This is a genomic window from Nonomuraea sp. NPDC049400 (genome assembly GCF_044466425.1).
Lineage (GTDB): Bacteria > Actinomycetota > Actinomycetes > Streptosporangiales > Streptosporangiaceae > Nonomuraea.
This window is the reverse complement of record NZ_JBITMP010000030.1, coordinates 56196-112582: the sequence shown is the minus strand read 5'-3', so window position 1 is coordinate 112582 and position 56387 is coordinate 56196. Positions and strand designations below refer to the sequence as shown.

Genomic DNA, 56387 nt, shown 5'->3' with positions numbered 1-56387 from the left:
ACGCTGGAGCACGAGAACATCTACCGCGCCATCGCCGACCAGGACGCGGCGGCGGCACGGGCCGCGATGCGGCTCCACCTGTCCAACTCCCGGGCCCGTCTCCAAGCCCCCTGACCACGCCGGCCGCTCGAGCGCTCCCCGTGCGGGCCTGGCGTGGGCGGGCTACCAGCGGGACTTGTTGGGGGTGAAGTCCGGGACCACCGTGCGCATGTAGGCCGTGTCCTCGCGCCCGCGCTGCCCGCACCGTACGTACTGCTCGTGCAGCACCCCCAGCGCGTCCTCGTCCAGCTCCACCCCGAGGCCGGGGCCGGTCGGCACGGCCACGCTGCCGTCGCGGAACTCCAGCACCCCCGGCTTGACGACCTCTTCGCTCTTCCACGGGTAGTGCGTGTCGCAGGCGTAGGTGAGGTTGGGGGTGGCGGCCGCGAGGTGGGTCATCGCGGCGAGGCTGACGCCGAGGTGGGAGTTCGAGTGCATCGACAGCCCCATGCCGAACGTCTCGCAGATGCCGCCAAGCAGCGCCGAGCGCCGCAGCCCGCCCCAGAGGTGGTGGTCGGACAGGACGACCTGTACGGCGTCCGCGGCCACGGCGGGCTTCAGGTGCTCGAACGCGATGACGCACATGTTGGTGGCGAGGGGGATGTCGGTGTGCCGGGCGACCTCCGACATGCCGTCGATGCCGGGCGTCGGGTCCTCGAGGTACTCCAGGACGCCGGCCAGCCGCTGCGCCACCTTGATGGAGGTGTCCACGGTCCAGGCGCCGTTGGGGTCGATGCGCAGCGCGTGGCCGGGGAAGGCGGCGGCCAGCGCCTCGACGGTCTCGACCTCGTGCGCGGGCTCGAAGACGCCGCCCTTGAGCTTGATGGCGGTGAAGCCGTAGTCGGCCACCATCCGCCGGGCCTGGGCCACCATCTGCTCGGGCGTGACGCCCCGCCCCCAGGAGTCCTCGTCCTGGCCGGGGTGACCCGCCCACTTGTAGAAGAGGTAGGCGGAGAACGGCACCCGGTCGCGTACGGCGCCGCCGAGCAGGTCGCTGACCGGGCGGCCGAGCGTCCTGCCCTGCAGGTCGAGCAGCGCCACCTCGAAGGGCGCGGCCACGGTGTCGACGGCGCTGGAGACCTCCAGCATGCCGCCGAAGCTCGCGCCCGCGCCGCCGGTGGACGCGCCGAGCGTCTCCTCGACGACGCGCCGGAGCCCGTGGGCGTCGAACACGTCAAGGCCCGGCAGGGCGGCGGCGACGGCGCCGAGGCGGTCGAGGTGTGCCTGGTCGGCGTAGGTCTCGCCCAGCCCCACCAGCCCCGAGTCGGTGTGCGCCTGGACGATGGCGCGCAGCACGAACGGCTGGTGCACGCCGACGACGTTGAGCAGGGGCGGGTCGTGGAAGGCGACCGGGGTGACGGTGACCCGGCTGATCCGCCCGCCGCTGCGCGCGTTCACCGCGCCGGAAAGCACGCTCACTGGGCCGCCTTGACCGTGAGGACCGGGACGCTGGCCTCCATGAGGATGCGCTGCGCCTCACTGCCGAGGATGAACTTGCCCACCAGCGACCGATGCCGCAGCCCGATGATGATGAGCGTGCCGCCGGTCTCCTTGATGAGGTTCTCGAACGTCTCGGGCAGGTCGTCGTCGTGGAGCGGCTGGCGTACCTCCGCGTCCACGCCGGCGGCCCGCGCGCGGGCGAGCAGCGCGGTGGATGCGGCGTCGTCGATCTTGTGCTCGTCCACGGGCGCGCCGCGGCGCGGCGAGTTCACGATGATCACGCGCTCGGAGCGCAGCGCGCCCTCGCGCAGGCCCGCCTCGACCGCGGCCTCTCCCTCGGGCGTGGGCAGGTATCCGACGAGGATCGTCATGGCGTCTTCTCCTCAACTGGAGCGTCAACTGGAGCGGAGGTCTTCCGGCGACGGCGCACGGCTTTGCGGATCAGCGGCAGGAAGGCGACCAGCACGACCAGGGCGAGCACCGTTCCCGAGATGGGGCGGGTGAAGAAGCCGGTCGGGTCGCCGCCGAAGATGAGCAGCGCCTGCCGCGACGAGTTCTCGATCATCGAGCCGAGCACGAACGCCAGCACCAGCGGCCCCGGCTCGAAGCCGAACTTCTTCATCAGGTAGCCGAGCAGGCCGAAGACGATGACCAGGAAGATGTCGTAGACCTGGTTGTTCACGGTGTACGCGCCGAGCAGCGTGATGAGCACCGTGATCGGGGCCAGGATCGCGGGCCGCACGCGCAGGATCTTCACGAAGACGCCGACCATCGGGATGCTCATGATGAGCAGCAGGATGTTGCCGATGTACATCGAGTTGATGACGCCCCAGAACACGTCCGGGTGCTCGGTGACGAGCTGCGGCCCAGGCTGGATGCCCTGGATGAGCAGCGCACCGAACATCAGGGCCATCGTCGCGTTCGCCGGGATGCCGAGGGTCAGCAGCGGGATGAACGACGACGTGGCGGCGGCGTTGTTGGCGGTCTCGGGCGCGGCCACGCCCTCGACGGCGCCCTGGCCGAAGCGCTCCGGCTGCTTGGCGCGCCGCTTCTCGACGGCGTAGGCCGCCAGCGAGGACAGCACCGCGCCGCCGCCGGGCAGGACGCCCAGGACGAAGCCGATGAGCGAGCCGCGGCCGATGGCGCCCTTGGCCTGGCCGAGGTCCTGGCGGGACGGCCACACGTTGCCGACCTTGGCCGGCGCGTGCACCTTGTTGTGCCGTTCCTCCAGGTTGTAGAGGATCTCGCTGAGGCCGAACAGGCCCATGGCGATCGGGATGAAGTCGATGCCCTCGGCCAGGTTCAGGCTGTCGAAGGTGAACCGTTCGGCGCCGGTGAAGGTGTCGCGGCCGACGGTCGCGATGAACAGGCCGACGCAGGCCGCGATGATCGCCTTGAGCTTGTTGCCGTTGCCCACCGAGGAGATCAGCAGCACGCCGAGCACGCCGAGGGCCGCGTACTCGGGCGGGCCGAAGTCGAGCGCGAACCCGGCCACGACCGGGGCCAGCACCGTCAGGCCGATGATCGAGACGGTCCCGCCGACGAAGGAGCCGATGGCGGCGATGCCCAGCGCGGTGCCCGCCTTGCCCTGTCTGGCCAGCGCGAACCCGTCGAAGACGGTCACCACGGAGGACGCCTCGCCGGGGAGGCGGAGCAGGACCGAGGTGATGGTGCCGCCGTACTGGGCGCCGTAGAAGATGCCCGCCAGCATGATGATCGCCGAGACCGGCCCGATGCCGTACGTGATCGGCAGCAGGATGGCGATCGTCGCGCCGGGGCCGAGCCCGGGCAGCACGCCGATGAGCATGCCGATGATGACGCCGATGAGGCAGTAGAGCAGATTGCTCGGCTCCAGGACGACGCCGAAGCCGTTGAGTATGGGGGAGATGTCCATGTGGTTTCTCAGATGAGGCGCGGGAGCGGGACCTGGAGCAGCACGACGAAGAGCAGGTAGAACGCGGCCACGGTCACGACGCTGACCACGATGGAGGAGCGCCACGACTCCTTGCCCAGCCAGCGCAGCCAGACGAACACCAGCAGCAGCGACGGGATCTCGAAGCCGATCAGCGGCAGCAGCACCGCGAGCAGCACGAGCGTCACCACGCCGACCGCGGTGAGCAGGCTCGCCTTGGAGAAGCGCTCGGCGTCCTGGAGCCCGCGGCCGGTGACGACGAGCGTCGCCGACAGCACGACGATGACGACGCTGATGGCGAACGGCCACAGGCCGGGGCCCGGCTGGGTGAGGCGCCCCAGCCCGAGCGCGAGGGAGCCGATCGCCCCGGCGACGCCGACGGCCAGCGCCACCAGGGCCGCGGCCACCTGCGAGACGGGGCCCGCGTGCGGCGGCCGGGTTTCCTCGGCGACCTCTTCGAGAGGGTCGATCATGGACATGCTCGCTCCTTGGAACTCATCCGGCCAGGTTGATGCCGTACTTGCTCAGCTGCTCCTTGTACGTGGCGGTGTCCTTCTGCAGCGAGGTGAGCACCTCCTGCGGGGAGACCTCCATCGGGGTGAGCGAGTTCTCCTCGTTGAACTTCTTGTACTCCGGCGTGGCGAACGTCTTCTTGGCCGCCTCCAGCAGGCGGGCCTTGACGTCCTCGGGCGTGCCCTTGGGCGCGGTCAGGAAGCGGTACTGCGTGACCAGCACGTCGAAGCCCTGCTCCTTGGCCGTCTTGACGTCCGGCAGGTAGGGGATGCGCTTGTCGGAGAAGACCGCGAGCGGGACGAGCTTGCCGGCCTTGATGTTCTCGACGGCCTCGCCGATCTGCATGGTCGAGACGTCGACCTGGTTGCCGAGCAGGGCGGTCAGCGCGGGGGCGCCGCCGTCGAAGGGCACGGCCGTCGCCTCGATGCCGGCCGTCTTGAACGTCAGCGCGGAGGCGAGCTGGGCGCCCGTGCCGACGCCGGTCGTGCCGTAGCGGATCGTCTTGCCGGCCTTCTTCATGTCCTCGATGGACTTGTAGCCGGACTGGGCGTTGGTCGCCATGATGTAGTCGTCACGGGAGACGCCGGTGATGACGTCGAACGACTCGATCTTCGTGGCCTCGGCGGGCGACACCGTGAGCGGCGTGATGGTGAAGAGCGAGGCGTTCTGGATGGCGATCTTGTAACCGTCGGGCTTGGCGGACTGGAGCTCCTTGGCGTTGAGCGCGCCGTTCGCGCCGGGCTTGTTGAGCACCGGTGTGGAGACGCCGAGCTCCTTGCCCATGCCCTGGGCCAGGGCCCGGGTGATGAGGTCGGTCGAGCCGCCGGCGGACGCGCCGACGCTGAACTCGATGTTGCCCGTCGGATATTTCCCGTCACCGCCACCGGAGGACGTCGTCTTGACACCGCCGCACGCGGTCAGCGCGAGCGCCGCGGCGGAGCCGATGACACCCACGAGAAGGCGGCGGGTGGTCGTCCGGGATGTCGGCATGGACTTTCTCCTTCGTACGAGCGGTGTGTATGGAGGTTACGGGGTGGTTTCCGCTCTGTAGTCTCCGGAGACTAGGTACCAGCCTCGATGCCTGTCCAGGCTCATTTCGGTATCAGGTGATACTCTGCGGGCATCATGCTAACACTCGATCAAATCCGGGCATTCGTGGCGGTCGCCGAGGAGCTCCACTTCGGCCGGGCCGCCGATCGACTCCGCATGACGCAGCCGCCGCTCAGCCGCCACATCCAGAAGCTGGAGCGCACGATCGGCGTGACCCTTCTGGAACGTGACAACCGCCGCGTGGTGCTCACCGACGCCGGGCGCGGCTTCCTGGAGGACGCGCGGCGCATGCTCACGCTCGTCGACACCGCGGGCGACCGGGCGCGCCGCATCGCGAAGGGCGCCGCGGGCACGGTACGGCTCGGCTTCACCGCGGTCTCGGCCATCAGCATGCTCGGCGGGCTCCTGCGCCGCCTCGCGGAGGAGTTGCCGGAGATCGACGTCATCCTCCATGAACGGGTGACCGCCGGGCAGGTCGACGGCATCCTGCGCGGCGAGCTCGACATGGGCCTCGCCCGCCCGCCCTTCGACATCGCCGCGCTCCACTCCCGGCTCGTCTTCCGCGAGCCGCTGTGCGCCGTGGTCCCCGTCGGCCATCCGCTCGCCGGCCTCGACCGGCCGCTCGCCCCCGACGACTTCGACGGCCTGCCGGTCATCAGCTACAACCCCGTGCAGTCGCGTTACTTCCACGAGCTGACCGTCCGGTTCCTCACCAACGCCCACCCCAGGATCGAGCAGCAGGTGCATCAGATCCTCACCGCCGCCCTCCTCGTGGCGGCCGGACGCGGCGTGGCGCTGGTGCCCGCCAGCGCGCGGTCGCTCGGCATCGAGGGCATCGCCTTCTGCGATCTGATCCGGGGCGGCGGCGACCCGCTGGACGGCGGCCAGGGAAGGAACGTCCCTGGAAGAAGCGGCAACGCCGGCGAGCCGGTCGAGCTGCACGTCATCTGGAACCACGCCTCGACCAATCCCGCCATGTGGCGCGTGCTCGAGCTGCTCCGGAGCCCGGGCCATGACGATGCCCTGTCGGTATCGTCGGATACAGAATCGCACTTGGACAGGAATCCACCCTCCTCCTAGCCTGACGGCGTCAGCCTTACCGGCGGTGCGGGGGGATCCCACGGCCGCGTGCAAACCAGAGGACGTTCATGCCGAATTTCTCGCCGCAGGAGCTCGCCGCCCAGCTCAAGGGCGGCCTGCTGTCGTTCCCCGTCACGCACTTCACCGAGGACCTGCAGTTCGACGAGGCGGGCTACCGTGACCACCTGTCCTGGCTGAGCACGTACCCGGTGGCCGGTCTGTTCGCCGCGGGGGGCACCGGCGAGGGCTTCTCGCTGACCGCCGCCGAGATCGACCGGGTGGTGCGGGTGGCGGTGGACGAGGTGAACGGCAGGGTCCCGGTCGTGGCCCCGGCCACGGGCGGCACCGCGAGCGCCGTCGCGCAGGCCCAGGCCGCCGAGGCCGCGGGGGCCGACGGGCTGCTGCTCATGCCCCCGTACCTCACGGAGGCCGGGCAGGACGGTCTGGTCGAGCACGTCTCCGCGGTCTGCCGCGCCACGAACCTCGGCGTCATCGTCTACAGCCGGGCCAACGCGATCCTGAACGACCGCTCCGTCAGCGCCCTGGCCGACCGGAACGACAACCTCGTCGGGTTCAAGGACGGCGTCGGCAACATCGAGAACCTCACGCGCATCTACGCCACCGTCGGCGACCGCCTGGCCTACATCGGCGGCCTGCCCACGGCCGAGACGTTCGCGCTGCCGCTGCTCCAGCTCGGCATGAGCACGTACTCCTCGGCGATCTTCAACTTCGTGCCGCAGTACGCGCTCGACTTCTACGCCGACGTCCGGGCCCAGAACCGGGAGGCCGTCTACCGGCGGATCAAGGAGTTCCTGGTCCCGTACCTGGACATCCGCGACCGCCAGAAGGGGTACGCCGTGTCGATCATCAAGGCGGGCCTGGCCGCCGTGGGACGTCCGGCTGGACCGGTGCGCCCGCCGCTGCAGAACCTCACCGACGGCGAGCTCGCCGAACTGACCGCCCTCATCAACAAGATCAGCTAGGTCATGACTCCCACCATCCAGCGCGTCGAGGTCGTCCCGGTGGCCGGGTACGACAGCATGCTGCTCAACCTCAGCGGCGCCCACGGACCCTTCTTCACCCGCAACGTCGTCATCACCACCGACTCCGACGGACGCGCCGGCCTCGGCGAGGTGCCCGGTGGCGAGGCGATCCGCCGGACGATCTCGGAGGCGGCCGAGCTGCTGATCGGGCAGCCCGTGGCGCGCTACCGCAGCCTGCTGCGGTCGGTGGCGGCGCGGTTCGCCGACCGGGACGCCGGCGGGCGCGGCGCCCAGACCTTCGACCTGCGCACCACCGTCCACGCGGTCACCGGCCTCGAGTCGACCCTGCTGGACCTGCACGGCCAGCACCTCGGCCTGCCCGTGGCCGAGCTGCTGGGCGAGGGCCGCCAGCGGGACCGGGTGCCGATGCTGGGCTACCTCTTCTACGTCGGCGACCCGGGGAAGACCGATCTGCCCTACCTGGTGGACGACGCGGGCGACGACCGCTGGTCCCGGCTGCGGCGCAAGGAGGCGCTCACCCCCGACGCGGTGGTCGCGCTGGCCGAGGCGGCGCAGGAGCGCTACGGCTTCGCCGACTTCAAGCTCAAGGGCGGGGTCCTGGCCGGGGAGGAGGAGGTCGAGGCGGTCAGGGCGCTGGCCCGCCGCTTCCCGGACGCGCGCGTCACCCTCGACCCCAACGGCGGCTGGCTGCTCGCCGACGCGGTCCGGCTGTGCCGCGGGCTGGGCGGCGTCCTGGCCTACGCCGAGGACCCGTGCGGCGCCGAGGGCCGCTTCTCGAGCCGGGAGACCATGGCCGAGTTCAGGCGGGCCACCGGCCTGCCCACCGCGACGAACATGATCGCCACGGACTGGCGCGAGATGGCCCACGCCGTACGCGCGAACGCGGTGGACATCCCGCTCGCGGACCCGCACTTCTGGACCATGGCCGGCTCGGTCCGCGTCGCCCAGCTCTGCCACGACTTCGGGCTGACCTGGGGGTCGCACTCCAACAACCACTTCGACATCTCGCTGGCCATGTTCACGCACGTCGGAGCGGCCGCCCCCGGGGAGATCACGGCGCTGGACACGCACTGGATCTGGCAGGACGGGCAGGCGCTCACGACCCGGCCGTTCCAGATCACGGACGGCGCGATCGACGTGCCCACCGCTCCCGGGCTCGGCGTCGAGCTCGACCGCGCGGCGCTGGCCGAGGCCCACGAGCTCTACCTCCGCCACGGGCTGGGCGCCCGCGACGACGCCGTGGCCATGCAGTACCTGGTGAAGGGCTGGACGTTCGACCCGAAACGCCCCTGCCTCGTCCGCTGACCTCGGCCCGCCGGGCGGCGGGCACTTCGCCTAGTGTTGGCCTATGGGCATGGTCGGGACGGTCGGGCTGGTGCTGCACCCTCAGCGCGATTCCAAGAAAGCGATAGACACCATCCTGCGCTGGGCCGGTGAGAAGGGCGTCACCGTGCTCGGCCTGCCCGAGGAGGTGGGCCGCATCGACTGCACCGCCGTGCCCGTCGACGCCAAGGCCCTCGTCGAGCGGGCCGATCTGCTGGTCGGGCTCGGGGGCGACGGGACGATGCTGCGGACCATGCGGCTGCTGGCCGGGCGGCCCACGCCCATCCTGGGGGTCAACCTCGGCAAGCTCGGGTTCCTGGCCGAGATCGACGTGGACGAGCTGGCCGGCACGTTGTCGGCCATCGACAACCATCGGTACACGATCGAGTCGCGCATGGCGATCAGGAGCCGCATCAACGGCACGGACGTGACCGCCTTCAACGACATCGCGCTCGTCCGGATCCCGGGCGAGGGGCTGGCGGCGGTGTCCGTCACCCCCGCCGGCAGCGACTTCGTGCGCTTCGCCGCCGACGCGGTGATCGTGGCCACGTCCACCGGCTCGACCGCCTACAGCTTCTCCGCCGGCGGGCCCATCGTGTCGCCCCGGGTCGAGGCGGTGCTGGTGGTGCCGGCCGCCGCGCACTCGGCGTTCAACCGGGCGCTGGTGCTGCCCGCCGACGAGGACGTGACGCTGGAGGTGCTGTCCACCAGCGGGCGGCTGGCGGTGGAGGTCGACGGGGCCGTGGTGGGGCATCTGTGCCCCGGTGACACGATCACGGTGGCCGCGTGGCCGGGAGCGGCGAAGGTCGTCCGGCTGGGCACCACGTTCTACGAGCGGGCCCGGCGCAAGCTGCGGGTGGACGGCAGCATCGAGGCGTACTGACCGGCACCTATGTGCGGGCGCGGCGACGGTGACGGGCCGGACGCTCCGCGGGTTTGAAGAGGTCTTCCTGGGCGTCGCGCGGCGTGAAGAAGCCGTCGTGCGAGTCCTCGGCAGGCTCGGCGGGCTCCTCCGGGTGGTGGCGGGAGGCCGTCAGGGCCGCCAGCGCCGTGGTGATCGGGACGGCGGCGATGAGGCCCAGCGTGCCGACGATGCTGCGGACGATCTCCTGGGCGATGACCGGCGTCGTCAGCACGTCGCCCAAGGGCTCCTGGCCGATGCTGAACAGCAGCAGCAGCGGCAGTGACGCCCCGGCGTACGCCAGGATGATCGTGTTGATCACTGACGCGATGTGCGCCCGGCCGATGCGGCCGGCCGCCCGGTAGAGGCGGGCGAAGCCGTACGACGGGTTGGCGTGGGCCAGCTCGGCCACCGTCACCGCCTGCGTGACCGTGACGTCGTCGAGCACGCCCAGCGCGCCGATGATGATGCTCGCCAGCAGCAGACCCTGCGTGTCGATCTTCAGGCTCATGTCGAGCGCGAGCGCGCTGTCGTCGGTGATGCCGTTGAGCCGGGCGAACCCCAGCGCCCCGTACGACAGCACGCCCGTGAGCGTCAGGCTGGCCAGCGTGCCCAGCACGGCCATGGAGGTGGGCAGCGAGAAGCCGTGCGTCAGGTAGAGCACGGTCAGCATGATCGCCGACGCCCCCACGATGGCCACCAGCAGCGGCGGCTCGCCCTCCAGGATGCCGGGGATGACGAACGTCAGCAGCAGCACGAACGTGATCACCAGCCCGGCCAGCGCCGTCACCCCGCGCCAGCGGCCGAAGGCGATGACCGCCAGCGCGAACGCCGCCCCGAACACCCACAGCGGCGTCGTCCGGTCGTGGTCGGAGATCTGGTACTTCCCGTCCGCGTCGCGCAGCAGGATCACGTCGTCGTCCGCGGCGAAGCGCTGCGCGCCCGGCCCGCTGGGCAGCCGGAGCGTGACGACCTCGCCGCCGTCGACCCGGACGACCGCGTTCCCGCAGGTGGCGGGGTCCGGCTGGGGCGCGCCATCCGGGGCTGGGGAGCACTGTTTGAGCTGGACGCCGGTGACCGTCCCCGTGACGCGCTGCACGCTGGACTGCGCGGCGCCGCTGTCCGCCCTGCCGTCCGGCCAGAGCCACACCAGGGCCGCCAGCGTGATGACCGCCAGCGGCACCAGCACGGCCAGGCCGGCCATCACCGTCCGCCGCGAGGTGGGGGGATGCGCGTGACCGGCGCCCATCGAAGTCTCCCGTTAAGTCAACGTCCTGCTCGGGGGACGACAGTACTGCACGGCGCCCGGCTGGGTAGGCGTAAGGCATGTCGTGGCTGGTGGGCACCTCGGGGTGGCAGTACAGGCACTGGCGCGGGGTGCTCTATCCGGAAGGCGTGCCGCAGCGGCTCTGGCTGGAGAGGTACGCCGAGGAGTTCCCGACGGTCGAGAGCAACAACGCGTTCTACCGGCTGCCGAGCCCCGAGACGTTCGCGGCATGGCGGGACCGCACGCCCGGCGGGTTCGTGATGGCGGTCAAGGCCAGCAGGTTCCTCACCCACATCAAGCGGCTGGCCGACCCCGAGGAGCCGGTGGAGCGGCTGATGAGCCGCGCGGCGGAGCTGAAGGACAAGCTCGGGCCCGTCCTGCTGCAGCTTCCACCGACGCTGAAGGCCGACCCGGGCAGGCTCGACAGGTGCCTGCGCTGCTTCCCCGCGGGCGTGCGGGTGGCCGTGGAGCCGCGGCACGAGTCCTGGTGGACGGAGGAGATCCGCGAGATACTCGGCGCGCACGAGGCCGCCCTGTGCTGGGCGGACCGGCTGGGCAAGCCGCAGAACCCGCTGTGGCGCACCGCCGAGTGGGGCTACGTGCGCCTGCACGAGGGTCCGGCTCGCTGGGCGTACGGCGACACCGCGCTGAAGACCTGGGCGAAACGCGTGCACGAGGCGGGCTGGCGGGACGTGTACGTCTATTTCAACAATGATCCTGAAGGAGCGGCTGTGCGTAACGCGAGAAGGTTTGCCAGACTCGGCTAATGCACACGCGGCTATACAGGAACGGCGTCCTCGAGAAGGAAGGGTTCCCCGTCGAGGATGTCTCCGACTACGTGGGCGACCCGGACAACGCGATCTGGTTCGACCTGTGCAGCCCCTCGCCCGCCGACCTCACCGTGATCGGTGAGGAACTGGGGCTGCACGAGCTGGCGCTCGAGGACGTGCTTTCCGACCATCAGCGGCCGAAGGTCGATATTTACGACAACCATTTGTTCATCACGGTCTACGGCGTGCACTTCGACGCGGACCGGCTCGACCCCGTCGAGGTGAACGTCTTCGTCACCAGGAACGCCCTGGTCACCGTGCGCGAGAGCAGCCACTTCGACATCGGCGAGGTGGTCAGGCGCTGGGACGCCGCCTCCCGCCTGGCCGGCCATGGCGTGTCGTTCCTGCTGCACGGCCTGCTCGACTACGTGGTGGACAGCCAGTTCGACCTGGTGCAGGAGCTCGACGCGCAGTCGGAGGCGCTGGAGGAGTCGCTGTTCGAGGAAGAGGGGGTGCCGGACGGCAGGGCGCTGCAGCGCAAGATGTACGAGCTGCGGAAGAACACCACCCGGCTGCGCAAGATCTCGATGCCGATGCGCGAGGTGGTCGGCACCCTGCTCCGCCGCGACCAGGAGCTCGTCGGCGACCCCGTGATGGCCCCGTACTACGAGGACGTCCACGACCACGTGCTGCGCGTGGCCGAATGGGTCGAGTCGATCCGCGACATGCTGGCCAACATCCGCGAGACCCGCCTGTCCCAGCAGGGCTTCCGGCTGAACGAGATCATGAAGCGGCTCACGGGCTGGGCCGCGATCATCGCCGTGCCCACCGCGATCAGCGGCTTCTACGGGCAGAACGTCCCCTATCCGGGCGAGGGCCAGTCGTGGGGCTTCTGGACGTCCTCCATCCTGACGGCCGTCATGTCCGTGGGGCTGTACATGGCCTTCAAGAAGAGGGACTGGCTATGAGGCGGTAAGGCGGGGGCAGGGTTCGCCGCGCACGGCCAGCCGCGGCTCCACGGCCAGCCGGACCTCCGCCGCCCCTGAGGCGGGATAGAGGGGCAGGCAGCGGCCGCCCGACACCAGGGTCCTGCGGCCGATCGGGGTGGTGAGCAGGGACAGCTCCTCGTACGTGGCGGGCGCGGCGAGGCGCAGCACCCACGTGCCGTCCGAGGCGCGAGTACGCGTCCCGTCGAGCGCGTAGTAGTCCAGGACGCTCTCGTTGGCCGACACCACCGCCCGCATGGTGAAACGACGCCCCTCCACGGTGAACACCTCCGCGGAGGGCGCCCGGTAGATCGAATGCACGTACCGGATGGAGAAGGCGCCCGAGACGACGGGCAGGCCGTTCACGGTGAGGCGCCCGGCGCCGGCGCCGGCGCAGAGCGCCGCCACCGCCGCGAGCGCCACCAGCAGCTTCGTCAGGCCTTTTCCTTGTAGTAGCGGGCCGCACCGGGGTGCAGCTCGACCGGCGCGACCTGCTGACCCAGCTTGACGTCGAGCTTCTTGGCCTCCGGGTGCACGGCCGACAGCTCGGCCTTCTTCTCGAACAGGGTCCTGGTGATGTCGTAGGCGAGCTGGTCGCTCATCTTGTCGGGCACCAGCAGCACGTTGGCGATGCCGACGGTCTTGACCGTGCCGGACAGCTTGTAGACGGACATGTCGATGTCGAGCCCGACGTACTGCGGGCCGTACGTGGACTGCATCTTCGCCAGCACGTCGCTGGTGTCGATCAGCTTCATGTCCGGCTTGCTCGTGGCCAGGTCGGTGATGCCCGCCGTGGGCAGGCCGCCGACCCAGAAGAACGCGTCGATCGTGCCGTCCTTGGCGGCCTGGACCGACTCGTTGATCGACAGCTGCTGCTTGGTGATGTCGCTGTCCGGGTTGATCCCGGCCGCCTGCAGGACCCGCCTGGCCACGACCTGGGTGCCGGAGTTGGCCGGACCGAGCGAGACGCGCTTGCCCTTCAGATCGGCCACCTTGGTCGCGCTGACGCCGGGCGCGACCACGAGCTGCGTGTAGTTGTCGTAGATGCGGGCGATGGCCTTGACGGGCTGCTTCGCGGTGAAGGTGTCCTTGCCGTTGACCGCGTCGGCGGCGGTGTCGGACTGGGAGAAGCCGATGTCGGCCTTGCCGGAGGCCAGCAGCTTGATGTTCTCGACGGAGGCCGACGTGACCGACGCGGTGGCCTGGGTGTTGGCGATGTTGGCCGACAGCTGCTTGGCCAGGCCGCCGCCGTACACGTAGTAGACGCCCGTCGTGCCGCCCGTGGCGATCGACAGCCGGTTGCCCGAGCCGCCCGCGCCACCCCCGCCGCAGCCCGCCGCGGTCAGGACGGTCGCGGCGACTATCGCAAAGATCCGCTTCACGCTGAGTCCCTTCTCCTTCTTCTGACGAGGTGCACGGCCGCGGCCACGGCCAGGACGGCCAGTCCCGCGACGATGGGGACAGGCTCGAGGAACAGCAGCAGCACCGCGGCCACCGCCGCGAGCGCCCGCTCCGGCCACCCGGCCAGGCCGCCGGTGGCCATGGCGAGGGCCGCCACGGCGACCGCCGAGACGGCCGTCATCAGCAGCACGGTGCCGATCGGCCCCTGGCCGAGCAGCGCCTGCCCGTTGGGCGTCAGCACGAAGGCGAACGGCACCAGGAAGGCCGGCAGCGTGTAACGCCAGGTCATCATCATCGTCTTGTACGTGTTGCCGCCGGTGATCGCGGCCGCCGCGACCGCGGACAGCGCCGTCGGCGGGCTCACCTCCGACAGCACCGCGTAGTAGAAGACGAACATGTACGCCTCGGCCTGCGTCACGCCGAGCGTGGTGAGTGCCGGGCCGATGATCACCGCGGCGATGATGAAGCTCGCGGTGACCGGCACGGCGAGGCCCAGCAGCATGACCGCGATCGCGGACATGAGCGTGGTCAGGATGAGGTTGCCCGCGGCGATGTCCACGATGATCGCGCTGAGGTTCAGCCCGAGGCCGGTCTGCGTGATGACGCCGACGATGATGCCCGCCGCCGCGCAGACCGCGGTCACCGGCAGCACTTCGAGGGTGCCCTTGGCCAGCGCCTGCCCGATCCGCTTGGGCCCCATCCGGTGCCGCGGATCGAGGAACGACAGCGCGAACGCGATCGCGGTGGCGATCACCACGGACTGGAACGCCGACCTGTCCAGCGCCATCAGCACGATGATGAGGATGAGCGAGCTGAAGTGGTAGCCGAAGCGCAGCAGCAGGCGGCCCGCCTTGGGCGCGTCCACCTCCACGGCGTGGGTGCCGAAGCGGCGCGAGTCGATCTCGATCGCCAGGAAGATGCCCAGGTAGTAGAGGATCGTGGGGATCGTCGCGTACAGGAGCACCTCGAGGTAGCTGACCCGGAGATACTCGGCAATGATGAACGCGGCCGCGCCCAGCGTGGGCGGCGACAGGATGGCGCCGATGCCGCCGGCGGCGAGGATGCCGCCCGCGGGCTCCTTCGGGTAGCCGGCCCGCCGCAGCACCGGCCAGGCGACGCTGCCGAGGCTGACCGTGGTGGCCACGCCCGAGCCGGACACGGTGCCGAGCAGGAAGCCGGCCGTGGTGACGGTACGGCCCGGCGCGGCGCGGGACTTGCGGAAGGCGGCGAAGCTGAGGTCGATGAAGAACCGGCTCGCGCCCGAATAGTCGAGCACGGCGCCATAGATGGTGAACAGGATGATGTAACTGGCGGCCACCTGCATGGGGACGCCGAAGAAGCCCTCGGTGCCGGTGTAGAGCTGCGAGACGATCTGGCTGAGGTCGAACCCTCGGTGGCCGATCGTCCAATCAATCGGCAAATATGAGCCGTAATAGGCATAAATCAGGAAAATTATGCAGATGATGGTCAGGGACCAGCCGACGGTGCGCCGTACCGCCTCCAGGAGCAGCACCGTCAGCGCCAGACCCGCCACGATGTCGAGGCCCGTCAGCGCGGCGCCGGAGCCCCGGTCGCGGAACGCGTCGATGTCGAGCAGGGGATGGACCAGCACGGCCAGCGCGGCGGCGGCCAGCAGCCAGTCGGCCGCGGTCGGCCGCTGCCCCGCGGTGGGCGGGCTCGCGGGACCGCCGCCGGCGCCGCGCCCGAGCAGGCGCGGCAGCAGCGGCGCCACGCCCGACCGGTAGCAGAGGAAGACCAGCGGGAGCGCCACCGCCAGGAACGTCATCCGGTGCTCCAGCGCCTCCACCGGCCAGAACACCACGACCAGCGAGTAGGCCGACAGCAGCCCGCCCACGATCCACACGCCGAGCCGAAGACCTCCGCTGAGCTCCCGCGCCGGGCGTTCCTGTTCGTGAGCGGAAACAAGTTTGGCCTCGCGGTCGCTCAGCTCGGTCAAGACGTCCTCCCCGACACGGCGTTGCAGCGGACTTTACGATCAGGTTCGACGCTGTGGGAAGACTCCGTTACCTTTTCGATTTCCGAGTCCTAGAACAAAGGTCGCGAATCCTCCGCAAGCCGCTCCACGGGCACGTCGCCCGCCTGGCTGCCGTCGCGGAGCCGTACCGACGCCCCGCCGCTCGCCGCCTCGCGCGGCCCCACGACCAGCTGGTACGGCACCAGCCGGTGCGCCCTGATCCTGGCCCCGAGGCTGCCCCGGTCGGCGGGCGCCAGCTCCGCCCGCAGCCCGGCGGCCAGGCAGCGCCGCAGCAGGTCATCGGCGGCGGGCAACTCGGCGTCCGACAGCGGCAGCACCACGGCCTGCACGGGCGCCATCCAGGTGGGGAACGCGCCCCCGTGGACCTCGATGAGGTGCGCGAGCAGGCGCTCGATGCTGCCGACGACGCTGCGGTGCACCATGACGGGGCGCTCGCCCCCGACGTAGCGCAGGTCGAAGCGCTCCGGCTGGAAGAAGTCCACCTGGACGGTCGACAGGCTGCTCTCGCGGCCCGCCGGGTCCACGATCTGGACGTCGATCTTGGGGCCGTAGAAGGCGCCCTCGCCGCGTTCCTCGTCGAAGTCGCGGCCGCGCTCCTTCAGCACCTCGCGCAGGACCGCCTCGGAGCGCGCCCACAGGCCCGGGTCGTCCACGAACTTGCCGCCGTCGCCGCGCAGCGACAGCCGGTAGCGCGCCGCCCGGATGCCGAGCCGGGCGTGCGCGGCCTCGACCAGGTCGAGCGCCGCCGCCACCTCGGCGGCGGCCTGCTCGGGCGCGCAGAACACGTGGCCGTCGTTGAGCTGGATGGCCCGCACCCTGGTCAGGCCGCCCAGGACGCCGGACAGCTCGGAGCGGTACTGCCCGCCCAGCTCGGCCAGGCGCAGCGGCAGCTCGCGGTGGCTGCGCCGGCGCGAGCGGTAGATGAGCGCGTGGTGCGGGCACAGGCTGGGGCGCAGTACGAACTCCTCTCCGCCCACGTTCATGGGCGGGAACATGTCCTCGGCGTAGTGCGCCCAGTGGCCGGATCTCTCGTACAGCTCGCGTTTGCCGAGCACGGGGGAGTTGACGTGCTGATAGCCGTTGCGGCGTTCGAGCTCGTGGACGTAGTCCTCGATGGCCTTGCGCATGGCGGCGCCGGCGGGGAGGTAGTACGGGAGGCCCGAGCCGATCAGCGGGTCGGTGTCGAAGATGCCCAGCTCGCGGCCGAGCCTGCGGTGGTCGTTCATGATCGTCCTTTGCGTGGAAAGGGCGAACGACCAGCTCCCGGGCGTCCGCCCGGGAAGCATGGATTCAGCGCGCCGGGACGGTGTCCGGCGTCGTCGTGACGAAAGCGCGCTGCATGTCTCTCACCGTAGCATCCGGGCGCTCGTGAAAAAAAGTTTCAAGAAGACCTCAAGGAATGGCAAATGATATAAAGGCTCGGTGGCCGAGATCACTCTGGACGTCTGCCAGCTGCAGGCGTTCGCCGAGGTCGGCTACCAGGTCGCGGGCGGCGGGAGCGCGCACGGGGCGATGGCGGCGCTGCGCCGGGTGGTCCCGGTCGACGCCTACGAGTTCGTAGCCTTCGATCCGGCCACGGGGCGCCACCACAGCGTCGTCTCCGACGGCCACCGGCGCATCGACCGCGACGCGGCCGAGGAGTACGCCGGGCTCGACGCGTACCGCAGGGCCCGGGCCACCCGCGCCCCGGTGCGCATGCCCGAACCGGACACCGAGCGCTATTTCCGGCGCCACCTCGCCCCCTACGGATGGCGCGCCGGGCTGACGGCGCCGCTGTTCCTGAGCGAGGGCCGCTACACGGGGCTGCTGCACCTGGCCACGAAGGACGCCTTCTTCCCGCGGATCACGGGGGCGCTGGTCGCCGCGGTGAGCCCGATGCTCGCGCACGTCACCGACCTGAGCAAATGCGTGATCGACCCGGTGGGGCTGCCGCCGGACTTCCAGGCGGTCGCCTTCGACCGGTTGGGGACCCGGCGCCAGGTGCCCGGACACGAGCCGTCGGCCGTGCTGTGCGACGAGCCGGCGGCGGCCGCGTTCGCCCGGGCGTTCATCGACTCGCGGGAGCTGAGCAGGCACGGGCTCTGGCTCGGCCGTGACGGGCGCTGGCACGAGTTACGGCTGCTCAGGGCCGGTGTCGGGTTCCAGGGGGCGCTGCAGGGCGCCATCGTGGCCGAGCGGCCGTGCCTGCTGCCGTACGACCTCACGGGGCGCGAGGTGGACGTCCTCACCCGGGTGGCGGCCGGCGACTCCAACCCGCAGATCGCCGCCGCGCTCGTGCTCAGCGTCCGCACGGTGACGACCCATCTGGAGCACATCTTCGCCAAGCTGGGCTGCGACAGCCGCACCCGCCTCACCACCAAGGCCCTGGCCGAGGGCCTGTGCCGCCTCGACGTCTGACAGCGCCGACCGCCTGGCTAGACGGCCACGCCGGCGGGGACGCGGGCCTGCAGCAGCTCGAACCAGACCGTCGTGGTGCCGCCCTCCCGCGTGAAGCCCCAGCGGTGGCTGAGCGCCTCGATCAGCGGCAGGCCACGCCCGCTGGTGGCCTGCGTGCTCGTACGGCACACGCACGGCGGCCCGTCCGACCCGGCGTCCGACACGAGCACCCGCACCGCCGTCTCCGAGCTGCTCACGGCCACGGTGAACGAGCCGCCCGCCCCGGACCTGCTGTGCAGGATCGCGTTCGTGGCCAGCTCGCTGGTGAGCAGCGCCACGTCGTCGTAGAGAGGATGGTCGCGGCCGAGCGCGGCCGTCACGAGCCCTCTGGCCCTGGACACCTGGGAGGGCACGCCCGGCAGCCGGGCCACCAGGTCGGGGAAGTCGTCTCCGTCGAGGCGATGAAAGTCCGGCGGTGCCACGGCGACCTCCCCCAAATCGGCGACGTTATGAGACGCGCCAGAGGTGCGCCGGAGATTATCGCGAAAAGGTAGGAATGCTCTTGCCGGAGGTCGGCTGCGCGAGCGCGCACGCCGACCGAGTACGCTGCGATCGACGAGTCGTCGGCCCGTGGGGGAGAGCGTGGGAGGTCGCGTGAGCAGCCTGGAGGCCGTCTGGGTGCAACCGTACGACCGGCCGGGCGTGGCGGTCGTGACCGGCGTCTTCGACATCCTGCACGTGGGCCATGTGCGCTACCTGCGGGCCGTGTCCGAGCGGGGGCTACCGCTCGTCGTCGGCGTCGAGGACGATCCCCGGGTGCGCGCGTGGAAGGGGCCGAGCCGCCCGCTCAACCCCGCGGAGGAGCGGGCCGAGGTCCTGTCCGCGCTCCGTTTCGTGACCGGCGTGTTCATCGTGACGGGGCCGCCGGAGGCGCACGGGCCCGAGGACTACATCGACCTGCTGGCCCCCATGCGACCGGCGGCGCTCGCGCACACGGCGGGCGACCCGCACGCGGGCGCCCGCGCCGCAGCGGCCGCGATCCTGGGGGCCGAGTGCTGGGAGATGGCCTCCATCCCCGGCCGGTCCACGACCCGGATCGTGAACGCCGCGGGCAAGGGATAGGGCCACCCGCCCGCACCACGGGCACGCGGTGCGCCCCGTGCGCCGAGGCGGCCAAGATCGCGTACTCTTTCGTGGCATGACGGCCGACCTGGTGGCGAAACGGGTGACGAACCTGCTGGCACCGCAAGTGCTGGTGATCACCATGCCGCCGGTCGTCGGTCTCATCGCCCAGGGGTGGGGCGGGGCGGCGTGGGGGCTGGTGGCCTCGGCGTTCTGCGGCGGCGTGCCGGCGGCGGTGATCGCGCTGGGCGTGCGTTCCGGCCGCCTCGACTCGCACCACATCGTGGACCGCGCCCGCCGCACCGGCCCGCTGCTGGCCGCGGTGGCGGCCGTGCTGGCGGCGCTGGCGCTCCTGGTCGTGATGGGCGCGCCGACGCTGCTCGTCGCCACCGTGACCGCGATGCTGGCCGCGCTGGCCGTGACCGTCCCCGTCACGCTGCGCTGGAAGATCTCCTTCCACGCCGCCGTCTCCGCGGGCACGGTCGTGGTGCTCACCCACGTGCTGCCCGCCTGGCCGACCGCGCTCGCCGGGGCCGCCGTCGTGGCGCTGGTGTGCTGGGCGAGGGTACGCCTCACGCACCACACCTGGCCTCAGGTGATCGCGGGGGCGGTGGCCGGGACGTTGACGACCTGGGGGACGCTGGCCGCGTTCGGCGTGGGCTGATCGGAATAGCGCTGCCGTCCCTCGGGTTGCCGCGAGTATGGATGTCACGAACCGCGGCCGGGTGCGCGTCGAGCCCACGGCCAAGCGTGTGAGGGCCTATCTCGGCGGCCGGGTGGTGGCCGACACCACCTCCGCTCTCCTGGTGTGGGAGGTCCCGTACTATCCCACCTACTACTTCCCGCTGGCAGACGTGGACGAGTCCGCGCTCAAGGCCACCGGCGCCACCAAGCACTCCCCGAGCAGGGGCGACGGCCTCGTCCACACCGTCGCCTCGGGAACGAGCGAGGCGGCCGACGCGGCCCTGGTCTACCGCGACTCGCCGCTGGAGCAGGTCCGCGGCCACGTCCGCTTCGAGTGGGACGCCATGGACGCCTGGTTCGAGGAGGACGAGGAGGTCTACTTCCACCCGCGCGACCCGTACACCAGGGTCGACATCCTGGCGAGCACGCGGCACGTGCGGGTCGAGGTGGACGGCGTCACCGTGGCCGACTCCCGCAGCCCGCGCATCCTCTTCGAGACGGGCCTGCCCGCCCGCTACTACCTGCCGAAGACGGACGTACGGCTCGACCTGCTGGAGCACACCGACACCGCCACCCACTGCCCCTACAAGGGCACGGCCGAATACTGGGCGGTCAACGGCCAGGAGGACCTGGCCTGGTCGTACCGCACGCCGCTGCCGGAGAGCGAGAAGATCGCCGGGCTGATCGCGTTCTACAACGAGAAGCTCGACATCTACCTGGACGGCGAGCTCCTGGAGCGCCCGAAGACCAAGTTCTCCTGAGCCCGCCCACTCACGAGGAGGGATTGCGGCCCAGGTAGCGCAGGAGGGCCGCCACGTCGTCGTCGCCCGGCTCCGGCTCCAGGGCGGCGGCGTAGGCGCCCCAGGCCCGGAGCGGCTCGACGATCTCCTGGGCCACCTTCAGCAGGGGCCGGGCCAGCTCCGGCGTCAGCGGCGACGCCTGGCCCGTGGCGACCGCGATGTCCCAGGCGTGCACGGCGGCGTCGAGCGCGCACGCCGCCGAGCCGGACCAGGGTGACATCTTGTGCGGCGGCACCGGCGTCGGCACCTCGGCGGCGTCCCGGTCGACGCCGGCCCACGCCCTGGCCGAGCGCGCCAGCGCGTCCTCCACGAACGCCACCGGGTCCGCTTCCAGCCGGCCCGACGGCTCGAACGGGTTGAACGCGGGCCCCGGCTCGCCGGTGAGCGCGGCGGCGAAGCCGATCTGGTCGCCCGCCGCGTGCTGGAGCACCTGCGTGACGTCCCAGGACGAGCAGGGCGTCGGGAGGTGCCAGGCGTCGGCGGGAACGGCTCCGGTGACCTTGCGCAGCGCCTCGTGTGCGGCGTCCAGAACGTCCCAGCCGCTGGTGATGTCGCTCATCGGTGAGCCCCTTTCGTGTTGCCCTCAGTCTAGCAGAACGGAATGATTTGTTCCACTAGCTAGCGACGCTCGGCCTCGGCCACCAAACCGCGGATCAGCATGTCCAGGGCCTGCTCGAAGTCCGCCTCCGGGTGCACGCCCTGCCGCGTGCTCCGCAGCAGCCGGCTGAAGTGCGGCAGCCGTACGGGGTCCATCTCGCGGACGTACGCGCTGACGCCCGGCTCGCCCGCGTGCGCGCCGGGCTCGCCGGTGAAGCCGCCCGTGGACAGCAGTAGCGACCCGAACACCAGGCTGTTCACCGCGCCCAGCGCCCGCCACGCGCCCACGTCGTCGAAGCCTGCCTGGAACAGCGCCCCCACCAGCGCGTCGAGCGGCTCCAGAGCGCGTACGGACGTCGGATTGGACTGGTCGGTGACCAGCGCGAGCGGCACCGCCGGATGGCGGCCGAACACCCGGTACATGCTCAGCGCCACCTCGCGCACCTGCTCGTGCCACGGCAGCGCCGGGTCCGGCCGCTCCACCTGGCCGAACACCCGCTCGGCGATGCCGTCGAGGATGTCGGCCTTGTTCGAGACATGGTTGTAGAGCGACATCGCCTCGACGCCGAGCTTCTTCGCTAGCCGTCGCATGGCAAGACCTTGCAGGCCCTCCTCGTCGGCCAGCTCCAGGGCCGCATCCAGGACCCTCTCCCTGTTCAGCGGCTCCCGCCGTGCCATTCTCCGCGCTCCCCTCTCTCGCTTGACAAAGCTTACGGTGTACGTGTTCTACTTACGACGTAAGCTTACGACGTAAGTAGGGAGCGGAAATGGCCGACGTGATCATCGTTGGCGGCGGACCCGTGGGGCTGCTGCTGGCGTGCGAGCTCAAGCTGGGCGGTGCGGACCCGCTGGTCCTCGAGGCGGCCACGGGCGAGGAGCGCAGGACGCGCAGCCTCGGCCTGCGCTCGCTCAACGCGCGCACCGTGCAGTCGCTGGCCCTGCGCGGCCTCGTCGAGCCGGTGGCCGAGGCGCAGTGGGCGATGCTCGGCGAGTTCGCCGGCGACCGGGAGCCCGCCGAGGCGGACGTGGTCGCCCTGATGGTCGAGCTGCTCCAGGAGGGGCTGATCAGGGGGCACTTCAGCGGGCTGCCGCTGCTCGACGAGAGCGGGAAGGCCGAGTACCTCATGCTCAAGCAGCACAAGCTGGAAACCGTCCTGGCCGAGCGGGCGGCCGCTATGGGGGTGCGGATCCGGCAGGGGTGCGCGGTGGTGGACGTCGCGCAGGACGAGAGCGCCGCCGTCGCCACGCTGGCCGGCGGACGGGTGGAGCGGGCGGCGTACCTCGTGGGGTGCGACGGCGGGCGCAGCGTGGTGCGCAAGCGGTCGGGGTTCGCGTTCGACGGGACGCCGCCGACCATGACCGGGCGGACCGCCGTGGCCGAGCTCGCCGCGCCCGGCGCGGTGTCGTCGGCGCTACGCGGACCGGGCGGGCTGGTGAACCGGTCGCTGGTGCCCGGGGAGGTCGCCACCATCGAGTTCGACGGCGGGCCGGATGACCGGGACGCGCCGATGACGGCCGAGGAGCTGGAGGGCAGCCTGCGGCGCGTGACCGGTCAGGACGTGGTGGTCAAGCGGCTGGAGACGGGCATCCGCTACAGCGACAACACCCGGCACGCGGAGACGTACCGCAAGGGGCGGGTGCTGCTGGCGGGCGACGCGGCGCACGTGCACTCGCCGATCGGCGGCCAAGGGCTCAACCTGGGGCTGCAGGACGCCGTCAATCTGGGCTGGAAGCTGGCCCTGGTGGTGCGGGGGCTCGCGCCTGACAGCCTGCTGGACACCTACACCGCCGAGCGGCACCCGGTGGCGGCCCGGGTGCTGCGCAACACCCGGGCCCAAGTGGCGCTGATGCGTCCAGGGCCGCAGGTGGAGGCGTTGCGTGAGGTGCTGGGAGAGGTGCTTGAGCTGCCGGACGCCAAGCGGCATTTCGGGAGGATGGTCGAAGGGACGGACGTGGACTACGCGCCCGGCGCGCCGCACCCGCAGGTCGGCCGCTTCGCCCCTCGGCTGGAGGCGACGGCGGATGACGGCGCGCGGCCGCTCGCCGAGCTGCTGCGGGACGGGCGCGGGCTCGTGCTGGATCTCTCGGGCGGGCCCGATGACGGGCTGGGCGGCGCCGTGGCGGGCCACCGCGATCGAGTACGCGTGGCGCACGCCGCGACGGGGGACGCGGGCGTGCTGCTCGTGCGGCCCGACGGCTACGTCGCCTGGGCGGGTGGGCGCGACGGGATCGGCGACGCGCTCACCACGTGGTTCGGCCCGCCGAGATGAACCCGGCGGGCGGTCAGGCGAGCAGGCGGGTGAGGACGCGCGTGCCGAACTCCAGGCCCTCCACCGGCACGCGCTCGTCCTTGCCGTGGAACATCCCGAAGTAGTCCAGGTCAGGCCGGAGCATGAGGGGCGCGAACCCGTACCCCTTGATGCCGATCCTGGCGAAGGACTTCCCGTCGGTGCCGCCCGCCATCACGTACGGCACCGGCCGGGCCAGCGGGTCCTCGGCCACGAGCGCGCCCGCCAGCGTGTCGAAGAACGCCGAGGGGTACGGCGCGCCGGGCGCGTCCTCCAGATTGACGAACTCGCGGGTGATCTTCGGCCCGAGCAGCGCGTCGATCGTCTCCAGGAACTCCTCCTGCATCCCTGGCATGAAACGCCCGTCCACGTGCGCCTCCGCCGTGGAGGGCACCACGTTCACCTTGTATCCGGCGTTCAGCATCGTCGGGTTCGCCGAGTTGCGGATCTGGCTCTTGAACAGGCCGCCCAGCGGGCCGAGCCGGGCGGCCTCCTCGTCCAGGCGGTCGAGGTCGATCGGCCGGCCGACGATCTCGGACAGGCTCTGGATGAGCGCCGCGACCGGCGGCGTCAGGCGTACCGGCCACTGGTGGGCGGCCACCCGTGACAGCGCGTGCACGAGCGTGGCGACCGGGTTGTCCACGGGAGGCCGCGAGCCGTGGCCGGCCACTCCGTGCGCGGTGAGCTTCATCCAGGCGGTGCCGCGCTCGCCGACCGCGATCGGATAGACCCGGTGCTCGCCGGAGGCCACGCTGAAGCCGCCCGACTCGCTGATCGCCTCCGTGACGCCGTCGAACAGCTCCCGGTGCTCGGTGACCGCGTGCCGCGAGCCGAAGTCGCCCGTCGCCTCCTCGTCCGCCAGGAACGCCAGCACCAGGTCGCGCTTGGGGCGCACGCCGCGGGCGGCCAGGCCGAGCACGGTCGCGAGCGTCATCGCGCACGAGCCCTTCATGTCGACCGCGCCCCGCCCGTACACGCAGCCGTCCACGATCTCCCCCGAGAACGGGTGCAGCTGCCATTCGGCCGGGTCGGCGGGCACCACGTCCAGGTGGCCGTGCACCAGCAGCGCGTCGGGGGAGTCGCCATCGATCCTGGCCACGACGGTGGTCCGCTTCGGAGCCGACTCGAACACCACCGGCTCGATGCCCGCGTCCGCCAGCAGCGTGGCCACGTACTCGGCGGCCGGTCGCTCCCCCGAACCGGGATTGGTGGTGTCGAACCTGATCAGATCCGAGCAGATCTCGGCAACGCTCTTCACGCTCTCCCCTTAAGTGTCAAAGGCGGCACCTCGGGAGTCTCCATGCCGAAGAGCAGCCCGTAGAAGGCCAGCTCGGCCTCCAGCACCGCGACAATAGTCTCCTCCCTGCGCCAGCCGTGCTGCTCGCCGGGGTAGGTGAGCAAGGCCCACTGTTTGCCGTGTTTGTCCAGCTCGGCGGTGAACCGCTCGGCCTGGCCCACGTCCACGATCGCGTCCTCCAGGCCGTGCAGCATGAGGCACGGACCCGACGCGCGGTAGGCGTTCAGGAGGGGGGAGCGCTCGGTGTAGCGGTCCCGCGTCTCGGGGAGAGGGCCGACGAGGCCGTCCAGGTAGCGGGACTCGAAGTCGTGCGTCTCGGCCGCCCAGCTCTCCGGGTCGGTGATCGCGTAGTGCGCGACACCGCCCGCGAACACGTCACTGTGCACGAGCGCCGCCACCGTGGTCCAGCCCCCGGCGCTGCCGCCGCGGATCGCGATCTTCGCGGCGTCGGCGCGGCCCAGCTCGACCAGGCCCCTGGCCACCCTGGCGCAGTCCTGCACGTCCACCACGCCCCACTGGTGGCGCAGCCGCTCGCGGTAGGCCCGGCCGTACCCCGTCGATCCGCCGTAGTTGACCACGGCCACGCCGATGCCTCTGCTGGTGAAGTACGCGATCTCCAGGTCGAGCACGATCGGGAGGTTGCCGGTCGGGCCGCCGTGCACGAAGATCACGTACGGGCCGGGGCCCTGGACGCCGGACGGCGGGTAGAGGTGCGCGTGCACGCCCTCGATCGTCACGGCCTCGGGGGTGGGGAGCAGGTCGCGGTCCGGCAGCGGCTTGGGGGGCGACACGATCTCGCGCGCGCCGCCTTCCTCGAGGTCGACGAGACTCACTTCCAGCGGCGTGTACGGGGTCGCCCCCACGGCCGCCACCTTGCCGCCCGCGACCGACACGGTGGACGACCAGTAGGTGGCCGGTCCGCCGATCTCCCGCAGCTCGCCGGTCTCCGGGTCCAGCACGCCCAGGCGGCGGTGGTCGGGGGTGCCGTACACGACGGCCAGCTCGCCCGTGTCCGCGATGGCCAGGTACGTCATGCCAGGCTTCCACGCCGCCGCGCCGAACTCCAGCTCCATCGGGGTGAGGTTGCGGGAAGGGGAGCCGTCGAGGTGGACGAGGTGGACGTTCCACCAGCCGGTGGGGTCGGTCACCGCGTACAGGGCGGCGTCGTCGCGCCACTCGGCCTGCGCGACCGACTCCTCGGGGCCGCCGGCGACCACCCGGTACTCGCCCGCCGTGCCGTCCTCCCGCAGGGGGGCCACGCAGAGCTCGGTGCCGTCCCACGGCATGTTCGGGTGGTCCCAACCGATCCAGGCGACATGGCGGCCGTCGGGGGAGATGCGGGGATTCATAAGGAAGTGCTGGGCTTTGACGATCACTGTGACAGGGCCGCCGTCGAGGGGCACCGCCACCAGGTCGCGCACGTCGCCGGTCTCGCGCACGGCCCACACCTCGTTCCGGCCCGGCGGGAGGTACAGGTCGGCGTAGCGCGCCGGTCCTTCCGGGGTGATGGGCACGGGAACGCCGGGGCCGGTCAGGGGGGCGGGGTCGAGGCGGTAGAGGCGCTGGTCCGCCCAGTTGGTGAAGACCAGGCCGCCGCCGGGCAGCGGGCGCCAGGACCGGCCGCCGTACTCGATCACCCGGTTGCGCGCGTTCCAGCCCGGCGGCAGCGCGTCCGTGCGGGAGCCGTCCGGGAGGCGGCGCACCACGCAGCGCCGCCCGCCCTCGTGCGGGCGCGGCTCGTCCCACCAGACCTCGACGCCGGAGGGCGTGGCCACCGCTTCCACCCACTGCGGGCCGCCGTCGGTATGGGCCACGTCTATCGGTCGAATGCTCATCAACTCACCAATTGCCGTTGGTACAAGGAGGAAGAGGGTGCTCGGGCGGGTGAAGGATGTACGCGATGCCCCCGCTGCCCGAGCTCCTCAACCACACGTTCTCGAACGCTGCCCGCGGATAGACCCGCCGAACCGTGGCGTCGTCGGGCGCGGCAGGGTCGTTCACGATGACGTCGCCCCCGGCCGTGAAGCCGGTGACCACCAGGATGTGGCCGTCGGTGGAGTAGCTGGAGCCGGGCAGCTCGTGCGCCTTGAACGACTGCGAGGTGATCACCGGGATCCCGGAGCGCACGAACGCCTCCAGCTCCACCGCCGACCGCAGCCGCGTGATGAACCCGGCCAGGCCGTACCGCCCCGCGTACGCCACGTTGAACGGCCAGTTGCCGGTGCCCTGGTAGCTCTCGTCGTAGGTGCCCATGGCCGCGTGGTCCACCACCGGCGCCGGGTCGCCGTCACCCACCCAGGCCACCTCGGCCGGTCCGGGGCCGCGCCCCCAGAAGCCGAGCACCATGGCCACCGAGGTCGGGCTGCACCAGTTGGCGCCCCCGCCGTCCCACCGCGGGTGGTGCCCGGCGTGCGCGTACTGCGAATGCCGGGGCACCGCCAGCTCCACCGCGACCGCCGCGCCGGGGACGCTGGGCACGACGGGCCGCTGCGGCACGGCCGAGGCCATCACGCCCAGCCCCGTCACGCGGGCGCCCGCGCCGTGCGAGGCCACCCGCACCTGGTACGACACCACCGGCCGCCGGGCCACGAACGTGTCCACCGCGACGTCCCCGTCCTCGTCCCCCTGACCGGGGACGGACGTGCGCGGATCGCCGTGCTCGGACCAGCGGCCCATGACGTACCACTTGGTGAGAGCGCCCCGCGCGGTCCTGGCCCGCAGCGCGACCTCGATCCAGGAGCCCGGCGGGGTGCGCGCGGTCCACGAGGCCACCAGCTGCGTGGCGGGGAACCCGATCGGGCGCTCCTCGCTGGTCCACGAATCGCCCGCGGGCCGGGTGAAGCGGGCGAAGGCGACGTGGGCCAGATCGACGGTCAGCACCAGCCACATTGTGGTTCCGCAGCCTCGTGCCGCACATCGGATGGTTTACGTACCGGCCGGATTGTGTCGGTGGTGATCTCTATGGTTCGGGCCATGACTCAGGCGGTACAGGCATACTCCTACGCGGGCCCCTCCACGCTCACCGACGGCAGGCTCGGCCTCTCGACCTCCGGTGGCACGGCGTTATCCGGGTCGCGGACGCATCCCAGGTTCTTCAGCGGGCTGCTCTCCAACCCCGCTCCGGCGGCTGCCGGGCTGCTGGCCGTGGCCGACGTGGCGCTCGCCCGCTACCACCAGCCCAGGCCGGGCTGGACCCGCGACCCGGTGGTGACGTGCGACGGCGGGCGGCTGCGGTTCGAGTCGTTCTCGGCGTGCGGCGGTGTCTACGCCCGGCTCGACGTGCTGGAGCTCGACGGTGACGTGCTCGACCGGGGCACCACCAACGTCGACGTCAACGGCCCGCTGCGCGAGGCCCTGGCCAGGGTGGGCGGCAGGGACCCGCTCCACCTGGGCGTCGGGCCCGACGAGCTGACGGTCACCACGCTCGACGGCGCGGTCGTGGAGAAGAAGGTGCCGCTGCCGCCGCGGTGGCTGCGCGGGTTCGCGGAGGTGCAGGTGATCGCGTCCGGGTTCGACCTGCGGGCCGAGCTGGCCGGTCCGCAGGCCGTACGTTTCCTGCGCTCACTGCCCCGGGGCGCCCGCGCCGACGTCTGGGCCGTGCCCGCCGGCCGCGACCTGCGCCTGTCCGGCGGGCCCGCGCGCGGCGGCGTCTGCCTGTCGGGCGCCGGGCGGGTGGCCACGCTGATGCCGCTGCTCAGGTTCGCCAAGGCGCTGCGCGTGTACGGCCCCCCGGCGAACATCGGGGGCGGCTCGTCCACCGCGAGCGCGTGGGAGCTGGAGCTGCCCGGCATGCGCTACACGCTGGCCGTCTCGCCGGAGCCGTGGCGCGGCTTCTCCGGCGAGGGGGCGGTGCTGTCCGACCTGGCGACGGACGAGGCCGCGGGCGACGCCGACGTGGTGGGCATGCTGCTCAACTTCGAGCCCACAGTCGAGCTGGGGCTGCTCGCCGACCGCTCGGGCCTGTCCGCCGAACGCGTGCGCGCCGCGCTCACCCAGCTCGGCACGGCCGGCCGGGTCGGCTACGACCTGCACGAGGCGGCGCACTTCCACCGGGAGCTGCCCTACGACAAGGAGCAGGTGGCCCAGCTCAACCCCCGGCTGACCGCCGCCCGGGCGCTGGCCGGCTCGGGCGCCGTACGCCTGCTCGGGGAGACGGCTGAGGTGACCACGGACGGCGGGGTGCGGCGGGTGCGGATCGCCGAGGGCGAGTGCACGTGCCCGTGGTGGTACGACCACCGGGGGTCGCGCGGGCCGTGCAAGCACGTGCTGGCCGCCAGGATCGCCGCCCGCGTCGCCGTGGAGGCGGCTCTGTGAGCGTGTGGCCGGAGGTGGTGGCGGCCGTCGACAGCGGTGACCCGGAGCGGGTCGCGGCGTGCGTGTCCGGGCTCGGCGAGCGCGACCGCCGCGAGGTGGCCGCCCGGGGCGACGACATCACCGAGCTCCTGGAACGCGAGCTTGCCACCCGCCCGGCCGCGTGGCAGGCCGACTTCGCCGTCCGCGCCGCGCTCAGGCTCCGCCCCTCCCCGCGCCGCCGCCGTCCCGACCCGCCGGCCGCGCTCGCCCTGGCCATGCTGCGCCGCAGCGGTGTCGTCCCGCCCGAGCACGACCCCCTCGTCGTCGCCTGGGTACGCCACCCGCCCACGCCCGGCGACCCGCTGCTCGACCACCTCCTTCCCCGGCTCTTCGAGGCCGAGGGCGTGGGCGGGGCCCTGCGTGACGAGCACGCGGACCTGCCGGCCCCCGGCACCTGGCTGGCCGCGCTCGCGAAGCTGGCCCGCGAAGGCCGGCGCGACCTGCTGCTCGACGGGTGCGTACGGCGCTTCCTGCGCGGTGGCGACGCCGCCGACCTGCGCTTCTTCGTCCGCCTGCACGAGCTGCTCGAGCCGGCGCCCGACGAGGTGAGCAAGCGCGCCCGCGACTACCTGCGGCTGCTGCGCGTCGCGCCCGGGCCCGTGGCGGAGCCGGCGCTGCGGCATCTGCGGCGGCTCGGACCCGGCGAGCTGGACCCCGCGGACGTGTCGCAGGCGCTGCGGGCGCTGCTGTTCAGGCCGGAACGGAAGCTGGTGACGGGCGGGCTCACGTGGCTCGACTCCGTCGCGCGCTCGTGGGCGGGCGACCTCGACGAGCTGGCCCCCGCCCTGGGGCGAGCGTTCGCCTGCGAGTCCGCCGACGTGCAGGGCCGGGCGGTGCGGATCGCGGTCAAGCACGCCAAGCGGTTCACGCCTGCGGGGGCCGAGGCGATCAGGGCCGCCGCCGGGCTGCTGCCTCAGGAGCTCGGGGAGACGCTGGTGGCGGTGTTCGGCGGGGAGGCCGCGGGGGAGGCGGCGGAGCACGACGACGGGTTCACGCCCGTGCCGCTGCCCGCGCCCCGCCGGGCCGGGAAGTTCCCCGGACCGGTGATGACGGCCAGGGAGCTGGGGCCCTGCGGGGGAGGGTGGGAGTCCGCCGAGTCGTGGCTGGCAGGGCTCGTGCGGCTGCACGCCCGCGATCGGGACGGGCTCGTGGAGAGGCTGTCGTCGTGGCGGCTGGGTGCCGCTTCGCATGAACGGCCGTGGCTGGACGTCTGGCAGTGGGCCGAGGAGATCGCCCGGCAGATCACGACAGGCGGCTCCCCGGCGCAAGGACTGCCCCTGCCCGGCTCGGTGCCGGCGCCGCACCTGTTCCTGCTGCGGCGCTGGGCCGAGGTCTACTCGGCGCTCCAGGACGGCACGCTCCCGCCGTACCTGCTGGCCGAGCCCACCGAGGGCACCGGGCACGTGGACGCGGCGGAGCTGGTGGCGCGGCTGGCGGGCTACGAGCGCCGCGGGGCCGAGGCCATGCCGGTCGACCTGCAGCAGGCGCTGTTGCGGCTGCCGCGCGAGATCGCGCCCGAGGTGGTGGCACGGGCGCGCGCCCTCACCTCGGAGGCCGGGCGGGCGCTCGCGCGCTGGATGGACGGCGGACGGCCCGAGCCCCTCACCGAGATCGGGTGGCTCCGCTCAGGCCGCCTGGACCCCGGCGGCGAATATCGCGACGACCGGGAGCCGGCCGACAGCCGGACGCCCGGTCTGGCGCCCAGGATCCGGGTGGCGCCGACGGCGTCGCCGCTGATCGACGAGCTGTTCGGCGACCCCGGCTGGGAGCGGCGGCACGGGCACGGCGGGCAGCTGCCGTGGTGGCCATATGTGATGCCGTCCCACCGGGAGGTCGTCGCGGTTCACCTCGCGCCGCACCTGCTCCACGGATGGCCGGCGGAGGGTGTGCGGCCGCCGCAGGCGCATGCTCTCGCGCTGGCCGAAGGGCCGTGGGGTGAAGGGATGGCGCTCGTGCAGGCGTATTTCCTGGCCGACCCGTCCTGGTCGCGGCGGCCCGAGGAGCGGGCGCGGCCGGTGGTGGACATGGCCGCCCGCGGCGATCTGGCCGCCGAAGGGATCGGGCGGCAGCTGGGGCTGTTGCTGCGCAGGACGTGGCTCAAGCCGGGGCCGGTCTTCGAGACCTTGGAGAGCGCCGCGGCGCAGGGGGCCCATCGAGAGGTGTGGCGGATCATGACCGGGTTCCTGCCCGTGTTCGTGCCGGGGCCGGGGGAGCGGCCGCAGACGCGGCACACGCAGGGGCTCGCGTTCGCTCTGCGCGCCGCCCGGTGGGCCGGGGCGCGCGGGCCGGTGCCGTGCGTGGCCGAGATCGCCGAGCGGCGGGCGTCCAACAACTTCGTGCGCGAGGCCCGCCGCCTGCACACCTACCTCACGTGACCGCTCGGCCGCCGCGCGCGGGCGGCCGGCGGCCGAGCGTCAGAGGTAGAGGCCGGTGGACTCGTCGCCCGGCTGAGAGGTGATCTCGCGGCCCGCGCGCAGGGCGTACAGCTGCGCCAGGGTCGCCCCCGACGAGCTCACCCCCTTCGACGAGCCGAGCCACGCGACGGCCTCCTCCTTGGTCAGCGGCCCCACCTCCAGCTGCGCCAGGCACCGCCCGGGGCGGACGACGGCGGGGTGGAGTCGGGCGAGGTCCTCGTTCGTGGTGATCGCCACCAGGACGTCGCGGCCCTGGCCGAGCAGGCCGTCCGTCAGGTTGAGCAGGCGCGACAGCCCCTGGCCCGCCTGGGCCTTGGCGCCCGAGCTGATCAGCTCGTCGCAGTCCTCCAGGACGAGCAGCCGCCAGCGCTGCGTGTCCTCGTCGGAGTCGTAGCCGACGGCCACCTCCATCAGGTAGCCGGGCTCGTTGAACAGGCGCTCCGGATCGAGCACGCAGTCCACCTGGCACCAGTCGCGCCACTGCTTGGCCAGCGTGCGCAGCAGCGTGGTCTTGCCGGTGCCCGGCTCGCCGTGCAGGAGGATGAGGCGGCCGTTCACGTCGCCAGGGGTGATCGACATGAGCCGGTCGAGGGCCGGGCGGACCTTCGCCGAGTAGTTGGTGCTGATCTCGTCCCAGGGCTGGGCCGTGATCGGCTTCTCCGAGCGGGTGCCGCCGTGCATGCCGCGCCACCAGAAGCCCATCTCGACGTGGTCGACCTCCGGCATGGCCTCTTCCGCGCCCTCGATGCTCTCCGCGAGCACGCTCTTGGCCAGCTCCTCGTTCACGGCCGTCACGCTGACCGTGGCCGTGCGGTTGCGGTGGCGTACGACGCGCAGGGTCCAGCCCTCACCGGCGATGAGCCGCGACTCCGACCCGTCGTCGACCCGCGCGGTACGCAGCACGCGCCCGCCGGCGGGGCTCAGCGGGGCGTCAGGGCGCACGCGCTCCAGATTGGCCAGGCGGGACCACGGCTGCGCGCCCGTCGCGAACGGCGACAGCGCCAGGGCGTCGATGACGTCGATGGCGGAGTCGGCGTCGTCGATCCAGATGTTCATGGGGAGCTCAGAGGACTCCGGGCTGGGGAACGGCACCTCCCTGATCACGGACATAACGGTAATGATCCAGCCTTGGGCCGTCACATGTCGATGGGTTTTACGTGGCCGATACGTGACCGGTCTCGATGCGGGGCACCAAGATCCACCGGTACCTTGGACCGTTAGATCAAATCACTCCTTGTGCGGAGGTATGGGGGAAAGTGTCGAAGGTTACGTTCCGTGAGCGGGCGCGTTACTGGTTCGACAACACCATGTCGAAGGGCACCGCCTCCTTGATTGGCTGGCTGGCCGTGGTCTCGCTGGGGCTGATCGTGGTCGTGGCGGCGCTCACGCTCTGGCTCGCGCCCAACGAGCCGGACGGCGTGACCGGTCCCGGGCACGTGCTCTGGATCGCGCTCATGCACGCCCTGACCCCGAGCAAGGTCGCCAGCGACAAGGGCTCGACCGCATACATGGCAGTGATGTTCGCCGGCTCGCTCGGTGGCCTGTTCATCGTCAGCATGCTCGTGGGCCTGCTGTCCAACGGGCTGAAGCAGAAGGTGGACCGCCTGCGCAGGGGGCGCTCGCGCATCGTCGAGTCCGGCCACACGGTGGTGCTCGGCTGGTCGGACCAGGTGTTCACGATCGTGGCCGAGCTGGTCAAGGCGCACGCCAGCCAGAAGGGCTCGGTCATCGCCGTCCTGGCGGAACGTGACAAACTCGCCATGGAGGAGGAGATCCGCGAGGCCGTCGGCAGCCTCGGCAGGACCCGGCTGGTCTGCCGCACGGGCCGGCCCACCGAGCCGCGCGACCTCGCGCTGATGAACCTGGCCACCGCCCGCTCCGTCGTCGTGCTCTCGCCCGAGGGCGAGGACCCGGACGCGCACGTCATCAAGATCCTGCTCGCGCTGGCCAAGCGCGACGGCACGCACCCGCCGGTCGTCGCCGGGCTCACCTCCAGCCGCAACATCGCCGCCGCCCGCCTGGCCGGCGGCCAGGACGTGCACCTGGTCGACTCCGACGACACCGCCTCCAGGCTCATCGTGCAGTCCTCGCGCCAGTCCGGCATGTCCGTCGTCTGCATGGACCTGCTGAACTTCGACGGCGGTGAGATCTACCTGCGCACCCCCAAGAAGCTCGTCGGCATCACGTACGGCGAGGCGCTGCACGCGTACCAGACCGCCTCCGTCATCGGCCTGCGCCGGCCGAGCGGCATCGTGCTGAACCCGCCCATGGAGACCGTCGTCAACGCCGACGACCAGGTCATCGTCATCGCGCACGACGACTCCCACGTCCGCCTGGCCGCCGGCAAGCCGTCCCTGGACGAGGCCGCCATCGTCGAGGCCGAGGCGCCGCCCACCGAGCCCGAGCGCACGCTGCTGCTCAACTGGAACGGCCGCGCCGAGCAGATCGTCCGCTACCTCGACGGCTACGTCGCCCCCGGCTCCGTCCTGGAGGTCGCCGCCGACCACCCCAAGGCGGGCACGGGGCTCGCCGGCCTGCGCAACCTCACCGTCAACGTCAAGGACTGCGACACCACCGACAGGTACGCGCTCGAGTCGCTCGGCGTCGGCCTCTTCCAGCACGTCATCGTGCTCTCCGACGACCGCTTCGACCCCCACCACTCCGACACGCGCACGCTCATGACGCTGCTCCAGCTCCGCGACATGCAGAGCACGCTCGGCGAGCACTACTCGATCGTCAGCGAGATGCACGACGAGAACAACCGCGCCCTGGCCGAGGTCACCGAGGCCGACGACATCGTGATCAGCGACACCGTCATCGGCCTGCTCCTCGCCCAGCTCGCCGAGAACCGGCACCTGGCCGACGTGTTCGGCTACCTGTTCGACTCGCGCGGCTCGGAAATCTATCCGCGTCCTGCCCGGTCGTACGTGAAGACGGGAACGCGGGTGACGTTCTCCACGGTCGTCGAGTCCGCCAGGCGCAGGGGCGAGACCGCCATCGGCTACCGCAGCGCCTTTGCACGCAACGACCCGCCGCACTACGGCATCGTTCTCAACCCGGACAAGTCCGAGTCACTCGTCCTCCACGAGCGGGACTCGGTGATCGTCCTGGCGGAACGCTGAGTCGTACATTTGGCGTGTGAGAACCATCGACTGGGTGGACGGCGCCATCGAGCTCGTCGACCAGACCCTGCTGCCGGACAAGTGCGTGATGCTGCGCATCCACACCGTGGACGATCTGGTGGACGCCATCCAGCGGCTGGCCGTGCGCGGCGCGCCCGCGCTCGGCGTGGCCGGGGCGCTCGGCGTCGTGCTGGCCGGCGGCGACGCCGCGCAGATCGCCAGGCTCCGCGCCGCCAGGCCCACCGCCGTCAACCTCGCGTGGGGCGTCGACCAGGCCGTCGCCCACCTGCACGAAGGCCGCGAGGCGGTGCTCGCGGCCGCGCTGCGCGTGCGCGACGACGACATCGCCGCCTGCGTGGCCATGGGGGAGCGCGGGGCCGACCTGCTCGAAGGCGACCGGCTGCGGATCATGACGGTGTGCAACACCGGCGGGCTGGCCGCCGTCGAACGCGGCACCGCGCTCGGCGTCGTCCAGACGCTGCACGAGCGCGGGCGGCTGGCCGAGGTGCTCGCGCTGGAGACCCGCCCGCTGCTGCAGGGCGCCAGGCTCACCACCTGGGAGCTGGCCAGGATGGGCGCGCCGCACCGGCTCATCGCCGACTCCGCGGGGCCGTACCTGCTGGCCAGGGGCGAAGTGGACGCGGTGCTCATCGGCGCCGACCGCATCGCCGCCAACGGCGACACCGCCAACAAGATCGGCTCGTACGCGCTCGCGCTCGGCGCGGAGCGTGCCGGGGTGCCGTTCGTGGTCGTCGCGCCCGAGTCCACGATCGACCAGAACACCCCCACCGGCGAGTACATCGAGATCGAGGACCGGGGAGCGGACGAGGTCGTGTCCGTCCGAGGTGTACGCGTGGCGCCTGAGGGAACGCGGGCGTTGAACCCGGCCTTCGACGTGACGCCGCACGATCTCATCACCGCTATCGTGACGGACAAGCGGGTGATCCGGCCGTAGTCCGAATCCCCAATCTTCAGGACCCGTCCGCGTCCCCCGCGTTACGCTCGGTGGTCCCGACTTGCGACCCTCGGAGCTCACCGTGGCCATCGACCTGGTGTTACGGCGCGACTGGAACGCTCGCGCGCCGCGTGGCGACTACACACAGCTTGACTCCACCAAGGGAGTGAAAGTCCACTACACGGGTGGCCGAGTCGATCCCGGCATCGTCTCCGACCACAGCGGGTGCGTCGCGCTGATGCGCTCCATCCAGGCGTACCACATGGACGGAAACGGCTGGATCGACATCGGCTATTCGTATGTGGCGTGTCCGCACAAAAAGGTGTTCGAAGGGCGGGGTCTGCACCACCTGCCCGCCGCGAACGGCCCTGGCCTCAACGCCGGCCACTACGCCGTGCTCGGGCTCGTGGGCAACTCGGGGCTCGTCCGGCCGCCCGACGGAGTGCTGCACGCGATCCTGGACGCGGTCCAGTACGTGCGCGACGAGGGCAACGCGGGCAAGGAGATCAAGGGGCACCGGGACGGATACTCGACCGACTGCCCCGGCGAACCGCTCTACGCGTGGGTCCGGCGCGGCGCCCCCCGGCCAGGGACCACCCCGCCTTCCGCGCCGCCGTTCCCCGGGCGGCTGCTCACCTATCCGCCGGTGATGCACGGCGACGACGTGCGCACGTGGCAGGCGCAGATGAACAAGCGCGGATGGACCCTGACCGTGGACGGGGCGTACGGCGCGCAGTCGCGCGACGTGTGCCGCAGGTTCCAGCGCCAGCAGGGCGTCGCGGACGACGGGATCGTGGGCCCGGTGACGTGGCGGCTGGCGTGGGAGGCCCCTGCCGCCTGAGCCCGGCCCTGGGCTACCGCGTAGTATCCGACCATGGAACTGGCAGCGGGTTTCGCGTCCATCTCCCGAGACGACTGGCGGGCGCTGGCGGTCGAGGTCCTGCGGAAGTCGGGGATCGAGACGGGCTCGCCCGAGGAGGCCCTGTCCGGCCTCACCTATGACGGGGTGACGGTCGCGCCGCTCTACGACGCCGACGACCTGCCCGGCGATCCCGGGCTGCCCGGCGAGCCACCTTACGTGCGCGGCACCCGGGCCCCGCGCACATATGGGGCCGGCTGGGATGTGCGGCAGCGGCACGCGGTGGCCGATCCCGAGGCGGTGCTGGCGGACCTGGAGAACGGCGTCACGTCGCTGTGGCTGGTGGTGGGGGAGGGCGCGATCCCGGTGGACGCGCTGGGCGGCGTGCTCAAGGACGTCTACCTTGATCTGGCCCCGGTCGTGCTGGAGGCGGGGGAGCACGTACGCGAGGCCGCGGAGGTCCTGTTCGGGCGCGGCGCCGCGGTGAAGGGCAACCTGGGGGCCTCCGCCTGTGCCGGGGGCGCGGGGCTGGAGCTGGCCCTGCGCTGTGCCGCCGGCTTTCCCGGGCTCGCGGCGGTCACCGTCGACGCGACGCCCTACCACGACGCGGGCGGCAGCGACGCCGAGGAGCTGGGCTGCTCGATCGCCCAGGGCGTCGCCGAGCTGCGGGCGCTCACCGGCGGCGGGCTTTCCGTTGAGCAAGCGCTAGGGCAGATCGGGTTCCGGTACGCCGCCACGGCCGACCAGTTCGCCACCATCGCCAAGCTGCGCGCGGCCCGCCGACTGTGGGCCAGGGTCGCCGAGGTGTGCGGTGCTCCCGAGCACGGCGGGCAGCGGCAGCACGCGGTCACCGGCTCGGCCATGATGACCGCCCGCGACCCCTGGGTCAACATGCTGCGCACCACCCTGGCCTGCTTCGCCGCCGGGGTGGGCGGCGCCGACGCGGTCACGGTGCAGCCGTTCGACGCCTGCCTCGGGCTGCCGGACGCCTTCTCCCGCCGCATCGCCCGCAACACGCAGTCGCTGCTGCTGGAGGAGTCGGGGCTCGGGCACGTCGTCGACCCCGCAGGGGGCTCCTGGTACGTGGAGCGCCGCACCGCCGACCTCGCAGAACGGGCCTGGTCCTGGTTCCAGGAGATCGAGGCGGCCGGCGGGATCACGCAGGCCGGTGGGCTGGTCGCCGGACGGATCGCCGCCACCCGCGCCCGCCGCGCCGGCGACATCGCCCACCGCCGCTTCCCGATCACGGGCGTGAGCGAGTTCCCGGACGTGCACGAGAAGCCGGTCCGCCCGCCCTCACCCGCCGCCGCGCCACAGCCCGCCGCCGCGGGGTTGCCGCGGATCCGGTACGCCGAGGCGTTCGAGGCGTTGCGGGACCTGGCCGACGCGCAGCCCGAGCGGCCCAAGGTGTTCCTCGCCACCATCGGGCCCGTCGCCGCCCACACCGCGCGGGCCACGTTCGCCGCCAACCTGTTCCAGGCGGGCGGGCTCGGCACCGAGACCGCCGGCCCCGGGGCCGATCCCGAGCAGATCGCCACCGCGTTCGCCGTGAGCGGCACCGCCGTGGCGTGCCTGTGCTCGACGGACAAGCTGTACGCGCAGCACGCCGCCGCCGTCGCCGCCGCACTGCGCAAGGCCGGTGCGAGGAAAGTGTGGCTGGCGGGGAAGGGGGAGTACGAAGGCGTGGACGGAAACCTCTACGCGGGCTGCGACGCGCTGGCCGTGCTCCGCGAGACTTTCGACCACCTGGAGGTGACCCGATGATCCCGGACTTCTCCGGCATCCCGCTCAGCGCCCTGCCCAAGGACGGCCCCGGGAAGCCCGAGCACGCCGATGAGGTGTGGGAGACGCCGGAAGGGATCGGGGTCAAGCCGCTCTACACCGCCCACGACCTCGAGGGGCTCGACTTCCTGCGCACCTACCCAGGCGCGGCCCCGTACCTGCGCGGTCCCTACCCCACCATGTACGTCAACCAGCCCTGGACCATCCGCCAGTACGCGGGCTTCTCGACGGCAGAGGAGTCCAACGCCTTCTACCGGCGCAACCTGGCCGCCGGGCAGAAGGGCCTGTCGGTGGCCTTCGACCTGGCCACGCACCGGGGGTACGACTCCGACCACCCCCGGGTCGCCGGTGACGTGGGCATGGCCGGGGTCGCGATCGACTCGATCTATGACATGCGGCAGTTGTTCGACGGCATCCCGCTGGACAAGATGTCGGTCTCGATGACCATGAACGGCGCCGTGCTGCCCGTCCTCGCGCTGTACATCGTGGCGGCCGAGGAGCAGGGCGTCGCGCCGGAGCAGCTCGCCGGGACCATCCAGAACGACATCCTCAAAGAGTTCATGGTCCGCAATACCTACATTTATCCCCCAGCACCGTCTATGCGGATTATTTCGGATATCTTCGCCTATACGAGCGAAAAGATGCCGAAATTCAACTCCATCAGCATTTCGGGCTACCACATCCAGGAGGCCGGCGCGACGTGCGACCTGGAGCTGGCCTACACGCTCGCCGACGGCGTCGAATACCTGCGAGCCGGGGTGGCCGCCGGGATGGACATCGACCGGTTCGCGCCGCGGCTGTCGTTCTTCTGGTGCATCGGCATGAACTTCTTCATGGAGGTCGCCAAGCTCCGTGCCGCCCGGCTGCTGTGGGCCAAGCTGGTGTCCGGGTTCAATGCGAAAAATCCGAAATCGCTGAGCCTCCGTACCCACTCCCAGACCTCCGGCTGGTCGCTGACCGCGCAGGACGTCTTCAACAACGTCGCCCGCACCTGCGTCGAGGCCATGGCCGCCACCCAGGGCCACACCCAGTCGCTGCACACCAACGCGCTCGACGAGGCCCTCGCGCTGCCCACCGACTTCTCCGCCCGCATCGCCCGCAACACCCAGCTCCTCCTCCAGCAGGAGTCGGGCACGACCAAGGTGATCGACCCGTGGGGCGGCTCCTACTACGTCGAGCGCCTCACCCACGACCTCGCCGAACGCGCCTGGACCCACATCCAGGAGGTCGAGGCCGCCGGCGGCATGGCCAGGGCCATCGAGGCGGGCCTGCCCAAGCTCCGCATCGAGGAGGCGGCCGCCCGTGCCCAGGCCCGCATCGACTCCGGGCGCCAGCCCGTGATCGGCGTCAACAAGTACCGCGCCGAGAGCGACGAGGCCATCGAGGTGCTCAAGGTCGACAACAGCTCCGTACGCGCCCAGCAGCTCGACAAGCTGGCCCGCCTGAGGGCCGAGCGCGACCCCGACGCCGTGCAGCGGGCGCTCGACGCGCTCACCAAGGCCGCCGACAACCCTGTGCCGGGCCTGGACCACAACCTGCTCAAACTGGCCGTGGACGCCGCCCGGGCCAAGGCCACGGTGGGGGAGATCTCCGACGCCCTCGAGCGGGTGTTCGGCAGGCACGCCGAGCCGGTACGTACCATCTCTGGGGTGTACCGCGACGAGTCAGGCCATTCCGACAACATCGAGCGCGTCCGCCGGGCCTGCTCCGACTTCGAACGGGCCGAGGGGCGCCGCCCGCGCATCCTCGTGGCCAAGATGGGTCAGGACGGCCACGACCGCGGGCAGAAGGTGATCGCCACGGCCTTCGCCGACCTGGGCTTCGACGTGGACGTCGGCCCGCTGTTCCAGACGCCGGAGGAGGTCGCCAGGCAGGCGGTCGAGGCCGACGTGCACATCGTGGGCGTGTCATCGCTGGCCGCCGGGCACCTCACGCTGGTGCCCGCGCTGCGCCGGGCGCTGGCAGACCTCGACGCCGGCGACGTCATGATCGTGGTCGGCGGCGTCATCCCGCCCGCCGACCACGACGAGCTGCGGGCCGCGGGCGCCGCCGCGATCTTCCCGCCGGGCACGGTGATCGCCGACGCCGCCCTGGACCTGCTGGACCAGCTGCGGGACCGTCAGTAGGTCCCGCTCTGGCACATCGTGACGGAGATCGTCCGCTGGGTCATGATCGGAGAGGTGATCCGGAGCGTGACCCGGTGGACGCCTCCGCTGCTCCGGAGGTTCTGCGGCGAGGCCAGGTAGCGCTGGCCGTTCTCCGAGATGGCCGCCGCCGAGCGGCCCACCGGCGTGCGGTCGATGTACCAGGTGTACCTGAAGTTCACGGGCCGGCCGGTGCGCTGCACCAGTGCCTGGAGCGTCACCTCGCCCCCCGACCAGCAGTCGCCGTTCCTGGTGCCGCCCGCGCGGACGTAGACGAGCCTGAGCTGCCCGTCCGCGCCGGGCTCCGCGGTGGACGTGGTGCCGTCGGTCGGGACCGTGCTCGGGTCGCCTTCGCTCTGCGGGCTCGGCCCCGGGGTACGCGTCCGCTTCGGCCGCTGCGACGGCTTGGACGCGGCGGCGTCCGAGGTCGAGGGCGCGCTGCCCACGACCGAGACGTTCTTCGGCGTGGGGGTCGTGGGGGTGAGCCACATGATGGCGCCGGCCAGCGCCAGCGCGGAGACGCCGGAGGCGCCCGCGATGAGCACGATCTTCATGCGCCGCCGCCCGGACCGCCGCGGCGGCTTGCGCGCCCCAGCCGGAGCCTGGGGCGGGGCCTGAGCGGGCGTCTCGCCTGACGCGAGCAGGCCGACCAGCGCCGAGTGCTGGGCCATCGCCGGCTCGGGGACCGGCTGCTCACCTGTCGGCGGACCCTGGACGGCGGCGGAGTGCCGGAACTCCGCCGGAACCGGCGCCTCGACCGGGGCAGCCAGCGGGAACGCCGCCTGACCCGCGCCATGATGCGCCACCGGCTCCTGGCCGTAGTGCGCGGCGGGTTCCTGGCTGTAGTGTCCGGCCGGCTCGTGGCCGTAGTGCGCGGCGGGTTCCTGACCGTAGTGCGCGGCGGGTTCCTGACCGTAGTGCCCGGCCGGTTCCTGGTTGAAGTGCGCGATCGGCTCTTGGCCGTAGTGCCCGGCAGGTTCTTGGCCGTAGTGCCCGGGCGGTTCCTGACCGTAGTGCTCGGCCGGGGCGGGCTGGGCCGGGCTCTGGTGCGGAGGGCGGCGCCGCGGCAGGGCCGCCGAATGGTCGGGGCCCGGCGCCTGGGCGCGGCTCCGGCGCGGCGGCGTGTCCTGGTCGAGGGCCGGCTCAGGCGTCTGGTGCCAGGCAGCCGAGGGCTGGTCAAGGGTCTCGTACGTGGCCGGGGACTGGTCGGCGGCGGCCTGGTGCGGGACCGGGGCCTGGTCGGAGGTCTGGTACGGGACCGGCGTCTGGTGCGCGGCCGGGGCCTGCTGCGAGGCGGCGGGCTGGCGCGAGGGCGCGGTCAGCCGGAGCAGCACGTCACGCATCGCGGGCCGGGCGCCGGGGTCCTTGGCCAGGCAGGCCAGCATGATCTCGCGGACGATCCCCCGCAGCTCGCCCAGGTGCGGCTCCTCGTTCAGGATGCGGTTGATCACCGCGGGCAGCGAGTCGTCGCCGAACGGCGGCACCCCGGTGGCCGCGAAGACCATCACCGACGCCCACGCGAACAGGTCGGCCGGGGCCCCCACCGCCTTCCCGGCGAGCTGCTCGGGCGCCATGTACGCGGGCGTGCCGACGAAGGTGCCGGTCGCCTTCACGCCGGAGCCGAGCGCCGCGGCGATGCCGAAGTCCACGACCTGCGGCCCCTCAGGCCCCAGCAGGACGTTCGACGGCTTGAAGGCCCCGTGGACGACGCCGGCCTGGTGGAGGGCGTCCAGCGCGGTCGCGGTGGACACGGCGAGCCGCTGCAGCTCCGCCCCGCCCTGCCGGCCCGCCTGCTGGAGCGATGGCCCGTCCACGTACTCGGCCACGATGTACGGCCTGCCGCTGGTCGAGGCGTCGAGCACCTGCGCGAGGCAGAACGGCTCGACCTTGCGCGCGGCGGCGATGTCCCTGGCGAGGCGGTCGTCCCCGGCGAGTCCCTCGCGCAGCACCTTGACGGCGACGGGAGTCCCGTTGCGGGCCTGGCCGAGATAGACGACACCGTGGCCGCCCGCGCCGAGCCGACCGACCAGCCGGTAGGGTCCCACCGTTGCCGGGTCGCCCTCGCGGAGGGGTTCGACGTTGGGCATGAGGGGAGTGACTCCTGTGACGGCTGAGGTTAGAACTCCAGCACCCTACTGGCAAAAGTCAAGGCTTGTCAGAGCTTAGGCTGATCGATTGGGAAGAAAAGGGGTAAGTCGGGTGCATTCGCTGGAGGACTACGCCCAGGGCGTACGGGCCGGGTCCCGTACGTGGATCGCTCGCGCGATCACGCTGGTCGAGTCGACCAGGCCCGACCACATCGCGCTGGCGCAGCGGCTGCTCGTCGAGCTCACCCCGCTGTCCGGCCACGCGCGGCGGGTGGGCATCTCCGGCGTGCCGGGCGTGGGGAAGTCCACGTTCATCGACTCACTCGGGACGATGCTGACCGCGCGCGGCCACAAGGTGGCCGTGCTGGCCGTGGACCCCTCCTCCACCAGGACGGGCGGCAGCATCCTCGGCGACAAGACCCGCATGGCCCGCCTGTCGGCCGACCCCGGCGCCTTCATCCGCCCCTCGCCGACCTCCGGCACGCTCGGCGGCGTCGCCAAGGCGACCAGGGAGGCCATGGTCGTGGTGGAGGCGGGCGGGTTCGACGTCGTCCTGGTCGAGACCGTCGGCGTGGGCCAGTCGGAGACCGCGGTGGCCGACATGGTGGACACGTTCCTGCTGCTCACGCTGGCCCGCACCGGCGACCAGCTCCAGGGCATCAAGAAGGGCGTGCTGGAGCTGGCCGACGTCATCGCGGTCAACAAGGCCGACGGCGAGCACGAGCTGCCGGCCAGGAAGGCCGCGCGGGAGCTGTCGGGCGCGCTGCGCATGCTCCGCTCCGACTCGCTCCCGCCGCCGGTGCTCACGTGCAGCGGGCTCACCGGCGAGGGGCTGGAGAAGCTCTGGCGGCACGTGCTGGCCCACCAGGACTCGCTCGACCTGGCCGCCAAGCGCCGCCGCCAGCAGGTGGGCTGGACGTGGACGCTGGTGCGGGACCGGCTGCTGGCCGAGCTGCGCAACGACCCCGAGGTGGCGGCGATCACCGATGAGGTGGAACGGGAGGTCCTCGCGGGCGAGCTGACCCCCTCGCTCGCGGCAGACCGGCTCCTGTCGGCCTTCAAACGCGCTTGACAGATTCCGGGGGCAAGCCACGGTCTGCCCCCAACGTCTATCCCAAGGCGTGGGATTGCTCTTAGAGTCGGGCTCAACACCGTCCAGGAGGCCAGGCATGTCCAGCATTCCGTCCCTGCTACGCGACCGGATCACGGCGACCCCCGACGCCGAGGCGTACCGAACACCCTCGGAGAGCGGCTGGACCTCGCTGACGTGGCGGGAGGTGGGCGAACGGGTGCGCGGGCTGTCCCTGGGCCTGGCGGGACTGGGCGCCGGGCCCGGCAAGCGCGTGTCGATCCTCTGCTCGACCCGGCTCGAATGGATCCTGGCCGACCTGGCGGTGCTGGCCACGGGCGCGGCCACGACCACGATCTACCCGACCAACACGGCCGCCGAGGCGGCGTTCGTCATCACCGACTCCGGCAGCACGATCGTGATCGCCGAGAACGACGACCAGGTCGCCAAGCTCAGGTCCGTCCAGAAGGAGCTGCCCGACGTCACCCACGTGGTGGTCATCGACGGCACGCCGAGCGACGACGGCTGGGTGGTCAGGCTCGACTCCCTCCACGATGACGGCGACGGCGACTACGACGGCATGGTGGACGCCATCGCCCCGGACGACCTGGCCACGCTCATCTACACCTCCGGCACGACCGGCCGCCCCAAGGGCGTGGAGCTGACCCACGACAACTGGCTCCACGCGGCTGGCGGCGTACGCCGGCTGAACCTGATCTCCGGGGACGATCTGCACTTCCTGTGGCTGCCGCTGTCGCACTCGTTCGGCAAGCTGCTGGAGGTCGTCATGATCGACATCGGCGTGCCGACCGCGATCGACGGCCGCCTCGACAAGATCGCCGAGAACCTCGGCGTGCTCAAGCCGACGTTCATGGCCGCCGCGCCGCGCATCTTCGAGAAGATCCACAACACCGTGGTGGCCACCGTGCGGCGCGAGGGCGGCGTCAAGCTGCGCATCTTCAACTGGGCCCGGCAGACCGGCCTGCGGGTCACCCGCGCCCGCCAGCACGAGGCGCCCATCCCGCTCACCACCAGGGTCGAGTACGCCCTGGCCGACCGCCTGGTCTTCGCCAAGCTCCGCGACCGGTTCGGCGGCCGGATCCGCTTCTTCATCTCCGGCGCCGCCCCGCTGTCCCAGGACATCGCGGAGTTCTTCGACGCGGCGGGCCTGACGATCCTCGAGGGTTACGGCCTGACGGAGTCGTCGGCGGGCAGCTTCCTCAACCTGCCGGATTCGGTGAAGTTCGGGACGGTCGGGCCACCGCTGCCCGGCACCGAGGTCCGCATCGCCGACGACGGCGAGATCCTCATCGGCGGTCGCGGCATCATGCGCGGCTACCACGGGCTGCCGGAGGAGACGGCCGGCGCGCTGGAGGACGGCTGGCTGCACACGGGCGACATCGGCGAACTCGACTCCGCCGGCCGGCTGCGCATCACCGACAGGAAGAAGGAACTGATCAAGACCTCGGGCGGCAAGTACGTCGCGCCGACGTACCTGGAGGGCCGGATCAAGGCGACCTGCCCGTACGTGTCGCACGTGTTCGTGCACGGCGACCGGCGCAACTACGTCACGGCGCTGGTCACCCTCGACATGGACGTGGCCGGGCCGTGGGCGCGGGCCGAGTCGCTGCCGGAGGACCCGGAGCAGCTGCGTGAGCACCCGCGCATGCGCGAGGAGGTCCAGAAGGCCATCGACCAGGTCAACGCGGACCAGGCGAGCTACGCCACGGTCAAGAAGTTCGCGATCCTGGCCGAGGACTTCACGGTGGAGACGGGCGAGCTGACGGCCAGCCTCAAGATCAAGCGCAAGGCGGTCGAGGAACGCCACGGCGAGACGCTGGACGCCTTCTACGAGGGATAGTCGCCGTCTCGGCCCGGCGTAGGGTTCGTGGGTGATCTCCCATCTTCCCGTGCGCCCGAGGCACTGCGACGCGCAGGCCATGATGCACGCCGCCCGGTACTACGAGTACTTCGAGGACGCCTTCCTCGACTGGCTCGGCGCCAGGGGCGGCTACGGCCGGCTCCGGCAGGAGGGGGCCGACCTGGTGGTCAAGGCGAGCGGGTGCGAGCACCACGCCCCGGCCCGGCTCGGCGACGTGCTGGCCGTGGAGAGCGCGCCGGCCAGGATCGGCACGACCTCGATCACGATGACGTTCACGATGCGGCGCGAGGACGAGCTGGTGGCCGTCGGCACGATCACGTACGTGTGCGTGCGCGACGGCCGGGCCACCCCGCTCCCCGCGATGCTCAGAGCCCCCGCTTAGCCCGGCGTCGGCTGGCCCGCTCGGTCCAGCTCAGTGGCTCGGCCGGGCCGCTTGGCACTCGCTCAGAGGACCCGCTTGGCTCCCGGCAGCGACCGCACCAGGTACGCCAGCGCCCAGCACAGCGGCAGCGACACGACCAGCATGATCGTGAACTTGACGATCGCGATCGCGTCGAGCCAGCGCAGCCCGTAGCCGACGGCGACCAGCACGAGCGGGTGGACGATGTAGACGGTGAAGGCGTGGTCGGACAGGAACCGGCCGCGCGGCCCCTGCTCGCCGAACCGCTCCCGGAAGAGCACCGACAGCCCGATGACCATGCTGACCGCGAACGCCGACTCCCAGGCCGCCGTCAGCGCCGAGGCCGCCGCGCCGCTCGTCATGCCCGAGAGCGGCAGCAGTACGGCGGTCGACACGCCCGCCGCCACGAGCCCCAGCCGCCCGGCCCGCGCGGGCAGGGTCTCGAACCAGCCGCGCCGGAAGGCCACACATCCGAGCGCGAACATGGCCACGTACTGCGGCAGGAAGTTCGGCGTCGGCAGCCCGAGCACCGGCACGTAGCTGCCGGTCGGCACCAGGAACCGCCACAGGAACGTGACCACCGCCAGCCCCGCGGTGAACAGCGCGACCGACCCGAACCGGAGTGGGGCGGGGCGCTGGTCGAGCGGCGCCCGCAGGGACCGCCACAACGCGTACGCCAGGGCGAAGACGATCAGCACCTCGGCGAACCACATCGGCCCCGGGTCCCACGAGACCAGGTAGAACCGCCAGTACGGGACGCCGTCGAGCTGCGCGTACCCGCCGAAGTTCACCAGCGGCCGGAGCAGCAGCAGGAAGGCCAGCAGCGGGATGCCCAGCCGCACCAGCCGGTCGCGCACGAAGGCGCGACCGCCCTTGCGGTCGTAGGAGCCCGGGGTGAAGAAACCGGAGATGAGGAAGAAGAACCCCATGAAGAACGCCTGGTTGAACGTCACCAAGATGTCAAGCAGGATCCCCGACGGGTCCTTGGCGGGCTCGGTGTAGTACCACAGGGGGATGTGCCCGTAAGTGACCGCCACGTGGTGGACGACGACCAGCACAGTGAGCACGGTCCGGAGGTTGTCGATCGAGTGGAGCCGGGTTCTCGGCGCGGTCTTCATTTCTTGCAGGCCCTTTCGAAGAGGTCGGCCAGCTCGTTCGCGTGTGCCTCGAGGTCGTGCTTGGGATAGGCCGCCCAGTAGACGAACATGCTGTCCATGGCGGCCGCCAGCGAGACGGCCATGACGCGGAGGTCGAAGTCTCTGAAGTCGCCGGTGCGCTGCCCGAGCTGGAAGATGCTCTCCAGCGCCCGGTAGATCTCCTCGCTGGTGTGCACGCCGTAGCGGGGCTTGCCGTCGGCGGTGCGCAGGTTCATGAAGATCTGGCCGAGCGCCATGATCTGCGAGCGGTGCTCGCGCATGTGGGCGGCGTTGGCGATGACGTACGTGCGTAGGAGCCCCCTGGCGCCCTCCACGTTCTCCATCTCGGCCAGGACGTGGTCGGCGGCCTGCTTGTAGACCCGGTTGACCACCTCCTCCATCAGCTCCTCCTTGCCGGCGAAGTGGTAGGAGATGACGCCCTTGCTGATGCCCGCGTGCTTGGCGATGCGTGCCAGCGACGCCTGGGCGAACCCGGCCTCCGCGATCACCTCGACGGCCGACGCCACGATCTGCGCGCGCCTGGCCTCCTCGATGAACGACCGCGGCTTCTGGCCGTCTGGCTCATTTTCTGACCGCATGGCCAAAATTTAGCACAAGCGGCCAGAGATGGCGCAGTATCTCAGGTGTGAGGCCGGCTGGTCTGTGCCGGTACGGGTCGTCATCCGGCGTCGGCGGCCCCGCGGTGGCGCGGTGGGACGGTGGCGACGAGCCCCGAGGTGCGCACCTCCCACGCGCCGCAGGCGCACCTCAGGTAGGAGACCGTGCCCTCGGAGGTGCGGTGGGAGGAGACGACGGCCAGGGCCAGGGGGTCGTGCAGGTGTCTGGAGTGCATGACTCCAATCTGCTGTAATGCCCTTATGCATTTCAACGCTTACGGCGGCAACGGGGCGGCGCTCGCGGCGGCCCTGGCGAACGCGACCGACTTCAGCCCTGAGGCGGTCGAGGCGATGCTGACCGAGCACCGCCTGCTCCGCACCGCCGTCACGGCCGAACAGGCCGAGGAGCTGCGCGAGTGGGCGGGGCGGCTCGCGCCCGTGTTCGGGGAGCGCGACCAGGACACGCAGATCAAGCTGATCAACGACCTGCTCGACATCTCCGCCACCAAGCCGTACGTCAGCGCGCACGACGGCCGCGAGCCGCACCTGCACTTCTTCGACCCGAGCGCCGACGTCGTGGCCAGGGCGAAGGACACCACGGCGGGCGGGCTGGCCATGGCCATGTCGTTCGCGGGCGGGCATCGCCTGGGGCGGTGCGACCGCGACGGGTGCGAGATCGTCTTCGTGGACACCTCGCGTAACGGGCGACGCCGGTTCTGCTCGCCGGCCTGCGCGAACAGGGTCAACGTGGCGGCGCACCGGGCCAGGAGCCTTGCCAGATAATCTTCGCGTCGCGTAGTCTTCTCGCGTCTTATCGCCGAGCCCAGGGGGCCGTTGACGTGAGGATCTGAGGTCGCGGGCACCGCGCCGTTCCGCCCTGTCGTGGGCAATGCGCGCACACCTGGACCTCTGGCGACCTCATCGCCCTCTTTTTCCTCGTGCTGTGCGCATTTGCGGTGATTCCCGCCAAGTCACGAAATTTCGACCTTTGTGACGGGAGCCGCCTTATGCCTTATTCCATTGTTGTAGATCACGTGTCCTTCGGCTGGCCGGACGGCACCGGCGTGCTCGACGGGCTCGACGCCGCGTTCCCCGCCGGACGTACCGGGCTCATCGGGGTCAACGGGTCGGGCAAATCCACCCTGCTGAAGATCATCGCGCGGGAGCTGGCCCCTCGCTCCGGGTCCGTGTCCGTGTCGGGCGAGGTGGGGTACCTGCCGCAGAACGTCCCGCTGGGCGCGAGTCGTACCGTGTCGGACCTGCTGGAGATCAGCCGGACGCGGGCGGCGCTGCACGCCATCGAGAGCGGCGACGTGGCCGAGGAGCACTTCGCCGCGGTCGGCGACGACTGGGACGTCGAGGAGCGCGCCCGGGCCGAGCTCGACCGGCTGGGGCTCGACCACATCGGGCTCGACCGCACGGTCGGCACGCTGTCGGGCGGCGAGACCATCATGGTCGCGCTGGCCGCCCAGCTGCTGAAGCGGCCCGAGGTGCTGCTGCTCGACGAGCCCACCAACAACCTCGACCTGGACGCGCGGGAACGGCTCTACGCCGCGGTCGCCGCCTGGCCGGGGGTGCTGGTGGTGGTCAGCCACGACCGCGCGCTGCTGGAGCTGGTCGACCAGATCGCCGAGCTGCGCGACGGCGTCGTACGCATGTACGGGGGCAACCTGAGCGCCTACGAGGAGCAGGTCGCCGGCGAGCAGCAGGCCGCCCTGCGGATGGTGCGGACCGCGGAAGGCGAGGTCCGCAGGCAGCAGCGGGAGCTCATCGAGGCCCGTACCCGGATCGACCGGAACCTGCGCAACGGGCGCAAGGCGTTCGAGAACAAGAAGGTGCCGAAGATCGTCGCCAACACGCTCAAGGGGAAGGCCCAGGTGACCGCCGGCAAGCAGCGCAACCTGGCCATCGAGAAGCTGGAGGAGGCGCGTGAGCGGCTGACGGAGGCCGAGCAGGCGGTGCGCGACGACGCGGAGATCCGGATCCAGCTGCCCGGCACGGAGGTGCCCGCCGGTCGCACGGTCCTCACCCTCCCGCTCCCACCGCCTCCGGCCCTCACCACCCCTCCGCCGTCCTCCGACGGTGCCGCCGCCCATGGTCCGGGCACGACCGCCGCGGGCGACGTACGAGGGGAGCTTGGCACGGCTGAGTCACGGGACCCGGCCGCGCCGGACTCCCGCGGCGCGTCCGGGACGGCGGCCGGCCGCGATGTGCGTACTGAGCACGACGACCATGGCGAGGGCGGCGAAGACGCGGTGCGCGGCGTTGTGCTGGAGACGTTGGTGGTACGTGGTCCCGAGCGGATCGCGTTGCTCGGTCCGAACGGGTCGGGCAAGACCACGTTGCTCAAGCGGATCATCGAGCACGGCGCCCACGTCCCCGTCCGGTACCTCCCGCAGCGCCTCGACCTCCTGGACAACACCCTGAGCGTCGTGGACAACGTGCGGGCCGTGGCCCCGGACGCCTCCGTCAACGACGTCAGGGCCCGCCTGGCGCGCTTCCTGTTCAGGGGCGAGCGGGTCAACCAGGCGGTCGGCACGCTGTCGGGAGGCGAGCGCTTCCGGGCGACCCTCGCCGCGCTCCTGTCGGCGGAGCCGCCGCCACAGCTGCTCCTGCTCGACGAGCCGACGAACAACCTGGACATGGCCAGCGTCCGCCAGCTCTCCCAGGCGCTGAACGCGTACCAAGGGGCGCTCGTCGTGGCCAGCCACGACGTGCCGTTCCTGGAGACGATCGGGATCACCCGCTGGCTGCGACAGGATCGGGACGCTGGACTGACGGAATCGTGATTGACGGGTGGGGATCAACCGGACGATAGTGTGACAGGTGGCTGGACCCCGGTTGATCTCCTGTGTTCTCGCCCTGGCAACCCTCACGCTCGGCGCCTGTTCGTCGTCCTTACCGTCGCCGACCGGAGGCGAGTCGAAGGTCAGCGGCGTCGCCGGCGGCAGTGGCGGCGGGGCGCCCGTAAGCGGCGGCGGCTCGGATGCGAGCAGCAGCCCCAGCCCGAGCGCGCTCACGGCCGAGGCGTACAAGAGCGCGCTCGAGAGCAGGCACAAGGCGCTGGCCGGGGCGATCGACGCCCTGGCGGGTGCGCGCAGCGTCAAGGCCCTGGACGACCGGGTCGGGCGCGCCGAGGAGGCGCTGAGCGGCGCCGCCGACGCGCTGGCCGCCATCGTCCCGCCCGACGCCGTACGCGCCCAGCACGACGCGTACGTGGCCGGCCTGCGTGACTTCGCCAGCGGGCTGGGCGCCACGGCGGGCAAGGTGGGCGCCAGGAACCTGTGCACGTCGTCGGCCGTGCTCATCGACCTCGACGACCAGCTGGCCGCGCTCGACAAGGCGGGCGAGGCCCTGCAGAGCGCCGGCGGCTACCCGGCCGACATCGTGGACGTGAAGGCCGGGAAGAAGGCGACCAGGCGGCTGGGCAACGGTTCGTTCATCCGCAGGAGCACGCTCAACGGCCGCAGCTCGCTGGAGATCGACAACGGCGGCACCCGCGACGCCGTGGTCACCGTCGTGAAGGGCGGCAGCAAGACGTTCAGCGTGTATGTGCGCAAGAAGTCGAAGTTCAAGGTCAGGGGCGTGCGCGACGGCTCGTACAAGATCTACTTCACGCACGGCGTGGACTGGGACGGCAAGAGCAAGTCGTTCACGCGCGAATGCAGCTTCGAGAAGTTCGACAAGTCGGTGAAGTTCAAGACGACGTTCACCGCCACGCAGGTCCGCTGGCACGACTGGCGGGTCACGCTGCACGCGATCTCGGGGGGCAACGCCAAGACCGCGCCCGTGGACCCCGACGACTTCCCGAGCTGACGCCGCCGACAGCACGGAAGGCCGCCCCGACAGCACGGAAGGCCGCCCCGACAGCACGGAAGGCCGCCCCGACGGCACGGAAGGCCGCGCACCTCGACGGTGCGCGGCCTTTCCGGGTCAGGTCGAGAACAGCATGCCCACCCAGCTGCGCTGATGGCGGTGGTGGCCATAGTGGCCGCCGCCGTGCGGGGCGCCCCACGCGGGACCGGGGGCGGGGGGCGGCGGGGGAGCCGCGTGGTACTGCGACTCCATCCGGGTCAGCGTCTCGAGCTCGCCGTAGTCGAGGAAGATCCCACGGCAGTTGTCGCACTGCTCGATGTGGACGCCGTTGCGCTCATAGGTCCGCATGTTCCCGCGGCACTTAGGGCACTGCATCTAAGTCGCTCTCCTTGGCTTCGGGGCTTCAGGGTTGAAACCTACCGCGCGCAACCCCGTCACGCTCGGACGATTCTGTTGCACGTCTCAACCAACGAGTGCTCGACCTCGTCGAGTTCCCGGCCCTCGCGCTGAGCGTTGACGACGGCCACGGCGGCGAGCTGGACGGTGAGCGCCCTGGCGGGCAGGTCGAGCCGCCGCCACGGGTCGTCGCCCCGGCCCAGCGCGGGCCCGCCGGAGGCCAGGTACGCCCCCAGGAACCGCTCCCAGACGGCCGGTTCGAGCAGCCCCGCGGCATACCAGGCGGCCGGTCTGGCCAGGTCCCACGCCGGGTCGCCGACGCCGAGGTCGTCGACGTCGATGAGCAGCCAGCGGTCGCGGTGGACGAGCTGGCCCAGGTGCCAGTCGCCGTGCGTGAGCAGCGCGGGCAGCGGCGCGGGCTCGGGCAGCTCCTTGAAGGCCCGCCTGATGAGCTGCTCGACGGGGCCGTCTCCGGTCATCCGGCCCACCGCCCTGGCGGCCCGCGCGGGACCTCCGGCGGGGGGCAGCCCGGGCAGCGGCGTCAGGGGAATGGCGTGCAGCGCGGCCAGCAACCTGGCGCCCTCCTCCCAGGGCGCGGAGTCCGGGTCGTCCTGCGCGACGGGGCGGCCCGCCGGCCAGACGGTCACCGCGCGGCCCGCGACCGGCAGCACCTCGGTCTCCAGCGGGGCCAGCATCACACCGCTCACCGCGGCCGACGCGGCGGCACGCAGCCGGATCCGCAACGACTCCACGTCGTCGCGCCGGGAGTGGGCCTTGACCACGACCTCGCCCCTGCGTAACACCACGACATCGGTGCGCGTCGGGTGCGACACGGGATCGCCCGCACCGCCGTACGCCGCGGCGACACCCGCCAGCTCATCCTCCAGACCCACTCGTACAGACTATTCGGCGGTATGGGCGGTGCATGCCGCTGGACGCGATCGCCGGATCGGGCCAAACCCCCGACCAGACCTGCGGTGACGGCGGGCCGCGCACGTTCGGCGTGTGCCGTCGTGTGCTGGTCGACGCCCGAGGGTGCCGCTGGTTGCGGAATACGCGTGGGATGATCTCGCCGCCTCCTTCGGAGGGGGATTCATCCTCCGCTGCGACGCCAAGGTCATCACGACCCTGGGTGCGCGGAGCACCCTCCGAGGACGGCGTTCGCATCCCCGCCCGGGCGGCCCTCCAGCGCCGTCGGGCGGGGATGGTCTTGCAGGCGCTGGCTCCCGCTCTGTTCAGAAGTGTTCCGTCTCCTCCCCTTCAGCCACTTCCTGATCGTCCACTACGGTGCTTTTGTGATGCTGCCTGCAGACAACCACGTGCACAGCGAGTGGTCCTGGGACGCCCCGAATGCCTCGATGGAGCGTGCCTGCGCGCGGGCGGTGGAGCTTGGGCTCCCCGCGATCGCCTTCACCGAACACCTCGACCACACGTCGTTGAACATCGGTTCCGCGGATGATGCCCATCTGCTGTCGCTGAGCTCGCCGGAGGGGGTGTTGAGCCCTCCGGCGTTCGACGTGGACGGGTATCTGGACTCGATCGAGCGGTGCCGCGAGCGCTTCCCCGGGCTCCGGATCCTGAGTGGGCTGGAGGTCGGGGAGCCACACTGGCACGCCGAGGCCGTGGCGAAGGTACTCGCGGCCGGGCGGTTCGACCGGATCCTGGGCTCTTTGCACTGCCTGCCCGACGGCGACGGGTTCGCGGAACCGTGGGGGCTGTACGACCACCGGGTTGCGGCCGAGGTCATCCGGGAGTACCTGGCCGAGGTTGCCCGACTGGTGGCGGGGAGCGATGTGTTCTCCGTGCTTGCCCACATCGACTACCCAGTGCGGTCCTGGCCTACGGAGGTTATGCCTTTCGATCCGCTGGCCTTCGAGGAGGAGTTCCGGCATGCGCTGAGGGCGACCGCCTCGTCGGGGCGGGCCCTGGAGGTCAACACAAGGTTGCCGCTGTCACCGGTGATCCTGCGGTGGTGGCACGAGGAGGGCGGGCCGGCGGTCAGCTTCGGCAGCGACGCCCACGACCCATCCCTCGTCGCTCACAGGTTCCGGGAGGCGGCGGACATGGCAGAGGCGCACGGATTCCGCCCTGGGCAGGACCCGTACGATTTCTGGGCGCGTGTGGACTGACGGTAAGGGGCTGGAAGCTCGGAACATGCGCGGAACGGCCAGGTTGGTGGGCTACCGGTCTCGTTCTTCCTCGCAGGTCACAGGCTCCTGTCTGAGGCGAACTCGCGTCGGTCAGACTAGGGGGCATGAGAGTGGGTTTCGCAGTGCCCCAGTCAGGCCCGTGGGCCACCCCCGGCAACATGCGCCGCATCGCCACCCGGGCGGAGGAGCTCGGCTATCACGAGCTGTGGACGTTCCAGCGCCTGCTGTACCCGGTCGGGCATCCGATGGGGCCGACGTACCGCAGCGTGCACGACCCGCTCATCACGCTGGCCCACCTGGCGGGCGTGACGAGCCGGATCCGGCTGGGCGTGGCGGTGATCAACGCGTACGTGCAGCCGGTGGTGCTGGCCAAGCAGCTGGCCACGCTGCAGACGGTCTCGGAGGGCCGGCTGACGGCGGGGCTCGGGCTGGGCTGGCTGCCGGAGGAGTTCGAGGCCGCGGGCGTGGGCATGGAGCGGCGGGGGCGCAGGGGCGAGGAGTTCGTCGAGGTGCTGCGCAAGGCGTGGGCCGACGACGTGGTCGAGCACAGCGGCGAGTTCTACCGCGTGCCGCCCTCCCACATCGACCCCAAGCCGGTGCCCGGGCCGCCGCCGATCCTGCTCGGCGGAACCGCCGAGGTCGCGCTGCGCCGCGCCGGGCGGCTGGCCGACGGGTGGGTGAGCTCAAGCAGGGAGGACCTGGCCGCGGTCGCCGGGCGGGTCGAGCTGATCAAGGCCACGCTGGCAGAGGAAGGCCGGGACGCGGGCGCGTTCCGCTTCGTGTGCCGAGGAGTCACGCAGGTCCGGGCGGCCGACGATGACCGGCCCCTGACGGGCACGTACGAGAAGATCCGGCGCGACGTGGACGGCCTGGCCGCGAGCGGCGTGACCGACGTTTTCCACGACCTCGGCTTCGACCGTGAGTTCGTCACGCTCGACGCCAAGGAGGCGATGCGCCGGGCCGAAGAGGCGCTGGAGGCCCTGGCCCCCTAGCCGGAAGCCCTGGCCTTCTAGCCCCAGCCGCCGTACGGAACCGTGATGATCTCCAGGTTGTGGCCGTTGGGATCGGACCAGTAGAGGCCGCGGCCGCCGTCGTGGGTGTTGATCCGCCCCGGCTGCTCATGGTGCGGATCGGCCCAGTACGTCAGGCCGCGGCTCTTGATCCGGTCCCAGATCTGGTCGAACTCCTCATCGCTGACCAGGAACGCGTAATGCTGCGGGATCACCGCCTCGCCGGCCTCGAGGACGTCGAGCGAGACGTCGTTGCCGAGCGTGACGACGCGGAACGGCCCGTACACCGGCGCCGGCTCCAGGCCGAGGACGTCCACGAGGAACGCGGCGGTCTCGTCCCGGTCCTTCGCCTGCACGATGGTGTGGTTCAGCTGGACGGACATACCTTCACGTTATGTCAGCCCTTCACGTCATGTCAGGGCGACGGGCGGCGAGCCGATGCCGTTGATGAAGTTCGACGGCAGTGCTGAGCGATACGCTACGTCCTGTCAAAGGGCGAGGTCGTGGAGTCGCAACGCCTCGGCGGCCACCGCGTGCCGCAATTCGCGAATGCCTTCGCGCCCCCGTACGGGATGGACGGCGTTCGTCAGCAGCACCACGGTCAACCGGCGCGCGGGATCGACCACCAGCGAGGTGCCGGTGAAGCCGGAATGGCCGAAAGCGCCGCTCAGCGGCCCCACGATCGCCGGGTCGCCGATGCGCACGCCCAGCCCGTGGCGGAAGGCGGCGCCTTCCGCGCCCTGGTCGCGCACCATCTCGGCCACGCTCTCCGGGCGCAGCACGGGCGCGCCGCCGAGCCGCAGCGCCTCGCCGAAGGCCAGCAGGTCCCCGGCTGTGGCGAACAACCCCGCATGCCCCGCCACGCCGCCCAGCGCGTACGCCGTTTCATCGTGCACCTCACCGCGCACACAACCGGCGCCTGACGCGCTCGCGTCCGGTGCGGCGTTTGATACTCCCGGGTCCAGCGCGGCACTTGATGCGCCCGGGTCCGGCGCTGGTCTCGCGCGTTCCCGCTTCCACTCCGTGGCGGCGATCCGGGGCAGCGCTGTGGGCCGGTAGCCGGTGTCGGCCAGGCCGAGCGGGCCCGTGACCCGCGTGCGGACCAGCTCGTCGAGCGGTGCGTCGCCGGCCAGCTCCGCGACCCGGCCCGCCATGACCATGCCGACGTCGCTGTAGAGGTACGGGCCGCCGACCGGGTGGATGATCGGAGTGTCCAGCATCGCCGCCATGCGCTCGGCGGCGTCCGCGCCGGGCAGCTCCAGGTCGATGCGGCGGGTCGGGGGCAGGCCCGCCGTGTGGGTGAGCAGGCGGCGCAGCGTGATCCTGCCGTCGCTGCCCGGTATCCACGT

Annotated in this window: 52 protein-coding genes (2 of these 52 cut by a window edge); 27 read left to right on the top strand and 25 right to left on the bottom strand. The window is 71.6% G+C overall.

Annotation, left to right across the window (positions count from 1 at the left end; genetic code table 11):
- Positions 1 to 114: the final stretch of a FadR/GntR family transcriptional regulator gene (locus tag ACIBVN_RS37425; RefSeq protein ID WP_397144750.1), read on the top strand. Its footprint begins 603 nt before the window's first position; 114 of the gene's 717 nt are visible here — the last part of the coding sequence; its start codon lies beyond the left edge, outside the window; its stop codon occupies positions 112 to 114.
- A gap of 48 nt (positions 115 to 162) precedes the next feature.
- Here the strand turns inward: ACIBVN_RS37425 and ACIBVN_RS37420 are convergent, their stop codons facing one another.
- Genes ACIBVN_RS37420 through ACIBVN_RS37400 form a run of 5 tightly spaced genes read right to left on the bottom strand, consistent with a single transcriptional unit; the run spans position 163 to position 4894 of the window.
- Positions 163 to 1458: a glucarate dehydratase family protein gene (locus tag ACIBVN_RS37420; protein WP_397144748.1), complete on the bottom strand. Its 1296-nt coding sequence runs from the start codon at positions 1456 to 1458 to the stop codon at positions 163 to 165.
- The gene (locus tag ACIBVN_RS37415) at positions 1455 to 1850 is read right to left on the bottom strand and encodes a universal stress protein (RefSeq protein ID WP_397144746.1); all 396 of its coding nucleotides are present in this window, start codon (positions 1848 to 1850) and stop codon (positions 1455 to 1457) included. The genes ACIBVN_RS37420 and ACIBVN_RS37415 overlap by 4 nt, the downstream gene beginning before the upstream one ends.
- Positions 1847 to 3373: a tripartite tricarboxylate transporter permease gene (locus ACIBVN_RS37410; RefSeq protein ID WP_397144744.1), complete on the bottom strand. Its 1527-nt coding sequence runs from the start codon at positions 3371 to 3373 to the stop codon at positions 1847 to 1849. The genes ACIBVN_RS37415 and ACIBVN_RS37410 overlap by 4 nt, the downstream gene beginning before the upstream one ends.
- 8 nt (positions 3374 to 3381) lie before the next feature.
- A complete protein-coding gene (locus ACIBVN_RS37405) occupies positions 3382 to 3870 on the bottom strand; it encodes a tripartite tricarboxylate transporter TctB family protein (RefSeq protein WP_397144742.1) in 489 nt (162 codons plus the stop codon).
- Between the two features lie 16 nt (positions 3871 to 3886).
- Complete coding sequence (locus tag ACIBVN_RS37400) at positions 3887 to 4894, bottom strand: Bug family tripartite tricarboxylate transporter substrate binding protein (protein ID WP_397144740.1); 1008 nt, start codon at positions 4892 to 4894, stop codon at positions 3887 to 3889.
- A gap of 135 nt (positions 4895 to 5029) precedes the next feature.
- Between ACIBVN_RS37400 and ACIBVN_RS37395 the strand changes: the two genes are divergently transcribed.
- The 4 genes from ACIBVN_RS37395 to ACIBVN_RS37380 all read left to right on the top strand — a co-directional run bounded on the left by ACIBVN_RS37395 (position 5030) and on the right by ACIBVN_RS37380 (position 9244).
- The gene (locus ACIBVN_RS37395) at positions 5030 to 6034 is read left to right on the top strand and encodes a LysR substrate-binding domain-containing protein (RefSeq protein WP_397144738.1); all 1005 of its coding nucleotides are present in this window, start codon (positions 5030 to 5032) and stop codon (positions 6032 to 6034) included.
- 68 nt (positions 6035 to 6102) lie between these two features.
- On the top strand, positions 6103 to 7017 hold the full coding sequence (gene kdgD / locus ACIBVN_RS37390; RefSeq protein ID WP_397144736.1) for a 5-dehydro-4-deoxyglucarate dehydratase: 915 nt from the start codon (positions 6103 to 6105) through the stop codon (positions 7015 to 7017).
- A gap of 3 nt (positions 7018 to 7020) precedes the next feature.
- Positions 7021 to 8343, top strand: a complete 1323-nt coding sequence (locus ACIBVN_RS37385; protein WP_397144734.1) for an enolase C-terminal domain-like protein — start codon at positions 7021 to 7023, stop codon at positions 8341 to 8343.
- 43 nt (positions 8344 to 8386) lie between these two features.
- Positions 8387 to 9244: an NAD(+)/NADH kinase gene (locus tag ACIBVN_RS37380; RefSeq protein WP_349450355.1), complete on the top strand. Its 858-nt coding sequence runs from the start codon at positions 8387 to 8389 to the stop codon at positions 9242 to 9244.
- A gap of 7 nt (positions 9245 to 9251) precedes the next feature.
- Here ACIBVN_RS37380 and ACIBVN_RS37375 read toward each other — a convergent pair whose 3' ends face one another.
- Entirely contained in the window at positions 9252 to 10511 is a 1260-nt protein-coding gene (locus ACIBVN_RS37375; protein WP_397144732.1) for a YibE/F family protein, read from the bottom strand.
- A 77-nt stretch (positions 10512 to 10588) separates the two neighbouring features.
- Here ACIBVN_RS37375 and ACIBVN_RS37370 point away from each other — a divergent pair, with 77 nt between their 5' ends.
- Together ACIBVN_RS37370 and ACIBVN_RS37365 are read left to right on the top strand one after the other, a co-directional pair.
- Positions 10589 to 11296 carry a DUF72 domain-containing protein gene (locus ACIBVN_RS37370; protein WP_397144730.1) on the top strand — a complete coding sequence of 236 codons (708 nt, stop codon included), beginning with the start codon at positions 10589 to 10591 and terminating at the stop codon, positions 11294 to 11296.
- A complete protein-coding gene (locus tag ACIBVN_RS37365; protein ID WP_397144728.1) occupies positions 11296 to 12267 on the top strand; it encodes a magnesium transporter CorA family protein in 972 nt (323 codons plus the stop codon). Before ACIBVN_RS37370 ends, ACIBVN_RS37365 begins: the two co-directional genes overlap by 1 nt.
- Here the strand turns inward: ACIBVN_RS37365 and ACIBVN_RS37360 are convergent.
- The 4 genes from ACIBVN_RS37360 to thrS form a co-directional block, all read right to left on the bottom strand.
- Positions 12262 to 12708, bottom strand: a complete 447-nt coding sequence (locus tag ACIBVN_RS37360; protein WP_397144727.1) for a DUF1850 domain-containing protein — start codon at positions 12706 to 12708, stop codon at positions 12262 to 12264. The genes ACIBVN_RS37365 and ACIBVN_RS37360 overlap by 6 nt on opposite strands.
- Positions 12709 to 12719: 11 nt before the next feature.
- Entirely contained in the window at positions 12720 to 13667 is a 948-nt protein-coding gene (locus ACIBVN_RS37355) for a TAXI family TRAP transporter solute-binding subunit (RefSeq protein WP_397144725.1), read from the bottom strand.
- Positions 13664 to 15643, bottom strand: coding sequence for a TRAP transporter permease (locus ACIBVN_RS37350; protein WP_397144723.1), 1980 nt, complete (start codon positions 15641 to 15643; stop codon positions 13664 to 13666). The genes ACIBVN_RS37355 and ACIBVN_RS37350 overlap by 4 nt, the downstream gene beginning before the upstream one ends.
- 89 nt (positions 15644 to 15732) lie before the next feature.
- The gene (gene thrS / locus ACIBVN_RS37345; RefSeq protein WP_397144721.1) at positions 15733 to 16968 is read right to left on the bottom strand and encodes a threonine--tRNA ligase; all 1236 of its coding nucleotides are present in this window, start codon (positions 16966 to 16968) and stop codon (positions 15733 to 15735) included.
- A 136-nt stretch (positions 16969 to 17104) separates the two neighbouring features.
- Between thrS and ACIBVN_RS37340 the strand changes: the two genes are divergently transcribed.
- The gene (locus ACIBVN_RS37340; protein ID WP_397144719.1) at positions 17105 to 18079 is read left to right on the top strand and encodes a response regulator transcription factor; all 975 of its coding nucleotides are present in this window, start codon (positions 17105 to 17107) and stop codon (positions 18077 to 18079) included.
- A 17-nt stretch (positions 18080 to 18096) separates the two neighbouring features.
- Here ACIBVN_RS37340 and ACIBVN_RS37335 read toward each other — a convergent pair whose 3' ends face one another.
- A complete protein-coding gene (locus ACIBVN_RS37335; protein WP_397144717.1) occupies positions 18097 to 18540 on the bottom strand; it encodes an ATP-binding protein in 444 nt (147 codons plus the stop codon).
- 172 nt (positions 18541 to 18712) lie between these two features.
- On the opposite strand from ACIBVN_RS37335, the gene ACIBVN_RS37330 reads away from it, so the two are divergent.
- The 3 genes from ACIBVN_RS37330 to ACIBVN_RS37320 all read left to right on the top strand — a co-directional run bounded on the left by ACIBVN_RS37330 (position 18713) and on the right by ACIBVN_RS37320 (position 20625).
- Positions 18713 to 19180 carry an adenylyltransferase/cytidyltransferase family protein gene (locus ACIBVN_RS37330; protein WP_397144715.1) on the top strand — a complete coding sequence of 156 codons (468 nt, stop codon included), beginning with the start codon at positions 18713 to 18715 and terminating at the stop codon, positions 19178 to 19180.
- Between the two features lie 76 nt (positions 19181 to 19256).
- Entirely contained in the window at positions 19257 to 19844 is a 588-nt protein-coding gene (locus ACIBVN_RS37325; protein ID WP_397144713.1) for a hypothetical protein, read from the top strand.
- A gap of 37 nt (positions 19845 to 19881) precedes the next feature.
- Entirely contained in the window at positions 19882 to 20625 is a 744-nt protein-coding gene (locus tag ACIBVN_RS37320; protein ID WP_397144711.1) for a DUF427 domain-containing protein, read from the top strand.
- 10 nt (positions 20626 to 20635) lie between these two features.
- Here the strand turns inward: ACIBVN_RS37320 and ACIBVN_RS37315 are convergent, their stop codons facing one another.
- A complete protein-coding gene (locus ACIBVN_RS37315) occupies positions 20636 to 21223 on the bottom strand; it encodes a TIGR03086 family metal-binding protein (RefSeq protein WP_397144709.1) in 588 nt (195 codons plus the stop codon).
- Positions 21224 to 21282: 59 nt separating this feature from the next.
- Positions 21283 to 21939 carry a TetR/AcrR family transcriptional regulator C-terminal domain-containing protein gene (locus tag ACIBVN_RS37310; RefSeq protein WP_349450342.1) on the bottom strand — a complete coding sequence of 219 codons (657 nt, stop codon included), beginning with the start codon at positions 21937 to 21939 and terminating at the stop codon, positions 21283 to 21285.
- An 89-nt stretch (positions 21940 to 22028) separates the two neighbouring features.
- Here ACIBVN_RS37310 and ACIBVN_RS37305 point away from each other — a divergent pair, with 89 nt between their 5' ends.
- Entirely contained in the window at positions 22029 to 23531 is a 1503-nt protein-coding gene (locus ACIBVN_RS37305) for an FAD-dependent monooxygenase (RefSeq protein ID WP_397144707.1), read from the top strand.
- Between the two features lie 13 nt (positions 23532 to 23544).
- Here ACIBVN_RS37305 and ACIBVN_RS37300 read toward each other — a convergent pair whose 3' ends face one another.
- From ACIBVN_RS37300 to ACIBVN_RS37290, 3 genes are read right to left on the bottom strand one after another with little or no spacing between them, the layout of a single operon-like run.
- On the bottom strand, positions 23545 to 24807 hold the full coding sequence (locus ACIBVN_RS37300) for a M20/M25/M40 family metallo-hydrolase (RefSeq protein ID WP_397144705.1): 1263 nt from the start codon (positions 24805 to 24807) through the stop codon (positions 23545 to 23547).
- The gene (locus ACIBVN_RS37295; protein WP_397144703.1) at positions 24804 to 26681 is read right to left on the bottom strand and encodes a prolyl oligopeptidase family serine peptidase; all 1878 of its coding nucleotides are present in this window, start codon (positions 26679 to 26681) and stop codon (positions 24804 to 24806) included. Before ACIBVN_RS37295 ends, ACIBVN_RS37300 begins: the two co-directional genes overlap by 4 nt.
- 4 nt (positions 26682 to 26685) lie before the next feature.
- On the bottom strand, positions 26686 to 27735 hold the full coding sequence (locus ACIBVN_RS37290) for a C39 family peptidase (RefSeq protein WP_397144701.1): 1050 nt from the start codon (positions 27733 to 27735) through the stop codon (positions 26686 to 26688).
- Positions 27736 to 27819: 84 nt separating this feature from the next.
- Between ACIBVN_RS37290 and ACIBVN_RS37285 the strand changes: the two genes are divergently transcribed.
- Both ACIBVN_RS37285 and ACIBVN_RS37280 read left to right on the top strand, forming a co-directional pair.
- On the top strand, positions 27820 to 29160 hold the full coding sequence (locus tag ACIBVN_RS37285; RefSeq protein WP_397144699.1) for an SWIM zinc finger family protein: 1341 nt from the start codon (positions 27820 to 27822) through the stop codon (positions 29158 to 29160).
- Positions 29157 to 31574 carry a DUF6493 family protein gene (locus ACIBVN_RS37280; RefSeq protein ID WP_397144697.1) on the top strand — a complete coding sequence of 806 codons (2418 nt, stop codon included), beginning with the start codon at positions 29157 to 29159 and terminating at the stop codon, positions 31572 to 31574. The genes ACIBVN_RS37285 and ACIBVN_RS37280 overlap by 4 nt, the downstream gene beginning before the upstream one ends.
- A 39-nt stretch (positions 31575 to 31613) precedes the next feature.
- Here ACIBVN_RS37280 and ACIBVN_RS37275 read toward each other — a convergent pair whose 3' ends face one another.
- On the bottom strand, positions 31614 to 32723 hold the full coding sequence (locus ACIBVN_RS37275; RefSeq protein WP_397144695.1) for a DUF5925 domain-containing protein: 1110 nt from the start codon (positions 32721 to 32723) through the stop codon (positions 31614 to 31616).
- A 146-nt stretch (positions 32724 to 32869) separates the two neighbouring features.
- On the opposite strand from ACIBVN_RS37275, the gene ACIBVN_RS37270 reads away from it, so the two are divergent.
- The 5 genes from ACIBVN_RS37270 to scpA all read left to right on the top strand — a co-directional run bounded on the left by ACIBVN_RS37270 (position 32870) and on the right by scpA (position 40457).
- Positions 32870 to 34735, top strand: coding sequence for a potassium transporter TrkA (locus ACIBVN_RS37270; RefSeq protein WP_397144693.1), 1866 nt, complete (start codon positions 32870 to 32872; stop codon positions 34733 to 34735).
- A 16-nt stretch (positions 34736 to 34751) separates the two neighbouring features.
- Positions 34752 to 35690 (top strand): S-methyl-5-thioribose-1-phosphate isomerase, encoded by a 939-nt coding sequence (mtnA, locus tag ACIBVN_RS37265; protein WP_397144691.1) that lies wholly within the window; start codon positions 34752 to 34754, stop codon positions 35688 to 35690.
- Positions 35691 to 35751: 61 nt separating this feature from the next.
- A complete protein-coding gene (locus tag ACIBVN_RS37260; protein ID WP_397144689.1) occupies positions 35752 to 36531 on the top strand; it encodes an N-acetylmuramoyl-L-alanine amidase in 780 nt (259 codons plus the stop codon).
- Positions 36532 to 36564: 33 nt separating this feature from the next.
- Complete coding sequence (locus tag ACIBVN_RS37255; RefSeq protein WP_397144687.1) at positions 36565 to 38313, top strand: methylmalonyl-CoA mutase family protein; 1749 nt, start codon at positions 36565 to 36567, stop codon at positions 38311 to 38313.
- Positions 38310 to 40457, top strand: coding sequence for a methylmalonyl-CoA mutase (scpA, locus tag ACIBVN_RS37250; RefSeq protein ID WP_397144685.1), 2148 nt, complete (start codon positions 38310 to 38312; stop codon positions 40455 to 40457). The genes ACIBVN_RS37255 and scpA overlap by 4 nt, the downstream gene beginning before the upstream one ends.
- On the opposite strand, the gene ACIBVN_RS37245 is transcribed toward scpA, so the two are convergent.
- A complete protein-coding gene (locus ACIBVN_RS37245; RefSeq protein ID WP_397144683.1) occupies positions 40451 to 42562 on the bottom strand; it encodes a serine/threonine protein kinase in 2112 nt (703 codons plus the stop codon). The genes scpA and ACIBVN_RS37245 overlap by 7 nt on opposite strands.
- 112 nt (positions 42563 to 42674) lie before the next feature.
- Between ACIBVN_RS37245 and meaB the strand changes: the two genes are divergently transcribed.
- The 3 genes from meaB (at position 42675) to ACIBVN_RS37230 (ending at position 45895) form a co-directional block, all read left to right on the top strand.
- A complete protein-coding gene (gene meaB, locus ACIBVN_RS37240) occupies positions 42675 to 43634 on the top strand; it encodes a methylmalonyl Co-A mutase-associated GTPase MeaB (protein ID WP_397144681.1) in 960 nt (319 codons plus the stop codon).
- Between the two features lie 97 nt (positions 43635 to 43731).
- Positions 43732 to 45492: an AMP-dependent synthetase/ligase gene (locus ACIBVN_RS37235; protein ID WP_397144679.1), complete on the top strand. Its 1761-nt coding sequence runs from the start codon at positions 43732 to 43734 to the stop codon at positions 45490 to 45492.
- Between the two features lie 31 nt (positions 45493 to 45523).
- Positions 45524 to 45895, top strand: a complete 372-nt coding sequence (locus tag ACIBVN_RS37230) for an acyl-CoA thioesterase (RefSeq protein ID WP_397144677.1) — start codon at positions 45524 to 45526, stop codon at positions 45893 to 45895.
- A 62-nt stretch (positions 45896 to 45957) separates the two neighbouring features.
- Here ACIBVN_RS37230 and ACIBVN_RS37225 read toward each other — a convergent pair whose 3' ends face one another.
- The 3 genes from ACIBVN_RS37225 to ACIBVN_RS37215 all read right to left on the bottom strand — a co-directional run bounded on the left by ACIBVN_RS37225 (position 45958) and on the right by ACIBVN_RS37215 (position 47902).
- Entirely contained in the window at positions 45958 to 47031 is a 1074-nt protein-coding gene (locus ACIBVN_RS37225; protein WP_397144675.1) for an acyltransferase family protein, read from the bottom strand.
- Positions 47028 to 47648, bottom strand: coding sequence for a TetR/AcrR family transcriptional regulator (locus ACIBVN_RS37220; protein WP_397144673.1), 621 nt, complete (start codon positions 47646 to 47648; stop codon positions 47028 to 47030). Before ACIBVN_RS37220 ends, ACIBVN_RS37225 begins: the two co-directional genes overlap by 4 nt.
- Before the next feature lie 80 nt (positions 47649 to 47728).
- Positions 47729 to 47902, bottom strand: a complete 174-nt coding sequence (locus tag ACIBVN_RS37215; protein ID WP_349450323.1) for a hypothetical protein — start codon at positions 47900 to 47902, stop codon at positions 47729 to 47731.
- A 25-nt stretch (positions 47903 to 47927) separates the two neighbouring features.
- On the opposite strand from ACIBVN_RS37215, the gene ACIBVN_RS37210 reads away from it, so the two are divergent.
- From ACIBVN_RS37210 to ACIBVN_RS37200, 3 genes are all read left to right on the top strand, one after another.
- On the top strand, positions 47928 to 48449 hold the full coding sequence (locus ACIBVN_RS37210; RefSeq protein ID WP_397144671.1) for a CGNR zinc finger domain-containing protein: 522 nt from the start codon (positions 47928 to 47930) through the stop codon (positions 48447 to 48449).
- Between the two features lie 224 nt (positions 48450 to 48673).
- Complete coding sequence (locus ACIBVN_RS37205; protein ID WP_397144669.1) at positions 48674 to 50455, top strand: ABC-F family ATP-binding cassette domain-containing protein; 1782 nt, start codon at positions 48674 to 48676, stop codon at positions 50453 to 50455.
- A gap of 37 nt (positions 50456 to 50492) precedes the next feature.
- Complete coding sequence (locus ACIBVN_RS37200; RefSeq protein WP_397144667.1) at positions 50493 to 51482, top strand: hypothetical protein; 990 nt, start codon at positions 50493 to 50495, stop codon at positions 51480 to 51482.
- Between the two features lie 117 nt (positions 51483 to 51599).
- Here the strand turns inward: ACIBVN_RS37200 and ACIBVN_RS37195 are convergent, their stop codons facing one another.
- Positions 51600 to 51857 (bottom strand): zf-TFIIB domain-containing protein, encoded by a 258-nt coding sequence (locus tag ACIBVN_RS37195; RefSeq protein WP_397144665.1) that lies wholly within the window; start codon positions 51855 to 51857, stop codon positions 51600 to 51602.
- A gap of 59 nt (positions 51858 to 51916) precedes the next feature.
- Positions 51917 to 52771 (bottom strand): phosphotransferase, encoded by an 855-nt coding sequence (locus ACIBVN_RS37190; RefSeq protein ID WP_397144663.1) that lies wholly within the window; start codon positions 52769 to 52771, stop codon positions 51917 to 51919.
- A 405-nt stretch (positions 52772 to 53176) separates the two neighbouring features.
- Here ACIBVN_RS37190 and ACIBVN_RS37185 point away from each other — a divergent pair, with 405 nt between their 5' ends.
- Together ACIBVN_RS37185 and ACIBVN_RS37180 are read left to right on the top strand one after the other, a co-directional pair.
- Entirely contained in the window at positions 53177 to 54007 is an 831-nt protein-coding gene (locus ACIBVN_RS37185; protein ID WP_397144800.1) for a PHP domain-containing protein, read from the top strand.
- A gap of 125 nt (positions 54008 to 54132) precedes the next feature.
- Positions 54133 to 55020 carry a TIGR03619 family F420-dependent LLM class oxidoreductase gene (locus ACIBVN_RS37180; protein ID WP_397144661.1) on the top strand — a complete coding sequence of 296 codons (888 nt, stop codon included), beginning with the start codon at positions 54133 to 54135 and terminating at the stop codon, positions 55018 to 55020.
- A gap of 17 nt (positions 55021 to 55037) precedes the next feature.
- On the opposite strand, the gene ACIBVN_RS37175 is transcribed toward ACIBVN_RS37180, so the two are convergent.
- Both ACIBVN_RS37175 and ACIBVN_RS37170 read right to left on the bottom strand, forming a co-directional pair.
- On the bottom strand, positions 55038 to 55421 hold the full coding sequence (locus ACIBVN_RS37175; protein ID WP_397144659.1) for a VOC family protein: 384 nt from the start codon (positions 55419 to 55421) through the stop codon (positions 55038 to 55040).
- A gap of 105 nt (positions 55422 to 55526) precedes the next feature.
- On the bottom strand, positions 55527 to 56387 hold the 3' portion of the coding sequence (locus ACIBVN_RS37170) for a serine hydrolase domain-containing protein (RefSeq protein ID WP_397144657.1). 276 nt of this gene lie beyond the right edge of the window; only the last 861 of its 1137 coding nucleotides appear in the window; its start codon lies off the right edge, out of view; it ends in the stop codon at positions 55527 to 55529.

Coding starts and splice junctions, on each gene's coding strand:
- ACIBVN_RS37290 (WP_397144701.1), bottom strand. CDS start 27,735: ATGTGGCTGGTGCTGACCGTCGATCTGGCCCACGTCGCCTTCGCCCGC.
- thrS (WP_397144721.1), bottom strand. CDS start 16,968: ATGCTTCCCGGGCGGACGCCCGGGAGCTGGTCGTTCGCCCTTTCCACG.
- ACIBVN_RS37235 (WP_397144679.1), top strand. CDS start 43,732: ATGTCCAGCATTCCGTCCCTGCTACGCGACCGGATCACGGCGACCCCC.
- ACIBVN_RS37400 (WP_397144740.1), bottom strand. CDS start 4,894: ATGCCGACATCCCGGACGACCACCCGCCGCCTTCTCGTGGGTGTCATC.
- ACIBVN_RS37185 (WP_397144800.1), top strand. CDS start 53,177: ATGCTGCCTGCAGACAACCACGTGCACAGCGAGTGGTCCTGGGACGCC.
- ACIBVN_RS37220 (WP_397144673.1), bottom strand. CDS start 47,648: ATGCGGTCAGAAAATGAGCCAGACGGCCAGAAGCCGCGGTCGTTCATC.
- ACIBVN_RS37385 (WP_397144734.1), top strand. CDS start 7,021: ATGACTCCCACCATCCAGCGCGTCGAGGTCGTCCCGGTGGCCGGGTAC.
- ACIBVN_RS37255 (WP_397144687.1), top strand. CDS start 36,565: ATGGAACTGGCAGCGGGTTTCGCGTCCATCTCCCGAGACGACTGGCGG.
- ACIBVN_RS37215 (WP_349450323.1), bottom strand. CDS start 47,902: ATGCACTCCAGACACCTGCACGACCCCCTGGCCCTGGCCGTCGTCTCC.
- ACIBVN_RS37315 (WP_397144709.1), bottom strand. CDS start 21,223: ATGAGCGACATCACCAGCGGCTGGGACGTTCTGGACGCCGCACACGAG.
- ACIBVN_RS37365 (WP_397144728.1), top strand. CDS start 11,296: ATGCACACGCGGCTATACAGGAACGGCGTCCTCGAGAAGGAAGGGTTC.
- ACIBVN_RS37380 (WP_349450355.1), top strand. CDS start 8,387: ATGGGCATGGTCGGGACGGTCGGGCTGGTGCTGCACCCTCAGCGCGAT.
- ACIBVN_RS37395 (WP_397144738.1), top strand. CDS start 5,030: ATGCTAACACTCGATCAAATCCGGGCATTCGTGGCGGTCGCCGAGGAG.
- ACIBVN_RS37175 (WP_397144659.1), bottom strand. CDS start 55,421: ATGTCCGTCCAGCTGAACCACACCATCGTGCAGGCGAAGGACCGGGAC.
- ACIBVN_RS37285 (WP_397144699.1), top strand. CDS start 27,820: ATGACTCAGGCGGTACAGGCATACTCCTACGCGGGCCCCTCCACGCTC.
- kdgD (WP_397144736.1), top strand. CDS start 6,103: ATGCCGAATTTCTCGCCGCAGGAGCTCGCCGCCCAGCTCAAGGGCGGC.
- ACIBVN_RS37275 (WP_397144695.1), bottom strand. CDS start 32,723: ATGTCCGTGATCAGGGAGGTGCCGTTCCCCAGCCCGGAGTCCTCTGAG.
- ACIBVN_RS37405 (WP_397144742.1), bottom strand. CDS start 3,870: ATGTCCATGATCGACCCTCTCGAAGAGGTCGCCGAGGAAACCCGGCCG.
- ACIBVN_RS37375 (WP_397144732.1), bottom strand. CDS start 10,511: ATGGGCGCCGGTCACGCGCATCCCCCCACCTCGCGGCGGACGGTGATG.
- ACIBVN_RS37205 (WP_397144669.1), top strand. CDS start 48,674: ATGCCTTATTCCATTGTTGTAGATCACGTGTCCTTCGGCTGGCCGGAC.
- scpA (WP_397144685.1), top strand. CDS start 38,310: ATGATCCCGGACTTCTCCGGCATCCCGCTCAGCGCCCTGCCCAAGGAC.
- ACIBVN_RS37210 (WP_397144671.1), top strand. CDS start 47,928: ATGCATTTCAACGCTTACGGCGGCAACGGGGCGGCGCTCGCGGCGGCC.
- ACIBVN_RS37325 (WP_397144713.1), top strand. CDS start 19,257: ATGACGGCCGACCTGGTGGCGAAACGGGTGACGAACCTGCTGGCACCG.
- ACIBVN_RS37320 (WP_397144711.1), top strand. CDS start 19,882: ATGGATGTCACGAACCGCGGCCGGGTGCGCGTCGAGCCCACGGCCAAG.
- ACIBVN_RS37415 (WP_397144746.1), bottom strand. CDS start 1,850: ATGACGATCCTCGTCGGATACCTGCCCACGCCCGAGGGAGAGGCCGCG.
- ACIBVN_RS37225 (WP_397144675.1), bottom strand. CDS start 47,031: ATGAAGACCGCGCCGAGAACCCGGCTCCACTCGATCGACAACCTCCGG.
- ACIBVN_RS37295 (WP_397144703.1), bottom strand. CDS start 26,681: ATGAGCATTCGACCGATAGACGTGGCCCATACCGACGGCGGCCCGCAG.
- ACIBVN_RS37305 (WP_397144707.1), top strand. CDS start 22,029: ATGGCCGACGTGATCATCGTTGGCGGCGGACCCGTGGGGCTGCTGCTG.
- ACIBVN_RS37370 (WP_397144730.1), top strand. CDS start 10,589: ATGTCGTGGCTGGTGGGCACCTCGGGGTGGCAGTACAGGCACTGGCGC.
- ACIBVN_RS37310 (WP_349450342.1), bottom strand. CDS start 21,939: ATGGCACGGCGGGAGCCGCTGAACAGGGAGAGGGTCCTGGATGCGGCC.
- ACIBVN_RS37245 (WP_397144683.1), bottom strand. CDS start 42,562: ATGCCCAACGTCGAACCCCTCCGCGAGGGCGACCCGGCAACGGTGGGA.
- ACIBVN_RS37195 (WP_397144665.1), bottom strand. CDS start 51,857: ATGCAGTGCCCTAAGTGCCGCGGGAACATGCGGACCTATGAGCGCAAC.
- ACIBVN_RS37180 (WP_397144661.1), top strand. CDS start 54,133: ATGAGAGTGGGTTTCGCAGTGCCCCAGTCAGGCCCGTGGGCCACCCCC.
- ACIBVN_RS37410 (WP_397144744.1), bottom strand. CDS start 3,373: ATGGACATCTCCCCCATACTCAACGGCTTCGGCGTCGTCCTGGAGCCG.